The organism is Micromonospora desertarenae (assembly GCF_056150265.1).
On the sequence record NZ_JAXCFQ010000004.1, the window covers coordinates 392,859 to 449,435 of the forward strand.

A 56,577-nucleotide genomic window follows, 5' to 3' on the forward strand; every position below is an offset into this window, starting at 1 on the left:
GCCGACTCGTCAGGCCGCCGGCCAGGTGGTGTACGAGATCCGCGCGTTCAGGTTCGCCGGCACGCCGAGCCAGGCGTAGCAGTTGACCCGGACGACCGTGTCCGCGCCCACCCGACCCCAACCAGCGAGCACACAGTGACCGCGGGTGGGCTGGCTGTCGAAGTGCGGCGCGTGCGCGTTGACGAAGGCGGTGCCGTACGCCGCGCCGGTGCCCCGGAAGGTCATCTCGTAGCGGCCGGTGCCCAGCAGCGTGCCGTGGGCGCCGCCGTAGTCGGCCAGCACCGAGTTGTACGAGTCGCCGCTGATCACCCCGCCGCTCGCCTCCTCGCCGTAGAGCGTGCCGCTGGCGAAGCGCGGGCCGGTCGAGTGGCCCAGCAGGTCGACGCGGACGCCGTAGGTGACCACGAAGCGGGCGTCGACCGGGGTGCCCGCCGCGTTGGCGCAGCGCACCTGCCAGTGGTCCGGCCAGGAGATCTGGCAGTTCACCGCGCTGGTGCCGAGCGCGGTGACGTGGGTCATCGGGAAGTACGGGTGCCCGAGTTCGCTGGGCGGGTTCGGGTTCACGTGGATCTGGTAACGGCCGGTGCCCAGCCGCTCGTACCGGACCTCGCCGCCGGTGGAGTCGTACCGGTAGGTGGCGGGCAGCGTACGCAGCCCGGTCGGCACCGCCTGGTCGGTGACGAACCAGGCCAGCCGGCCCTGGTGGATCTGCTTGCGGTTGGTGAAGGTGGCCACGAACCGGCTGTCCACCGGCGCACCGGTCGCCGCGAAGCAGCGCACCTGGATCAGCAGGTCCGGGCCGACCAGGCTGCGGTACCAGCCGGCGACCGTGCAGTGCACCGGCCCGCCGCCGTACGCCACCGCGTGTGCCACCCCGCCGGTGGTCGCCGCCCCCTCCAGCGTCACCGTGTACGCCCCGGTGCCGGTCCGCCGCACGACGATGTCGCCTTCGGCGGAGTTGGCGCTGTAGCCGCCGGTGATCCGGTACTCGGCGGTGGTCGGCGAGTTGGCCCAGACCGTGGCGGTGACGGTCGGGTTGAGCACGGGCAGCGGATCCGCGGCGGCCGGCGCCACCCGGGCCGCCGAGCCGAGCAGTACCGCCGCCAGCACCACCGCCGCGCCGGTACGCCACCGCCGCCCCGTTGCGCCCCGTTCCCGTGACCCCAGCATCCCGGACCTCCCAGAACCAGCCGGCCCGGCGGGCCGACCGCCGGGGTGCGGCCCGATTCTGGCAACCGCGGTCAATGGATCCCCGCCGCCGACCGCGCCCCGGCCCTCCTCCCGGCCGGCGGCACCGGGAGCGTCAGCGGGCGACCACGGGACCGTCGGCAGGCCGGCGCAGCCGCCACCAGGCGCCGCCGACCAGGCTGAGCGTGATGACGCTGATCGCCACGTCGCCGGCCAGGGCCGCCGCCGGCGTCGCCGGGGCGTAGGTCGGCACGGCGTACGCGAACCCGGCCGCGACGACCAGGCTGGCCGAGGCGGCGGCCAGCACGTGCCGCTGCCCCCAGCCGGCCCGGCCGGACCAGCGGGCCACCAATCCGCCGGCGACGGCGGCGACCGCGGCCGCGACGGCGATCCCGGGCCAGCCGGGCACCAGTCCCAGGCTGGAATAGCCGACCAGCCCCAGCAGCGCCACCAGGACCGGTCGCGGTGCCCGCCCGGCGCCCGGCGACGGCGTGGCCATTGGCGCCTCGACCAGCTTCGGCGGAGCGCCGGCCGGCTGCGGCGCGTGGACGGGCGTGGGCGGCCGTGTGTGCCAGCCGGGCATGTCGGTGCGGCGGGGGCGGCGCCGCCAGCGGGGCAGCAGGGCCGCGCCGACCAGCGTGAGGGCCAGCGTGCCGGCGAAGCCCAGCTGGACCGGGCTGGCCAGGAAGCCCGCACTGCCGCGCGTGTCGGAGAAGATCAGCACGCTGCCGGCCAGGTAGAGCAGCGCGACCACGGCGAGACCCGGCCAACCCAGCCAGGGCCGCAGCCGCCGGCCCGCCCCGAGGTACGACTCGACCAGCGCGATCGGCGCGCAGATGCTCAGCAGCACGTGGTTGCCCACGTAGTCGACCACTTGCCGGGCGCTGAAGCCGAGCACCGGTACCCGGGTGGCCTCGGCGGCGGCCTGCGTGTCGGCGAACTCGGTGTCGTCCAGGAAGTCGGGGTTGAACAGCGACTGGTCGACCACACCGGCCTGGACCACCCCGAACGCGGCGGCGAGCAGCACGATCGCCGGCCAGCCCGCGCCCAGGCGCCGGGCGGTCTCCCGGATCAGCAGCGCCGCCCCGCCGTACATCGGGGCGAGCACGAGCACCACCACCAGGAACTCGTCGGCGGTGAAGCCGCCCCAGGAGCACTCGGCGGTCCAGGGCGCGAGCAGCAGCAGCGCCACGGCCGGCAACAGCCGGCGACGCAGGGGAAGGCGGTCGGGGTGACGCTCGGCCGGCATCGGCACTCCTCGCGGCGTTGCGGTGGGGACCACCCGCACCCTGCCCTGGCCACCCGGCCCGCCGATACGGCCACCGGGCCGGCCGGGTGGTAACCAAAGTCGACGCACCGGCGCGGAGAAACGCTGACAACCTTCTGCGGCACCGCCACGTGTTAGGGGCGTGACCGACCAAACAGAACGGCTCTCCAGTGCGGACCGGTCGTACGTGGCGTTCGTCGAGGTGGCCTGGCAACGCCACATCCGGCTGGCCATGCTGCTCACCGGCGACCGGTGGCGGGCCGAGGAGCTGCTGCAGGACAGCCTGGTCAAGGTGTACGAGCGGTGGCGCCGGCTGTCCCGGCTCGACGACCCGCACGCGTACCTGCGCCGGGCCCTGGTCAACAACAACACGTCCGGCTGGCGGCGCAGTCGCCGGGAGAACCTCGTCGGGGAGGTGCCCGACCGGGCCGCCCCGGCCGGTGACCTCGACCCGGACGCGGACGTGCTGCGCCGGGCGCTGATGTCGCTACCGGCCCGGCAGCGCGCGGTCGTGGTGCTCCGCCACTACGAGGACCTGACCGAGCGCGAGGTCGCCCGGGTGCTCGGCTGCACGCTCGGCACTGTCAAGAGCCAGAACGCCCGGGCGTTGGACAAGCTCCGCCACCTTCTCGATGAACCCACCTACCAGGTAAGCAGGTGATCAGTGATGGACACGCTCGACGAGCGCCTCGCCCACCGGATGCACGACATGGTCGACGGCGAGCCGGACTCCGTACCCCCGGTGGGGGTGCTGCTCGACCGGGGCCGGCGGGCCCGGCGGCGCCGGACCACGACGATGGTCGGCGCGACCTGCGCGCTGCTGGCGCTGGGGATCGGCACGGCGGCGACCGTGGCGACGCTGCCGGGGACGGGCCGCCCGGCCGGCACCGCCGCGCAGGAGGCGCCCCGGCCGGCCCCGGTCTCGCCGCAGATGAAGCTGGTCGCGGCGGTCACCGCCAGCGAGAACATCAGCTACCGCATGCGGCTGAGCTACGTCGGAGGGCTGACGTACGAGGGCGCGTTCGACCCGAAGACCCGCACCGGGTACGTCCGCGCGCCGCAGGACGACTCGGTGATGACCGAGTTGCTGATCAACGGCACCCGGTACGTGGGCGGGGAACGACCGCAGGGCGAGCTGCCGGCCGACAAGACCGGCCCGGGCGAGACGTACGGCCGGTACGGCCAGTACCCCGGCACGTACGACCGGCTGTCGCTGTACGACGACGGCAGCGGCGTGCTGGGTGCCGCCGCACCCGACCCGGCGGCCCTGCTCAGGGCGCTGAAAGGCGCGAACGCGACGATCAGCGAGAACCCGGACGGCACGCTGCACTTCCAGTACGGCACGCAGTACCGCGACGGGTCGACCAGCACGTCCGGCGACATCACTCTCGACGCCGACGGGCGGATCGCCACGGTGGTGCTCAGCAGCACGTGGCAGTCCACGGCGAAGGGCCGGCTCGACACCGGCACGGCCAACGCGACCCTGGAAATCTTCGACTACGGCGTCGAGGTGACGGTGAAGCGCCCGACCGACGTGGCCAAGGTCAAGGAGTAGCCCGGTACGGCGACGGGATGCCCGCGACCCGACGGTCGCGGGCACCTCTGGTCGGTCCGGGGGCGGGCCGGACGGCCGGCGGTGGTTAGGGTGGACGCACCGGCAGGGAGGAGCGCCCGATGGCTGCCAGTACGCCCGTCACCGTCGCGCCCGAGGCGCTGCGCACGACCGACCGTCCGCTGCTCAGCTGGTGCGACGACGCGACCGGCGAGCGGGTCGACCTGACTGCGGCGCAGCTCGGCGACTGGGCGGCGCGCAGCGCGGGCCTGCTGCGGGACGGCTGCCGGCTGCGCCCCGGCGACCGGGTCGCGGTGCTGCTGCCGCCGCACTGGCGTACCGCGGCGGTGCTGCTGGGCGCGTGGGCGGCCGGGCTGGCGGTGTCGTACCGGCCGCGGGCCACCGCCGGGCTGCCGGTGCTCGAACCGGGCGCCGACCGGCCGTACGACGCGGTGTTCGTGACCCCGGAACGGCTCGACGACTGGCTGGAGGACGTGCCGGACGGCACCCACCGCTACCTGGTCGGCACCGGGCCGGGCCGGCTGGCCGACGTGCCGGTGGGCTGGCTCGACTGGTCCGCCGAGGTGCTGCGGCACACCGACGCCCCGCCCGACCACGCCGCCATCCGCGCGACGGACCCGGCCAGCCCCGACGGCACCAGCTACGACGAGTGGGGGCAGCTCGCCCTGAGCCTGGCCGACCAGCTCGACCTGCGCGCCGGCGACCGGCTGCTGGTCGACGCCGCCGAGCACGAGCAGCCGGTGAAGTGGCTGCTCGCCCCGCTGAGCGTGGGCGCGTCGGTGGTGGTCTGCGCCAACCTCGACCCGGCCCGGCGGGACGCGCGGATCGCCGCCGAGCAGGTCACCCGGGTGCTCTGACGCCACCGGCCGCCACCTGTCCGGTGGCCGGCACAGCGCGTGCCCGCCACGCGGCCGGCACAGCACGTGCCCGCCGGGCGGCCGGCACAGCGCGTGTCCCTTACGCGGCCGGGCGCGGAAGGCTCACTGGAACAGTCGGCCGGGGCGTCTGGAGCGGGTCGGCTTGCTGATCATGGCGTCTCCGCGCCGGCGGCGCACCATGATGGTCTTGGTGCCCTTCTTCAGCCCTCGGAGGATTCTGTCCTTCATCGGTTGCCTCTCTTCCCGGTTACGCCAGATCGGAGACGGCGGTTCCGGTCTCGCGGCTCGCGTACCCCCGGAGGCGGCGGCCATGCGCGAGCATCGGCCGGACCGCTGCTCGGACGCACCGGGTTGGTCAGGCGTTTCGTCTGCTGAGGGTCTGTTGCCGCACGGCAACCACGTGGTCTGATACCGGGACGACGACGTCATCGACCTGGTCGTGGCAACCCCGCGTCGGTTCCGCACCGTTTTCCATCCCCTGAAAGGTGCAACGATGCACAGGAGACGAACTTTCCGAGCGGCGGTGCTCACCGCTACCGCTGCGACCTTCCTGGCGGCCGGTGGGGCCTCCGGGGCGGTGGCCACGGCCGCACCCGTGACCGCCTCCCCGGGTGTCGAGGCGTGCGAGCCGGATGGGCACGGGCACAGCGCGGCCCGGGTAGCCGAGGGCGCCACCGCCCAGGAGCCGGAGCTGTACTCGAAGAACGAGGCGAACGCGTACGGCGTGATCAAGGATTCGCCGCGGCTGGCGAACGGCAGCGTCACCGTGCCGACGGTCTTCCACATGATCTCCGACCACCCGCTCACCGCGGCCGAGACGGCCCGGTGGAACACCATGATCGCGGACCAGATGGAGGTGCTCAACGACTCGTTCTCGGGCAGCACCGCGCCGGACGCCTCCGACACGCCGTTCCGGTTCGACCTGGTCGACACCACCTGGACCGTGAACAGCGACTGGTACACCGTGGTGCCGGGCAAGAACGAGCGGGACATGAAGAAGGCGCTGTACACCGGCGACGCCCGCACCCTGAACGTGTACGCGGCGAACATCGGCGGCGGCCTGCTCGGCTGGGCGTACTTCCCGAAGGGCTACAACAACGGCCGCGACTACATCGACGGCGTGGTGATGCTCGACGAGTCGATGCCGGGCGGCACGGCCGGCAAGTACGCCCTCGGTGACACGCTGACCCACGAGGTCGGGCACTGGCTGATGCTGGAGCACACCTTCGCGCACGGCTGCTCCGCCTCCGGCGACTTCGTCGCGGACACGCCGCGCGAGGCCGCGCCGCAGTTCAACTGCCCGGTGGGCGCGGACACCTGCACCGCTCCCGGGCTGGACCCGATCCACAACTTCATGGACTACACGCAGGACTCCTGCATGAACATGTTCACGCCGGGTCAGGCGGACCGGATGAGCGACGCCTGGGTCGCCTTCCGAGCCGGCGGCGGCAAGTAGGTCTCGGTTGGGGGTTGGCGGGCCGGCGTTCGGCGGCCCGCCAACCCCTTTCTCGTGCCCGGCTTGATACGCCCCACGCCGCCGGCTGGTCCACTCCGCGCCGCCGGCCTGCTCCACTCCATGCCGGCGGCTTGATCCGCTCGACGTCGCCGGCTTGATCCACTCCATGTCGCCGATGTGGCGGCATCCAGGCCACCGGGATACCGCCACATCGCCGATCTGGTGACCCGAGCCGTCACCGGCGGGCGCAGGGCGCGGTGTGGTCGACCGGCAGGGTGCATCGCGCGCCGCCGGGCAGTGGCCGGTCGCAGAAGACCCAGTGGCGTACGCCCTGCTGGTCCTCGGCCGAGACGGTGACCCCGCCCGGCTCGACCCGGGCGGTGAGCCCGGCCAGCAACCGCGCGGCGGACCGGGCGAAGATCCGGGCGCGGTGCAGGTCCGGCGCGGTCACCGGCAGGTGGATCACCCAACGGTCGCTCATCGGTAGCGGTGGTTCGCCGACTGGGCGCTCTGCCAGGAGCGCAGCGCGTTCTTGATCCGTACGTTCTCCTCCTGCACCGCGGCCAGGGCGGTCTGCGCGACGGTGAGTTCGTCGGCCACCTGGTGCAGGAAGGCACGGATCTCGACCGGGTCGAGGCCGCGTCGACGGACGTTGAAGCACCGGTCGCGGATCTGCCAGGGCCTGATTCCTTGTGGTGGGCGGACATCTTCCGCCGGACGTGGTTCCTCACGTCGGCGCGTCAGCCGACGGATCAGGTTGCGCACGGGGGACTGCCCTTCGTCGGAACGGCATCGACGGTGGAGGGCGGCCTCCGCCGGTTGCGGGCGGCGGAGACCGCCCCCGCCCTGCCGCCTCGGGTGTGATGGTGCGGCGGCAGGGCCGCGCCGGGAGAGCGCGGAGGGTGAGGTCTCGGCGGCGATGCGAGACCGGTACGAGAGGCGCCAACGACCGCAGCGGCACCGCATCACCGAGAGCGACGGTATTGCCACCGAGTCACCTATGTCAAGCGCGTCTCCGAGTCAGCTACCCACCTATGTCACCAGTGCTACGTGCGTTGCCTGTTCCGCAGGAGTTGATCGATACTGGGCGGGCCAACCGACTGCAAGGGGCCCGATGTGCCTATTCCGCCCACTATGGACGAGCTGCTCGACGATCTTCTGAGCAAGATCAAGGACGGGACGTATCCGCCTGGGTCTCAGCTGCCGTCTGGACGGGCGCTGGCAGATGAGTACGACGTCTCGCAGTCCACGATCAGCCGCGCGGTGGCGCGGCTGCGACAGCAGGGCGTGTTGGTCGGCCGCCCTGGTCGCGGCGTCTTCGTGGCGGAGTCCAGACGGCGCTAATCCGCTGGCCAAGACCCTGCCGCTTGGCGTTCTTCGCCCGGCCAGGGAGGCCCGTACGTCGTTCCTACCAGGCCACCCACCTTCGGTGCGGAGCTGCGGCCGGCGGTCCACGCCTCCGGTCCGACGCGGAGGCTGAAGCCCGCCGAGATGCGCCGATCGGCGGACATCGCACTCCCGTCCACCGGGGTACGCTGCCGCGGCACGTCACTCATTGATCTTCACGGGGTGCTCATGAGGAAAGCCGTCCGTTCCCTGTTCGCGCTCGTACCACTGATCGGAGCCGCAGGTCTGGTCGGGCCGGGGGCTCCCGCCGCCGTCGCGGCCCCCGCGCCGGGCCCGGCCTCGGCGGGGTCCACCGGGTCGGAGCTGTTCGTCAGCAAGACGAGCTGCACGCCCGACGGTGACGGCAGCGCAGAGGCACCCTTCTGCACGATCTCAGCGGCTGCAGCCGTCGTGCAGCCCGGTCAGACCGTGCTGGTGCAGCCAGGGACGTATCCGGAGACGGTCGTCTTCACCCGGTCGGGCACCGAGGCAGCACCGATTACCTTCCGAGCAGTCAACATTCGGGGCGGCATGGTCCGGGTGGGCCGGTTCAACACCACCGCCGTCTCTGGAACGATCTTCGCTCTACGCCGGGTGCACGACGTGGTCGTCGAAGGTTTCACACTCTACGGTGACCGAGCGGATGCGGCAGTTGTTGTCGATGCGTCGACCCGGGTCACCGTCGATGGTTCAGCCGTCAATCAGGCGTCCGCACCGGCCGGCATACGCGTCACTGGCGCGTCCCAGAACGTGACCGTGAGCCGGAACTGGGTGAAGAATCTCGCCAAGCCGGGACTGGTCGTTGAGGCGGGCGCGGCGGGCACGACGGTGGTTGCCAACCAGTTTCCGGTCGGCACCATGGTCGTCGCCGACGCCCCCGGTTCCACCGTCACCAACAACACCGTCCGAGCCCTCTGCGGGCCCGGCATCGCCGTCACTGGCACCTCACCCAGCGCCGTGATCGCTAACAACATTGTTCAACCCTTGGCCGACCAGGGGGTGTGTGCACAGCCGGTCGACAAGACGGCCGTCGTGGTGTCGCCCCAGTCGGTGCCGGAAACGACGGCCCACCACAATCTGATCGACCCCACCACCGGCTGGGCCCCTTACGCCTGGGCCGGGACGACCTACCCGACTCTGAACGACTTCCGGGCGGCCACCGGGCAGGGCGCGAACGACATTGCCGCGGACCCGCTGCTCGACCTAACCTCGGCCGGTGACCGCGGTTACCTGCCGCTAAAGCAGGGCTCTCCTGGCATCGACTCGGCCGACGCGACCGTGCGCGGCGTTTCGGCCACCGACCTGCTGGGCAACCCGCATGCTGACGATCCGGCGAGGGCCAACACCGGCACGGGCAATGGCTACCACGACCGGGGCGCGGCCGAGAGGATCGGGGGGCACGGTACGACCGTCGAACCTCTCCGCAGGACGGTCGGTGCCGGGCCGCTGGACACCACGCTCCGGGCCCACACCTCGACCCAGTGGACGACCGACGGACCTGTTGGCTCCTTCGCCTACAGACACGACGACTTTCCCTTCTGGCGGGTCGGCGGGCCGTTCCTGGACGTGAAACACCGGTTCCGCCGGGCGGGAAGTTCCTGTGTGCTCGTGTACGACAGCTGGAACGGTTTCCGGTCCGGGGAGGGCATCACCTCCCAGCCCTGCACGATGCTGGGGGCGCACTACACGGCGGTGGCGCCGGCCCGCCTGCTGGACACCCGGTCCGCGATCGGCGTGGACACCACCACCCCGGTGGCGCCGAACTCCGAGGTGGTTTTGCCGATCAACAGCATCGGCGGGGTACCGGCGGCGGACATCAGCGCGGTGGTGCTGAACGTCACCGTGACCCAGCCGACGGCCGCCGGCTTCCTCACTGTCTATCCCGACGGCACGAGCCTGCCCGGCGCCTCGAACGTCAACTTCGTGGCCAAGGAGACGGTGCCGAACCTGGTGACCGTCCCGATGAGCAACGGAAAGATCAGGATCCGGAACAGTGGCAGTGGCACGGTGCATGTCGTCGCTGACCTGCAGGGCTGGTACGGGGAAACCGGCCAGGGCTTCGCCACCCAGACGCCGACGCGGGTCCTGGACACCCGCACCGAGGGTGGCGCGCTTGCGCCGAACAGCACCCGGACGCTCGATCTGGACCGGAAGGTCTCCCCGGGCGCCACGGCCGTCGTCCTCAACGTCACCGTCACCGCGCCGCAGGCCAACGGCGTGCTGAAGCTCTTCCCGCACGGTTCGCCGGTGCCGAACGCGTCGAACCTGAACTTCGTCACCGGCCAGACCATCCCGAACCTGGTGATCGTGCCGGTGACGGACCTCAAGGCGAGCATCCACAACCAGAGCCCCGGCAGCACGCACGTAATCGCGGACCTGGCCGGGTACTTCGGGTCCGACGGCCAGCTCAGCTACGTCCCGAACGGGCCGCTGCGGATCGCCGACAGCCGGGATGCCACCGGCCTCCCCAACCGCGGGGGCGCCAAGCCGCTTCAGCCGCGGGAGACGGTCACCGTCAGCCCGCACGTCGCCGATCTGGCCTGCTGTGTGAGCGCCGCCGCGGTGGTGGCGAACCTGACCGTCACCAAGCCGACCGCCTCCGGCTTCCTCATCGCCCATCCGGGCAATGAGGCGCGCCCGACGGCGTCGAATGTCAACTTCGTGCCGGGCGAGACAGCGTCTAACCTCGCCATCGTTGATACCCGTGGCGGGTTGAAGCTCTACAACGGCAGCTCGGGCACCACCCACGCGATCGTCGACCAGGCGGGCATCTTCATCACCCCGCAGTACTGACCGTCCGGCAGCGGCCGCGTCCCGTGTCGGGGGCGCGGCCGCTGCACGTCAGCCCTCAGCGGCGATGGGGATGCGACATTCGGCCGTCTCCACGTACAGCGTGGGCCTCGGACGGCCGGCAGGGCATTGTTTCGATGGTACCGTTGACGGTACTACCGGTGCTGTGCCGTCCATAGACAAGCTCGTCGCGGCGATGCGGAAGAACCAGCAGAACATCGCCTACAACGATCTCTATCGGGTGTGCGAGCACTACTTCGGGAAGCCGCGCCAAGCCGGCACGTCCCATGCGGTGTTCAAGATGCCCTGGGCGGGCGACCCACGCGTCAACATCCAGAACGACAAGGGCAAGGCGAAGGTGTACCAGGTCCGGCAGGTGCTCAAGGCGATCGACAAGAAGGAGGCCATGTGATGCAGACCGATCCTCACCCCGACGTGTCCCACTACACCTATCGCGTCACCTGGTCGGCCCAGGACGACGAGTTCCTCGCCACCTGCGCCGAGTTTCCGTCTCTCTCCTGGCTGGCGTCCTCGCAGATCGAGGCTTTGCAGGGGCTGCAGGACATGCTGCGTGAGGTGATCGCGGACATGGAGGAGCAGGGGGAGCAGGTGCCGCAGCCGTTCGCTGAGCGCAGCTACTCGGGCAAGTTCAACCTGCGCATCGGTGAGAGCCTGCACCGCGAGCTTGCCATCCAGGCCGCCGAGGATGGCTTGAGCCTCAACCAGTACATCCTGCGGAAGCTCAAGGCCGCCTGACCAGCGCGGTTCAGTCGACGGTCGGCAGCTTCGGGCCGAGGACGTCGTCGGCGTCCACGATCGTGTACGCGTACCCCTGCTCGGCCAGGAAGCGCTGCCGGTGCGCCGCGTACTCCGTGTCGATCGTGTCCCGGGACACCACCGTGTAGAAGTGCGCCTGGCGCCCGTCCGCCTTCGGCCGGAGCACCCGCCCCAGCCGCTGCGCCTCCTCCTGCCGCGACCCGAACGTCCCCGACACCTGGATGGCCACCGCCGCCTCCGGCAGGTCGATCGAGAAGTTCCCGACCTTCGAGATCACCAGCGTGCGCAGCTCGCCCGAGCGGAACGCGTCGAAGAGCCGCTCCCGCTCCTTGTTGGTGGTGGAGCCCTGCACGATCGGCGCGTCCAGGTACTCGCCGAGCTGGTGCAGCTGGTCGATGTACGCGCCGATCACCAGCGTCTGCTCCTCCGGGTGCCGCTGCACCAAGGCGCGAACCACTGGCAGCTTGGTGCGGGCGGTCGCCGCCATCCGGTAGCGCTCCTCGGTCTCGGCCGTCGCGTACGCCATCCGCTCCGCGTCGGTGAGCGTCACGCGTACCTCGATGCACTCGGCCGGGGCGATCCAGCCCTGCGACTCGATGTCCTTCCACGGCGCGTCGTACCGCTTGGGGCCGATCAGGCTGAACACGTCGCCCTCCCGGCCGTCCTCGCGGACCAGCGTGGCGGTGAGGCCGAGCCGGCGGCGGGCCTGGAGGTCCGCGGTGAACCGGAAGATCGGCGCGGGCAGCAGGTGCACCTCGTCGTAGATGACCAGGCCCCAGTCGCGGGCGCCGAACAGGTCCAGGTGGGTGAACGCGCCGCCGCGCCGCGAGGTGAGCACCTGGTACGTGGCGATGGTGACCGGGCGGATCTCCTTGCGTTCGCCCGAGTACTCGCCGATCTCCTCCTCGGTCAGCGAGGTACGGGCGATCAGTTCGCGCTTCCACTGCCGGCCGGCCACCGTGTTGGTGACCAGGATCAGCGTGGTCGCCTTCGCCTCGGCCATCGCCGCCGCGCCGACCAGCGTCTTGCCGGCGCCGCAGGGAAGCACCACCACGCCGGACCCGCCGGCCCAGAACGCCTCGACCGCCTCCCGCTGGTACGACCGCAGCGTCCACGGCTTGCGGCCCTCCTTGCCCGCCTCGGCCAGCTCGATCGGGTGTGCCTCGCCGTCGACGTAGCCGGCCAGGTCTTCGGCCGGCCAGCCCAGCTTGAGCAGCGCCTGCTTGAGCCGGCCCCGCTCGGACGGGTGCACCGCGATGGTGTCCGGGTCGATCTTGTTGCCGAGCATCCCGGCGAGCTTCTTGCTCTTGGCGACCTCGACCAGCACCACCCGGTCCAGCGCCCGCAGCACCAGGCCGTGCGCCGGGTCGTTGGCGAGCTGGAGCCGGCCGTAGCGGTCCATCGTCTCGGCCACGTCGACCAGCAGCGCGTGCGGCACCGGGTAGCGGGAGAACTTGATCAGCGCGTCCACCACGCTCTCCGCGTCGTGGCCGGCGGCCCGGGCGTTCCACAGCCCCAGCGGGGTGAGCCGGTAGGTGTGCACGTGCTCCGGGGAGCGCTCCAGCTCGGCGAAGGGCGCGATGGCCATCCGGCAGGCCTGCGCGTCGGGGTGGTCGATCTCCAGCAGCAGGGTCTTGTCCGACTGCACGATCAGTGGTCCACCGCTCACGCCAGCGTCCTCTCCTCGGGCTGCTCGCCGGCCGCCACGAACGGCGGTCACCCGCCGCAGGCCGACCATCCAGTGTTGCACGCACCGGGGTGAGCCAAGAAAAATGCTCACCGCACGCAACCGTCGCGGTACTCGCAAACGTCTACCAAGGGGACGGCTGTCCAGGGGAGGGCTCATGAAGCGTGTCCGGATCACCACCCGGTTGTTCGCCCTGGCAGTGGTCACGCTGGTCGGCGCCGGTGCGTGCACGTTCGATCCGCAGGCCGGCAGGAACGGCGAGCCCGTGCCGGCCGGTGCCGCGGAGCAGGTAACGGGGGCGAGCGGTGCGCCCGGGCCGGACCAGCGGACCCGGCCCACCACGGCGCCGCCGAAGCCGACCACGAAGCCGAAGCCCGCGGCGGAACCGACCCGGAGCACCCCGCCGAAGCCCAAGCCCACCCGCTCGCCGTCGTTCACCGGCTGCCCGCAGGGCGAGCACCAGCGCGCGGTGGAGACGTACCTCGCGCAACTCGGCGGGTTCGGCACGCTGACCGCCGACGGCCGGCAGTCCGCCGCCGACTGCGCCGCCATCAAGAGGTTCCAGAAGCGGTACGACATCCGCCCGGCCGAGGGCCGCGCCGGCCCCACCACGTACGACGTGGCGAAGCGGCTGGCCACCACCGACACCAGCCGGTGCAAGGTCGGCTCGGGCACCACCTTCTGCATCGACCTGACCCGGCAGACCACCTGGGTGATGCGCAACGGCAAGGTGATCGTCAAGCCCACGGTGACCCGCACCGGGATGCCCGGGTACCGGACGCCGGCCGGCACCTTCACCATCAACTACCGCAACATCAAGGAGTGGTCCAACCCGTACGAGGTCTGGCTGCCCTACTGGCAGCACTTCACCCAGGGGATGGGCTTCCACGAGACCACCACCTACCTGCACAACAAGTCGATCGGTTCGCACGGCTGCGTCAACCTGCTGCACGCCGACGCGGTCCGGTACTGGGAACTCGGCAGGGTCGGCAGCAAGGTGGTGCTGATGGGTCGCCGCCCCGGCACCTGAGCCGCCGCCCCTGAACGGATCGGGGTCGCACATCACGTCCGATCGGGGTTTTATCCCCTGTCACTCCGGTCACGCGAGTGACACGCTGGGACGGCAGGGGCCGTACCGGACGGGGAGGGGCGGAGGATGACCGTCGACCGTGAAGTGATCCCCCAGCACGACGACGCGCCCGCCGACGAGGTCTCCACGGCCACCGTCGTCGCCTACACGCTCGCCGCGGTGGTGCTCGTCGGGTGGTTCCTCTTCGGCTGGCTGGTGCTCCAGCAGGGCTTCGTGGACTCGATCGGCGAGTCGGCCGGCGCCGGCTTCGCGCTGCTGCTGATCGTCTCCGTGGTCGGGACGGTGCGGCGCAGCCGGCGCTGACCCCGGCTCACTCCTGGAGCACCGCCGCGGTGATCCGGTGCAACGCGAAGGTGTGCAGCATCTCCGTCCGCTCGTCCTCGGCCCGCAGGTAGCCGGCCCCGATCGACACCGGCCGGACCAGCCGGGACGCGGTCGCCCCGTGCGCGTCGACGTACCCCACCCAGACCAGCGCCTTGTCGCGCACCGCCTGTTGCAGCACCGCCAGGGCGTCGCTGTGGCTCGGCACCGCCACCGGACCGGTCCGGTCGGCGACGCCGCGGACCACTGCCGGCGCGCGCCGGGCCGCCCGGGCCGCCGCGTCGCCGCGCCGGATCTGCTCCACCACCCCGAGCAGGCGCGGCATTGACAGCTTCGGCGTGGCCAGCGGGTCCAGCGTCCGGGCGGCCACCGACACCCGGGCCGGCGCCCGCCGGGTCTTCGGCCGGGACAGCACGGCCGCCCCGCTGGCGTCCTCCGGCACCGGGGCGTAGCCGGCGTCGCGGAGCGCGAGCAGCATCCGGTTCACCTGGTACGGCGTGACCAGCACCGTCGGCGCCAGCCGGCGCAGTGCCAGCGACTCCAGCCGCCGGTCGGCCAGCACCTCGGTGAGCAGCGCCTCGTCGTCGCTGCGCACGTACCCGCCGGCCGAGCCCACCCGCAACCCGCCGTGCTTGCGGGCCACGTCGTCGATCAGGTACGTCAACCCCTGCGGCACCGGGGTGCGGGAGCGCCGCCGGAACAGCCCGTGCAGGTCGTCGGCCGAGTAGCCGGCATCCAGGGCGCGGCGCACGCTGGCGGTGGTGACCCGGTACACGCTGGCCCCGCCGGCCGACTCCTGCTCGGCCACCACCTCCAGTTCGGCGGCGAGCGCCGGGTCGGGCGGGCCGGGCACCACCACCGACAGGTCGGCCTGCACCAGGAAGTGGTCGACCGGGGCGGGGAGCAGGGCGTCCAGCGCCCGTACCGCCGTCGACGGCTCGCCCTCCTCGGCCTCCATGCGCAGCCCGAGCGGGTCGTCCGCGCCCCGCTCGTCGCCCGCCGTGACGTCGGCCAGCAGCAGCCGCCCGTACGAGGTGAGCGCGCCGAGACCGGTGACGCCCAGCGTGGCGGCCTCGGCCAGCACCTCCCGGTGCGCGGCCTCCCGGCCCCGGCTGCGCCGCGGCGCCCGCCAGTCCAGCAGCTCCTGCACCTCCTCCGGGGTGGGCGCGGTGGCCGGCTCCAGGTCGGCCAGCACCCCGAGCACCGACCGCCGGGCGAGCGGCGCGCCGGCCCGTTCCGCCTCGGCGGAGAGCACGGTGATCGGCCGGTCCCGGTCGTCGCGCTGCCCGACCAGCCCGACCTGGCGGGTCATGGTCAGCCAGGCCCGGGCCAGCTGCTCCCAGCGCTGGGCCAGCGAACTGGCCCGCCACACCTCGTAGCCGGCGGTCGGCAGCACCTGCTGGTCGGCGCCGTGCCGGGCGGTGGTCGCGCCGGGCAGGTCCATCTCGCCGAGCAGCCCGGCCGCGTACGCCACCTCCAGCAGCAGCGCCGCCGTCGGCTCGTCCACCCCGCCGACCCGGGCCAGCCGGCGCAGCTCGCGTACCCCCAGCCCGCCGGAGCGGAGAACCGGTACCGGCTCGGCGGCGAGGTTCTCCAGCAGCGCCTCGGTGAGGCGTACCACCTCCATGGTCTGGCCGGCGCCGGCGGAGTCGGCGGCCTTCGGCTCCCGGGGCGCGGCGGTCACCGGCGGCGGGCTGGTGCGCAGCGGGCCGAGCGGGCCGCTGTCCCGCCGCAGCAGCAGGCCGATCTCCCGGGGCAGCTCGACCGTGCCGGTGCCGCCCGCGCCGCCGGAGATCCGGACCAGCAGCCGGTGGTCGACCAGCCAGCGCACCGGGGAACCGGTCGGGGCCCCGCCGTTGGTCGGGTCGGGCGGCAGCGCGTCCTCCGCGCCGACGGGCGGCGCCTGGAGCGCGCCGGGCGGCACGCTGCCCACCGGCGGGCCGGCGGCCAGCCGGTCCAGGATCGCCCGGGCCGAGGGCGGCGCGGCCAGCAGCGTGCGCCGCAGCTTCGCCGGGTCCGCGCAGAGCGCGGCCGTCCGCGGGTCCAGCTCCGCCGCCGGTCGGCCGAGCCCCGCCGGGTACGGCGAGACCTCGTCGATGCCGCCGACGATCTGGAGGCTGCTCTCCGGGCCGTACAGCAGGAAGAGCGCGCGCAGCCGGTTGACAGCGGCCCGGACGGCGGTCGGGGCCGGCGGGTGCGGGCCGGCGGTGGCCATGGCGAGCACCGCGTCGGTGGAGGTGGTGCCGTCGGCCGGGTCCCGGGTCAGCCGGGCGGCGTCCAGGATCTGCAGGGTGAACTGGTCCAGCCCGTCGAGGGCGCGGGCCACCGAGACCCGCGACTGGGCCCGGATGGCGAGCGCGGAGACGTCGGCCGGCACGGGCACGACGAGGTCCGGCCGCAGCTGGAGCAGGGCGGCGAGCGACTCGTCGGGCAGCGACCGGAGGTGGTCGGCGAGTGAGGTGGTCATCGTCGTTCCACGCTAGCCCGGCGGGGGGCCGTCGCGCCCCTCGGACGTCCGGCTCGCCCGGGCTGACCGGGTACCTTCTCGGCATGCCCGCACCAACGGTCGGTTTCGACCTCGACATGACCCTGGTCGACTCGCGCCCCGGCATCGCCGCCGCCTTCCGGGCGTTGACCGCCCGCACCGGCGTGCCGGTGGACGCCGAGTTGGCGGTGTCCCGGCTCGGCCCGCCACTGCGCACCGAGATCGCCCACTGGTTCCCGCCCGAGCAGGTGGACGCCGCTGTCCACACGTACCGCGAGCTCTACCCGGCGTACGCGATCACGCCCACCGTCCCGCTGCCCGGCGCGCTGGCCGCCATCGAGGCGGTACGCCGCCACGGCGGCAGGGTCCTGGTGGTCACCTCCAAGCTGGGCCGGCTGGCCCGGCTGCACCTCGACCACCTCGGGATCACCGTCGACGAGGTGGCCGGCGACCTGTTCGCCGAGGAGAAGGCGACCGCCCTGCGGGCGCACGGCGCGACCCACTACGTGGGCGACCACGTGGCCGACATGGTGGCCGCGCGGGCGGCGGAGGTGCCCGGGATCGGCGTCACCACCGGCCCGTGCTCGGCCGACGAGCTGCGCGCGGCCGGGGCGGAACTGGTGCTGGATGATCTCACCGGATTCCCGGCGGCGCTGGACGGCATGATCCGGCTAGCCTTGGAGCAGTAGACGGTTCAAGCGAAGCAGGGGATCTCAGGTGCCTACGGGTCGAGTGAAGTGGTACGACGCGGCCAAGGGATACGGGTTCGTCACCAGTGACGAGGGTGGCGACGTGTTCCTGCCGAAGGGCGCGCTACCCGCTGGTGTCACCGACCTCAAGGGTGGTCAGCGGGTCGACTTCAGCGTGGTGGACAGCCGCCGGGGCGCCCAGGCGATGGGCGTCAAGCTGCTGGAGGCTCCGCCCTCGGTGGCCGAGCTGCGCCGCCGGCCGGCGGAGGAGCTGCACGGCCTGGTCGAAGACATGATCAAGGTGCTGGAGGCGAAGGTCCAGCCGGACCTGCGTCGGGGCCGGTTCCCGGACCGCAAGACCGCGCAGAAGATCGCTCAGCTGGTCCACGCGGTCGCCCGCGAGCTGGAGGTCTGAGGCACCAGCCCGGCGTCGGCGGCCCGGCCGAGCAGCGCCTCCACGGCCGCGAACCCGGCGTCGCCCAGGTCGGCGGTGAACTCGTTGACGTAGAGGCCGATGTGCCGGTCCACCACGTCGGGCTCCATCTCCTGCGCGTGCGCGAGCACGTAGTCCCGGCTGGCCGCCGGGTCGGCCCAGGCTCGGCGCACCGAGTCGCGGATCCATCCGGCGGCGGCCTCCGGGTCGACGCTGCCGCGCCGGGCCAGGATCGCGCCGAGCGGGATCGGGAGGCCGGTGTCGGCCTCCCACCACTCGCCGAGGTCGACCAGGGCGGTCAGGCCGTGCCGCGGGTAGGTGAACCGCGCCTCGTGGATCACCAGGCCCGCGTCGTACCGGCCGGCGGCCACGCCCGGCATGATCTCGTGGAACGGCACGACCTCGATCCGGGCCGGCGGCCGGCCGGCCGACCAGAGCCGGAAGAGCAGGTACGCGGTGGTCCGGTCGCCCGGCACCGCCACCGTGGCGCCGGTGAGGTCGGTGCGGTCGGTGCGGTCCGGGCCACCGGCCCGGTCACGGTCACCCCGGGTGAGCACCAGCGGCCCGCAGCCGCGGCCGAGCGCACCGCCACAGGGCAGCAGGTGGTAGTCCTCCAGCAGCCACGGCAGCGCCGCGTAACTCACCTTGACCAGGTCGAACGCGCCGCGCTCGGCGGCGGTGTTGGTGACGTCCACGTCGGCGTAGGTCACCTCGACCGGCGGGGCGCCGGGCACCTGACCGTGCACCAGGGCGTGGAAGACGAACGTGTCGTTGGGGCAGGGCGAGATCGCCAGCGAGAGCGCCACACCCCCACCGTAGCCCCGCCCCGGCCTTGCCCTCCGCGGCCCCCGCCGCTGTGACCCGCCCGCGCCGGCCCCGTCGTGCGGTCGCTGGGCGCGGCGCTGGTCACCCAGTGGCGGCAGTTGCTGGTTGTGGTCCTTCCGAGCTGCCCTCATGGATGGGGCACCGGCGTGACGGCGTGAACGGGCCGTGCACCAGGCAGGCGGCGGCGTGGCTTCGGCGGCACTCCTCGTGCGGTTGCCTGGACGGCGTGTCGTCAGTCAGGGTGGCGGGTTGCTGTCGGCCCCTTCCGAGCTGCCCTCAGAGATGGGGCACCGGAGTCGCGGCACGAGCGGACCAACTCGTCGGCCGCTCCGAGTGCTGGCGTTGACCCTCCCCGCAGCAGTGGGCGCCAGGGCATCGCCAGCTGCCGCAGTCCTGGAGCGCCAGCCGGTGCGGTCCTGGCGCGGCAGCCGCTGTGGTCCGGAGCGGCAGCCGCTGTGGTCCTGGAGCGCCTGTGGCGCGGTCGCCGGTGACGTCGTCGGCGCGTCCGGGCTGCCCGAGGTCTTGGTCCTATGGGCGGGGCAGCTCTGTAGCGTCTCAAGCACCCTCCACAGGCCCAGCTCGGCTTGGTTTTCCACAGGTTTTTCCACAGGCGGGGGTGGGGCTGTTGAAGTCTGCTCGGCGAGCCGAAACCATCGAGGAATGGCGAAGCGGCCCGGAGGGATCGAGGTGGGAGCCGCGCTGCGCGCGCTGCGACGCCACGCGGATCTGAGCCAGCGGGAACTGGCTCAGCGTTCCGGCGTGCCCAAGAGCACGATTGCGCGGATCGAGGCGGATCCGGAGGCGGATCCCCGGCTCCGGACGGTCGAGCGGTTGGTCCGTGCCGTCGGCGGGGAGCTGACGGTGCGTGTTCGGGAGCGCGCTGCCGCCGAGGCGGACCCGGGAGTGGATGGCCGGAAGTGCGCCACCGTCCGGGACGGAGTGGGCGACGGCATCGACGGCCTGTCGGAGGAGCCGCACGACGGGCATCGGGACGAGGCGGGGCGGCGGTATCCGGCGCACCTGGACCTGCGTGAGGTCCGGACGCTGAAGGACTGGCCGGCGGCGTGGTGGGCGCACTGGTACCGCCTGCCGCCGGAGCGCTGGCCGCTGCGGGTGCCCGAGGTGACGTACGACCTCGACCGGAAGCGCCGCGACGAGCGGCGGCTGCGGGAGCGGGCGCGGGCCGCCGTGGCGATTCGCCGGGTGACCGAGGCGGTGCCGGCGGGCTGCTGGCGGCTGGTGGCCGAACTGCCCGGCGGTGACCTGGTCGGCGAGTTGCGGGCCCACGAACGCAGTGAGGATCTCTGGCTCGGCGACGACCTGGGGGACGAGCGTGTGCTGGTGCTGGACGGCGTGGTGGTCGCCCCGCAGCTGCGGTACCTCGGCATCGGTCGGCGGCTCGTCCAGTTGCTCGGCGAGGAGATGGATCGGGTCGGCATCCGGGCGGCCCGCGCGGTCGCCGAGCTGGGTGGCGTCGACTTCCTGCTGAGGTGCGGCTACCAACTGGAGATGAGCCGGCCGTCGGCCCTGCGGTTCGACCTGCCGCGCCGCTGACCGGTCGAGCCAGCCGGGTGGGCCAGCCGAGTCGGGTCGGAGTCGGGCGGGGGCGGCCGAGGTCAGGCGAGGGCTGCGGCGGCGGTGGTGAGGGCGGCCAGTGCCTCGCGCATCCGCCAGGCGTCGCGGTCCCGGGGGCCGATCGGGTTCGAGATGGTACGCAGCTCGACGAAGGGCAGCCCGGCGTGGCTGGCGGCGACGGCGACGCCGTACCCCTCCATGGCCTCGGCGACCGCGTCGGGGTGCCGGCGGCGCAGCTCCTCGGTGCTCTCCGCCGTGCCGGTCACCGTGCTGACCGTCAACACCGCGCCGACCGTCGCCTCGGGCAGGGCCGACTGGAGGGTGGCCAGCAGGTCGGGGTCGGCGGCGACCGCGACGCCGCCGCCGAGCAGCTCCGGCGGCATGCCGAGCTCGTCGATCGGGATGAACCCGGCGGGCGACTCGGCGCCCAGGTCGGCCGCGACGCTGCGGGTGCCCAGCACGGTGCCGCCCACCGCCACGGCGCCGGCGAAGCCACCGGCCACGCCGGCGCTCAGCACGCCCTGGTACGGCCGTCCGGCGGCCTCGGCGAGCGCCAGCAGCCGGGCGGTGGCCGCGCCGGCGACGGCCGGACCGACGCCGACCGGCACCACCACGACGTCCGCCTCCGGCAGGCCGGCGCGGACCGCCTCCGCCTCGGCCGGTACCGCGGTCACCACGAGCAGACCGGTCACGACACCGGCCCCCGTGGCTCGCGCCGGGTCTCGTCGTCGGTCCCGCCCGGGCCGCCCACGGCCGAGGACGGGCGGTAGATGTGGAAGCCCGGCGGGGCGAGCCCGGGATCGTCCAGGAAACCGCCCTGGGTGGGGGCCGGTGAGGTGGGCGCGGCCTCCGCCGGCTGGCCGTTCCGGTCGCCGCCGTCGGACTCGTCCTCGGTCAGCTCGTCGTCGCCGAGCGGCCGGCCGACCAGCCGCTCGGCGCGCAGCCGCCCGGCCATCACCACGGCCCGGACGGCGGCCAGCGCACCCACCCCGGCCACCACCGCGATCCCGACCCGGCCCTCGAACGGCACCAGCCCGAGCCCGCCACCGGCGACGAAGGCCAGCATCAGCACCGTCTCCGAGTGCGCGAACGAACTGGCCCGCAGCCGCTCCGGGATGCGCTCCTGGATCGAGGCGTCCACGGCCAGCTTGGCGATGCCGCTGATCAGGGCCGCCACCAGGCAGAGCAGGGCCACCATCGGCAGCGAGAACTTGAGCGCGGTGAGCACCCCCACGCCGGCCACGATGACCATGCCGCTGGACTGGATGGCGGCGGGGCGGTGGATGCGCAGCCGGGTGCCGACCGCGGTGGCCAGGAAGGTGCCCACCGCGAGCGCCCCGCCGACCAGCCCCAGCGCGCCCTCGGCGCCCAGGTCGCGGCCGAACACCACGGTGGTCAGGTCGCCGGCCTTGATCGCGAAGGCGAGGAAGAGCAACAGGAAGCCGTAGATCGCGCGCAGCCCGGCGGCGCCGACCAGGGTGGCGATCACCAGCCGGCCGGCGGGCCGGCCGCGGCCCAGCGGGCGGTCACCGGAGCGGCCGTACAGCGCCCGCAGCGGGCGGGGCACCCGCTCCGGCGGTTCCGAGTCCGCCTTCGGCGGCAGCCGCAGGGAGATCACCATGCCGACCAGGAAGATGACCGAGGCCACCCGCAGCGGCCACTGCGGGCCGAACCAGAACGCGGCCAGCCCGATCGGGGCGACCAGCGCGCCGGCCACCGTGCCGTAGACGCTGGCCCGGGCGCCCACCTGGGACAGACCGAGCCCCTCGGGCAGCAGCCGGGGCACCGCCGCCGAACGGGCCACGCCGTACGCGCGGGAGAGCGCCAGCACCCCGAAGGCCGCCGGATAGAGCCCGAAGCCGTGGATGTAGTCCGAGATCAGCCAGGCCAGGAAGGCCCGGCCGAGCATGGTGGCGGCCAGCGCGTACCGGCGGCCGTGCCGGAAGTGGTCGAGCAGCGGCCCGACCACCGGGGCCAGCATGGCGAACGGCACCATGGTGACCAGCAGGTAGAGCGCGACCTTGCTGCGCGCCTCGCCGAGCGGCACGTTGAAGAAGATCGTCCCGGCCAGGCCGATGGCGATCAGCGTGTCGCCGGCGCACGAGATCGCGTGCAGGTCGAAGAGGCGGACCATGCCGACCTCGCCGCCCGCACCCCGGGCCCGGGCCCGGCCGGCCCGCCGGGTCATCCAGCGGCCACTGCTGAACGAACCGCGCAGCAGCAGGCGTACGCCCTTGATGCCGGTGCCGACGGTCCGCCCGAGGAGGGACCGCTCGGAGCGGGAGAACAGCGGCATGTGCACCATCCTCGCCCATCCGTCCGGCGTACGCCGCACCACTGGCCAGAACGTCCTCGGGGAGTGCCTGACAGCCGGCCGCCCGCATGGGGAACAATGGTGGGGTGACCAGGCCCGCCTCCGCCCGTGCCGCCCGTCTCGACCAGGTCTGCGCCGCCGCCGTCGAGCTGGCGCGCGACGCCATCACCGAGGTGGAACCCACCGACGTCGGCGACCACCTCCAGGCCGTCGCCGAGGGCGACCGGCTCGTCACGCACTACTTCGAGTGCCGGCTCGCCGGCTACCGGGGCTGGCGCTGGGCGGTCACCGTCACCCGGGTGCCCCGCAGCCGGAATGTGACGATCTGCGAGACGGTGCTGCTGCCCGGTCCGGACGCGCTGCTCGCCCCCGGCTGGCTGCCCTGGCAGGAGCGGCTCAAGCCGGGCGACCTCGGCCCCGGTGACCTGCTGCCCACCCCGCCCGACGACGAGCGGCTCCAGCCCGGCTACCTGCTCTCCGACGACCCGGCGGTCGAGGAGACCGCGTGGGAGCTCGGCCTCGGCCGGGCCCGGGTGCTCTCCCGGGAGGGGCGCAGCGACGCCGCCCAGCGCTGGTACGACGGCGACCACGGCCCGTCCGCGCCCATCTCCACCGCCGCGCCGGCCGCGGCCCGCTGCGGGACCTGCGGCTTCTACCTGCCGCTCGCCGGCGCCCTGCGGCAGTGCTTCGGCGTCTGCGGCAACTTCTACGCCCCCGACGACGGCCGGGTGGTCAGCGCCGACCACGGCTGCGGCGCGCACTCGGAGACGCTGGTCGAGGCCGCCGAGACCCCGGTCGACGAGCTGCCCACGGTCTACGACGACAGCGCGGTGGAGACGGTGTCGGTCAGCCGGGCGCCCGGTTCGGTCGAGGCCGGGGAGCCGGCGGAGCCGTACGGCCACCCCTGACGGGTCGCCCGACGCCGCCGCTCAACGGGCGGCGGCCCGGCGGCGGCGCCGGTTGGCGTCGTGCCGCATCATCACCGCGAGACCGGGGATACCCCACAGAAAACCGGCCAGGCAGATCCAGAGCCAGTTCTCGCGCCCGCTCTCGGTGAGCCAGTCGCGGAAGAAGAGCAGCAGCACCAGCCCGACGACCGCCCAGATCGCCATCCCGGCGAGCGCGAACGGCACCATCGGCGGATCGAGCGGCTCCGGCCGCGGCGGTTGCTGCTTCGGCACCCGGCAAGCGTACGTGACCGGCTTTCCCTGCCCGCCGGTGATCTGGGACGATGCGCGCGACAACGGAAGATCACCTGCGAGGACCTGATGGCAGTAGAGCCGCCCGAGAACGGCACACCACCCGACCCCGCTCATCCGCGTAACGGTTTCGACCGCTTCTTCGAGATCTCCGCCCGCGGCTCGACGATGAGCCGCGAGGTACGCGGTGGCCTGGCGACCTTCTTCACGATGGCGTACATCGTGGTGCTCAACCCGCTCATCCTTGGTGGTGCCGTCGACGGTGACGGCAAGTCCCTGCCCATTCCCGCGCTGGCCGCGGTGACCGCGCTGGTCGCCGGCCTGATGACCATCCTGATGGGGGTGGTCGGCCGGTTCCCGCTGGCGCTCGCCGCCGGCCTCGGCGTCAACGCGTTGGTCGCGTACGAGATCGCCCCGGAGATGACCTGGGCGGACGCGATGGGCCTGGTGGTGATCGAAGGTGTGATCATCGCCGTGCTGGTGCTGACCGGCCTGCGCACCGCGGTGTTCCGCTCGGTGCCGACCCAGATGAAGACGGCGATCGGCGTCGGCATCGGCCTCTTCCTGACCATCATCGGCCTGGTCGACGCCGGCTTCGTCCGGCGCATCCCGGACGAGGCGAACACCACCGTGCCGGTCGGCCTGGGCATCGGCGGCAAGCTGGTCAGCTGGCCGATGCTGGTCTTCGTGGTGGGTTTGCTGCTGACCCTGGTGCTGGTGGTACGGCGGGTCAAGGGCGCCATCCTGATCGGCATCCTGGCCTCCACCGTGCTGGCGGTGATCGTCGAGGCGGTGGGGAACATCGGCCCGTCGTTCGTCGACGGCAAGCCCAACCCGACGGGCTGGTCGCTGAACGTCCCGGAGCTGCCGAAGACCTGGGTGGACGTGCCCGACCTGTCGCTGCTGGGCAACTTCAACGTGCTCGACTCGTGGAGCCGGGCCGGCTGGCTGGTCGTGCTGATGTTCGTCTTCACGCTGCTGATCACGGACTTCTTCGACACCATGGGCACGATGGTCGCGGTCGGCCAGGAGGGCGGCATGCTCGACGAGCGGGGCACCCCGCCGCGGGCCAAGGAGATCCTGCTGGTCGACTCGATCGCGGCGGCGGCCGGTGGTGCGGCGAGCACCTCCAGCAACACCTCGTACATCGAGAGCGCCGCCGGTGTCGCGGAGGGCGCCCGGACCGGCGTGGCCAACCTGGTCACCGGCGCGCTCTTCCTGCTGGCCATGTTCCTGGCGCCGCTGGTGGTGGTGGTGCCGTTCGAGGCGGCCTCCACCGCGCTGGTGGTGGTCGGCTTCCTGATGATGACAGCGGTGCGGACCATCGACTGGTCCGACTACGAGATCGCCATCCCGGCGTTCCTCACCATCGTGCTCATGCCGTTCACCTACTCGATCTCCAACGGCATCGGCGCCGGCCTGATCACGTACGTGGTGGTCAAGCTGGCCAAGGGCAAGGCGCGGGAGATCCACCCGCTGCTGTACGGCGTGGCCGCACTCTTCGTGCTGTACTTCCTGCGCGGACCGATCGAGTCCGTGGTGCTCTGAGGCTCCGCTCCGGGCCGGGTGACCAACCGGTCACCCGGCCCGGAGCAGGGCGAACTTCTCGTGAGCGTGGTCATATCAGGTGTCGTTAGCCAGGCTCATTAGTTAGGCTAACTATCGTGACGGAGCGGACGGTGACGGCGAAACGCGTGCCACCGGCGCAGCTGGCACCGCAGCTGCGTGATGCGATCACCCGGCTCAACCGACGGGTCCGCCAGGCCCGGCCGGTCGGCGACCTGACGGTCACCCAGCTCTCCGCGCTCACCAGCCTCAAGCTGGCGGGCGCGCTGACGCCTCGGGAACTGGCCGACATAGAGCGGGTGCAGCCGCCGACGATGACCAAGATCGTCGCGAAGTTGGAGGAGCGCGGCCTCGTGCAGCGCAGCCCCCATCCGACCGACGGGCGGCAGGTCATCCTGGCGGCGACCGAGGGGGGACGGGCGGTGCTCGACCAGTTCGAGCGGGCCCGCAACTCGTGGCTGGCCGACCGGCTGGCCGAACTGACCGAAGCCGAACGGGACACGTTGCGGCAGGCCGCGGAGATCCTCCAGCAGATCGCCCGCGGCTGACCGCGCCCCGCGCCACCGGTTCCGCGCCGTCCGACGTCGATGACGCGTACCACGGCGAGGAGGCGCACCAAGAGTGCAGGCGAAGCTGAGCACGATGTTCCAGTCCCTACAGGTCCGTAACTACCGGCTATTCGCGTCCGGGCAGCTGATCAAACTGATCGGCGTCTGGATGATGTTCATCGCCCAGGACTGGCTCGTCCTCGAGCTCTCCGACAACTCGGCCACCGCGCTCGGCGTGGTGACCGCGCTCCAGTTCACCCCGGTGCTGCTGCTCACGCTGATCTCCGGGCGGTTGGCCGACCGCTACGACAAGCGGATGCTGCTCTTCGTCGCCAACGCGTTCTGGACGGTGTTGGCGCTGGCCATGAGCCTGCTGGTGATCACCGGCCTGGTCGAGCTGTGGCACGTCTTCGCGTTCGCCGCCCTGCTCGGCACGGCGAACGCGGTGGAGACCCCGGTCCGGCAGGCGTTCGTCTCCGAACTGGTCGGCACCTCGCTGCTGCCGAACGCGCTCTCGCTCAACGCGGCCACCTTCAACTCCGCCCGGATCGTCGGGCCGGCCCTCGCCGGCCTGGCCATCGCCGCGTTCGACGTCGGGCCGGTCTTCCTGGTCACCGCGCTCAGCTCGATCGCGCCGCTGGTCAACGTTGTCCGGATGCGCACCTCCGAGCTGCACCGAGAGGCGCTCCCGCCGCGCGACGAGCGGGCCCAGGCGAAGGTGATCGACGGGCTGCGCTACGTCCGGCGCCGTCCCGACCTGCTGCTGCCGATGGTGATGATCTCGATCATCGCGACCTCGCTGTTCAACTTCCAGCTCACCCTGGCCGCGCTGGCCAAGACCGTCTTCAACACCGGGGCGGCCTCGTTCGGCCTGTTCAGCAGCGCGCTCGCGGTGGGCGCGCTGGCCGGTGCGCTGGCCGGTACCGGGCGGCGCAGCCGGCCGTCGGTCTGGGTGGTGCTGGGCGCCGCCGTCGCCTGTTCCACCTTCGGCACCCTGGTCGGGCTCGCGCCGGCGTACTGGCTGGTGGTGGCGCTGCTGCTGCCCACCGGGTTCTTCATGGTGTTCTTCGCCCAGGCCGCCAACCAGCGAATCCAGCTCGGCACCGACGCCGCCTTCCGCGGCCGGGTGATGGCGCTCTGGGTGCTGGTGTTCCTCGGCACCAACCCGGTCGGCGCGCCGGTGATCGGCTGGCTCGCCGAGACCTACGGCGCCGGCGCGAGCATCTGGATCGGCGGGCTGATCTCGCTGGCCACCGCGCTGCTCGCGCTGACCTGGCAGCTGCGCCGCTCCGGCGCCCGGCTCCGGTTCCGGGTGCTGCCGATGCCCCGGTTCTACGTCACCTCGACGGACTGCTGACCCCGGGTGCTGCCGGCCGCCCAGGCCGGCCCCGGGGCGTCACCGGCCGGTGGGAACGTGCCCACCGGCCGGCCGATCCGTCCCGATACACGGATGACGCGGATGCCGCCAATCCGGTGGCGGGGCGGCAGGATGCGGCCTAGCGTCTATGTGTGGAGCTCGGACGCGTGCTGCTGCTGGCACTGGCGTTCCTCGCGGTGGCCAGCCTGCCGGCGGCGATCGCCCTGCTCTTCTGCGCCGACGAGATCATCGACCGGATCGTCTGCGGCATCGCCGAGTGGCGCGACCGCCGGCGCGAGCGGCGCACCATCGCCCGGCTGGACCGGGCGATCGAGGCCGACTCGCTCACCCGCGACATCGACCTCAGCGACTTCGACCGTACCGACCGGCGTCCGCTGGAACAGCTCGCCGCCGACCTGCGCCGGCTGGGCAGTCAGCGGATCGGCGTGGGGGGCCGCTCGATGGTCTGGCACGGCGCGGTCCTCCAGGCGTACGACGACCGGCTCCGCCGGGCCTGCCAGGCGCTGGACATCCCCGAGCACCTCACTGAGCTGACCGGCGTCGACCTGGAGATCGAGCGGGTCCGGGTGGAGGGGCTGCTGCACGCCGCCGGGCTGACGCTGCCCGCCGCCCGGGCCGACGACCGCCAGCGCCACCGGTGAGCGGCGGTTGAGGCTCTTCGTCGCGGTCTACCCGCCACCGGAGGCGGTCGACCATCTGACCACGCAGGTGGCCCGGCTCCGGATCGGCGCGGCGGCCGCCGCCGGGACGAACGTCCGGCTCGCCGACCCGACCCAGGCGCACGTGACCCTCGCCTTCCTCGGCGAGGTGGAGGCCGCCCGGCTGGTCGACGTGGAGAGTTCGCTGGGGCTGGCCGCCGAGTGGTCCCGGGACGCGCGCGCGGTGACGCCGCGACTGCGGCTGGCCGGCGGCGGCCGGTTCGGGCAGGGCCGGTTCACCGTGCTCTGGGTGGACGTGCGGGGCGAGGTGGAGGCGCTGGTGGTGCTCGCCCGGCTGATCCGGTCCCGGCTGCGCAAGGCCCGCCTGCCGCACGACGACAAGCCGTTCCGCCCGCACCTGACCATCGCCCGACCCGGCGACCGGGTGCCTCCGGAGGACGTCGCGGCCGACGTCGAGACGCTGCACGGCTACCAGGGCCCGGCCTGGCCGGCCACCGAGATGGTCCTGATGCGCAGCCACCCCGGTCCCAACCCCAGCTACGACCGCCTGGCCGCCTGGCCCCTCTGACCCCGGCCCCCGACCGTCCCCGGTGATCAAGGGGTTCACGTCAGCTCCCGGGGCGGGATCCTGACGCGAACCCCTTGGTCGACGTGCCGGTGCGGGGGAGTTACCAGGCCCAGGCTTCGGGGCCGGGGCCGCCGTTGCCGATGGGCGGGAAGAGTTCGTCGAGGCGGTTCAGGGTGGGCTCGTCGAGGCGGACTTCCAGGGCGCCGAGGGAGCGGTCGAGCTGCTCCACGGTGCGCGGGCCGATGATCGGGGCGGTCACCCCGGGCCGGGAGAGCAACCAGCCCAGCGCCACGTCGGCCGGGTCGTGGCCGAGGTCGGCGCAGAGCTTCTCGTACGCCTCGATGGTCGGCCGGTGCGCGGCCAGCGCCTCGGCCGAGCGGCCGCTGGTGCCCCGCGCCGCGCCGCCCTCGGCCATCTTGCGGAGCAGCCCGGCGAGCAGCCCCCCGTGCAGCGGCGACCACGGGATGATGCCCAGCCCGTGGTGCTGGGCGGCCGGGATCACCTCCAGCTCGACGTGCCGGGTCAGCAGGTTGTAGATGCACTGCTCGGAGACGAGGCCGAGGAAGTTGCGCCGGCCGGCCGCCGCCTGGGCGACCGAGATGTGCCAACCGGCGAAGTTGGACGATCCGACGTAGAGCACCTTGCCCTGCGCGACCAGGGTCTCCATCGCCTGCCAGATCTCCTCCCAGGGCGTGGTCCGGGAGATGTGGTGCATCTGGTAGAGGTCGATGGTGTCGGTCCGCAGGCGGCGCAGCGAGCCTTCGCAGGCCCGGACGATGTGCCGGGCGGAGAGGCCCCGCTCGTTGGGCCAGTCGCCCATCTTGCCGTAGACCTTGGTGGCCAGCACGACCTTCTCCCGCCGGCCGCCGCCCTGGGCGAACCAGCGCCCGATGATCTGCTCGGTGATCCCCTCGCCGGTCTGCCAGCCGTAGACGTTGGCGGTGTCGAAGAAGTTGATCCCGTGGTCGAGCGCCCGATCCATGATCGCGAAGCTGTCCGGTTCGCTGGTCTGCGGCCCGAAGTTCATGGTGCCGAGGCAGAGGCGACTGACGGACAGGCCGGTGCGGCCGAGGTTCGTGTAGTCCATACGGCCCACCCTGCCACGGTGGCCCTTCGAGTGCCTCGCGTCGGCTCCGGCGACCGGAGGGCCGCCGGAGCCGACGCGGGTCAGGAGGACTCGCGGGCCGCCGGGCCGCTGCCGAAGAGCACGTCGTCCCAGCTCGGCAGGCGCTTGCGCGGCTTGCCACCGGCCTCGGTGGACTCGCCGCCGGCAGCCGCCGCGGCACCCGTGCGGCGGGGCCGGAGCACCGCCAGCGACGGCACGGCCGGCACTTCCTTCGGCGCGTCCGAGTCGTCGTCGAAGGCCGAACCCTGGCCGCCGCCGAGCAGCGCCGCGGCGCCACCACCGACCGCCCGCTGCCGGGGCGCGTCGGAGGGGCCGGCCAGCGCGGCCGGTGAGCGCGGGTCGAGCCCGCGACCGGAGGCCGCGCCGAGCGGCCGGTCGAGCGAGGCGAGCAGGGCGTCCCGCCCGGCCCGGATCGGATCCCGGCCGGGGCGGCTGTGCTCGGCCGGCGTCGGCAGGCCGTGCCCGCCGCGACTCGGCTCGCCGCGCGACGGACCGGGCAGCGCGTGCCCGCCCCGCTCCGGCGCCGGCTCCTGGCCGAGGATCGGCGTGGGACGCTCGGCGCAGAGGTACTGCGCCATGTCGTCGTGCGGGGTGACCGCCTGCCGGGTCTTGTCCAGATCCCAGACGGCCTGCGCGGTGGCCTTGCCGGACGGCCAGGTGGCGACGATCCGCCAGGTGCCGTCGTCGCGCCGCCAGGCGTCCCAGGAGATCTTCTCGGTGTCGATGCCGTGCTGGGCCAGCCGGCCGTTGACCACCTCGGCCAGCGGGGTGGGCTTCTCCGCCCCCTTGAGCCGGGTGCGCCGGGCGTGCTGGGCGAGCATCGCGCGCTCCTGGAGCACCGGGCCGGCGTAGCGCAGCACCCGGTCGACCGGCACGCCGGCGATCCGGGCGACGTCCTCGGCGGACTCCCCGGAGCGGATCCGGGCCTGGATGTCGCGGGGAGACAGGGAGGGCGCCGGGTCGGCGGCGGCCGGCGCCACCGCGAGCGGCGGTGCGCCGGGCTCGGCGTGCAGCGCGCCGGCGACGCGCTCGTCGATGGGCAGGGCGAGCAGTCGCCCGACCTCGTCGGCGAGCACCAGGGCCTGGCCGTCCTCGGAGAGGGCGACGAAGCGTACTGGGCGCATTAGCGTTGCCTCCGTCCCGCTTCGCTGGCCGCACGCCACGGGTCGGCCACCCGGGCGTCTCGCACCACGGTACGCGTATCCGCCGCGAGGTGGGAGACGCCACGCCCGCATGTCGCGACTGAGCTGCGGCGATGATCACGGTGGGTGGCCGCCGTCGCCCCGGCGGTCACCCACCGTGTCGATGCCTAGAGGCGCTCGACCACGTAGTCGATGGACGCGGTGAGCGCCTCCACGTCGGCCGGCTCCACGGCCGGGAAGAGCGCCACCCGCAGCTGGTTGCGGCCGAGCTTGCGGTAGGGCTCGGTGTCGACGATGCCGTTGGCGCGCAGCGCCTTGGCGATCGCCGAGGCGTCCACCCCGTCGGCGAAGTCGATGGTGGCGACGACGTTGGACCGCAGCGCCGGGTCGGCGACGTACGGGGTGGCCACCGCGGAACGCTCGGCCCAGCCGTAGACGATGGCGGCGCTCTCCGCGGTGCGCTTGGCCGCCCAGGCCAGCCCGCCCTGGGCGTTCATCCAGTCGGTCTGCTCGGCGGCCAGGAAGATGGTGGCCAGCGCCGGGGTGTTGTACGTCTGCTCCAGCCGCGAGTTGTCGATCGCGGTGACCAGGTCGAGGAAGGCCGGGATGTAGCGGCCGGACGACTTGATCTCGGCGGCCCGCTCCAGCGCGGCCGGGGACATCAGCGCCAGCCAGAGGCCGCCGTCCGAGCCGAAGCACTTCTGCGGGGCGAAGTAGTAGACGTCGGTCTCGCCGACGTTGACCTCCAGCCCGCCGGCGCCGGAGGTGGCGTCGACCAGCAGCAGCGAGCCCTCGTCCGCCCCGGGCACCCGGGAGATCGGCACCGCGACGCCGGTCGAGGTCTCGTTGTGCGGGGTGGCGTAGACGTCCACGCCGGCCTCGGCGACCAGGGTGGGGGCGCTGCCCGCGTCCGACTTGCGGATGGTCGGCTCGCCGAGGAACGGGGCGTCCTTGACCGACTTGGCGAACTTGGCGCCGAACTCGCCGAAGCTGGCGAACTGCGCCCGGTCGCGGATCAGCCCGAACGCCGCCACCTCCCAGAACGCGGTGGTGCCGCCGTTGCCGAGGACCACCTCGTAGCCCTCGGGCAGGGCGAAGAACTCGGCGATGCCGCGGCGCAGCCGGGCCACCTGGTCGCGGACCGTCTTCTGCCGGTGGGAGGTGCCCAGGTAGCTGGTCGCCACGTCGGCGAGGGCGGACACCGCCGCCGGACGGACCTTGGACGGCCCGCAGCCGAACCGCCCGTCGGCGGGCTTGATCTCGTCGGGAATCCGGATGGTCGGTGCGTCAGCCACGGTCTTCAAGATCCTTCCGCATGGGCCGGGGCCCGGTGAGCTGGCGGGGCGCGGACCGGCGGCGGCGTGTGGGCACACGGCGGCCGGGATCCGAGCAAGGTCCGGCGGCACTGCCGAAACCTCATCCTCCCATCCCGGGCGGGCCGCCGGCCGGTCGGTCCCGGCTCCGCGGCTGAGTCCTGCACCACATGTGCCCTGGTTCCGGGTGCCGCCGTGGCCGCTGGGGCGACCACAGGTGCACCCGGAGCGGCCGGGACGGGCGGCCGGGCCGCGCGGGAGACGCGAGGGCCCCGTCCGGCGCGGACGGGGCCCTCGGCGTACGCGGTGCGCGGTCAGACGCCGTGCGGGATGGCGTCCCAGCCGTCGACCTCCTGCGGCTTGCGCGGGCCGTGGCCGACGTACCGGGCGGACGGGCGGACCAGCCGCTGGAGCTTCTTCTGCTCCAGGATGTGCGCGCTCCAGCCGCCCATCCGGGCGCAGGTGAACATCGAGGTGAACATGTGCGCCGGCACCTCGGCGAAGTCGAGCACCACGGCCGACCAGAACTCGACGTTGGTGGCGAGCACCCGGTCCGGGCGGCGGGCCTGGAGCTCGGCCAGCGCGGCCTTCTCCAGCGCCTCGGCGACCTCGAAGCGCGGCGCGCCCAGCTCCTTGGCGGTGCGGCGGAGCACCCGGGCGCGCGGGTCCTCGGCCCGGTAGACCCGGTGACCGAAGCCCATCAGCCGCTCGCCGCGGTCGAGCACGCCCTTGACGTAGCCCTCGGCGTCGCCGCTGCGCTCGACCGCCTCCAGCATGCTGAGCACCCGGGACGGGGCGCCGCCGTGCAGCGGGCCGGAGAGCGCGCCGATGCCGGAGGAGATGCAGGCCGCGGCGTCGGCGCCGGTGGAGGCGACGATCCGGGCGGTGAAGGTGGAGGCGTTCAGGCCGTGCTCGGCGGCCGAGATGAAGTACGCGTCGACGGCCTTGACGTGCCGCGGGTCGGGCTCACCCCGCCAGCGCTTCATGAAGCGCTCGACGATGGTGGAGGCCTTGTCGATCTCCTTCTGCGGCACCGCCGGCAGCCCCAGGCCGCGGGCGGACTGGGCGACGAAGGAGAGCGCGGTCACCGAGACCCGGGCGAGGTCCTCGCGGGCCTGCTCGTCGGAGATGTCCAGCAGCTGGTTGAGCCCCCAGTACGGGGCCAGCATCGCCACCGCGGACTGCACGTCCACCCGGATGTCACCGGAGTGCACCGGCACCGGGAACGGCTCGGCCGGCGGCAGGCCGGGGCCGAACCGCCCGTCCACCAGCAGCGCCCACACGTTGCCGAAGGAGACCTGGCCGATGAGATCCTCGATGTCCACCCCGCGATAGCGCAGGGCACCGCCCTCCCGGTCGGGTTCGGCGATCTCGGTCTCGAAGGCTACGACGCCCTCCAGCCCGGGTTTGAAATCGGCCATGTCGCTCTCCTGGATCTGCTCGGTGCGCCCGCTCGGGCTCTCCTCCGGCCCAGCCGGCCGAGCTCCTCAGGCGACCCCTCAGGGATGTGTTCGTGACATCTTGCCTGCTGGGTAACCGGATCCGCGACCCGCGGCGGTTGTGCCGCACGCGACATCCCCCGCCGTATCCGGCCCGGACGGACGAGGAAGACAATGTGACGTGGGTTGGCCTGCGCCGGGTGGCGTCGGCAGGCGCCACGGGGAGGGGAGAGAACGTGACGGGCGACACAGTGCCCCCGGCCGCGATGCGTAACGAGTACGACGGGGACCTGGGCCTTTCCGAGGCCGAGCTGGCCGACGACTGGCACACCCAGTTCGACAGCTGGTTCGCCGACGCGGTGGCCGCCGGGCTGCCGGAGCCGAACGCGATGGTGGTCGGCACCGCTGACGCCGCCGGCCGGCCAAGCGCCCGCACGGTGCTGCTCAAGGGGTACGACCCGGCGGGCTTCGTCTTCTTCACCAACTACGGCTCCCGCAAGGGCGTCGAGCTGACCGGCAACCCGTACGCCAGCCTGGTCTTCCCCTGGTTCGCCATGCACCGGCAGGTGGTGGTCGCCGGCCGGGTGGAGCGGATCGACCGGGCCGAGACCGAGGCGTACTTCGCCAGCCGGCCGCGCGGCTCCCAACTGGGCGCCTGGGCCAGCGAGCAGTCCCGGGTGATCCCGGACCGGGACGCGCTGGACGCCGGCTACCGGGCGGCGGCGGAGCGCTTCGCCGACGTCGACCCGATCCCGGCCCCGCCGCACTGGGGCGGGCTGCGGGTGCGGCCCGACTCGGTGGAGTTCTGGCAGGGGCGGGCCAGCCGGCTGCACGACCGGCTGCGCTTCCGGCGTACCGACGACACCGACAGCGGCGCCTGGACCGTCGAGCGGCTGGCGCCGTGACCCAGGTCAGGCAGCCGCGGCCGGGTCGGCTGCGGCGCTTCGCCATCGACCTGCGCCCGCTGGCCGTGCCGGCGTACCGGCGGATCTGGCTCGGCAACGGCATCGCCATGTTCGGCATGCAGTTCACCGCCGTGGCCGTGCCGGTGGAGATGTACGAGCTGACCCGCGACTCGCTCTGGGTCGGGTTGATCGGCATCGCGGCGTTCGTACCGCTGCTGGTCTTCGGGCTCTGGGGCGGCGCGGTGGCCGACGCCCGCGACCGGCGCAGCGTGCTGCTGGTCACCTCGGTGCTGCTCTGGGTCTCGACGCTCGGCCTGCTGCTGCAGGCGTTGCTGCGGGTGGGCAGCCCGGTGCTGCTGCTCGCGCTGATCGCCGTGCAGTCGATCGCGTTCGCGATCAGCTCGCCCACCCGCAACGCGATCCTGCCCCGGTTGGTGCCGCTGGAGTTGGTGCCGGCGGCCAGCACGCTGAACTTCACCACCTTCACCGCGACAGCGGTGTTCGGCCCGCTGGCCGCCGGCCTGATCTTCGCCACCTGGCAGGACCCCGGGGTGGGGCTGCCGATCGCGTACGGCGTCGACGCCCTGCTCTTCACCGTCTCGCTCTGGGCCACCCTGCGGCTGCCCGCGCTGCCGCCCGAGCCGGACCCGGACGGCGACGGCACCCCGCGCAAGGCCGGCCTGGCCAGCATCGTGGACGGGCTGCGCTACCTCTCCACCACGCCGGTGCTGCTGCTCTCGTTCGCCATCGACCTGATCGCCATGGTGCTGGCCATGCCCCGGGCGCTCTTCCCGGAGATCGCCGACGAGCGGTTCGGCGGCGGGGCGGCGGTCGGTTGGCTGTACAGCTCGATCGCGATCGGGGCGATGATCGGCGGGCTCACCTCCGGCTGGATCGGCCGGCTGCACCGGCAGGGGCTGGCGCTGGTGGCGGCGGTGATCGCCTGGGGCCTGGCGGTGGCGGCGGCCGGGCTGGCCGGTCAGCTCTGGCTGATGGTGGTGCTGCTCGCGGTGGCCGGCGCGGCCGACCTGGTCAGCGCGGTGCTGCGGCAGTCGATGCTGCTGGTCTACGCGCCGGACCGGATGCGCGGCCGGCTCCAGGGCGTCAACACGGTGGTCATCGCCGGCGGCCCGCGCCTGGGCGACCTGCGCGCCGGCGCGATGGCCGCCGGGCTCGGCGGCGGGGTCGCGTGGGTCAGCGGCGGGCTGCTCTCCGCCGCGCTGGCGGTGCTGCTCGCGGTGGCCTTCCCGGCCCTGCTGCGTTACCGGGCGGCGACCGCGTCGAGCGGGGACCGGGACTGAGCGGTTAGGGTCCCCCGCATGGACAGCCCCGACCAGCGCCCGCTCTCGGGCGCGCAGTGGACCATCGCCGCCGCCGGCCACGAGGCCGTCATCGTAGAGGTGGGCGGCGGGGTGCGGGCGTACCGGCACGACGGCGTCGACTACCTCGACGGGTACGCCGAGGACGAGCTCTGCCCGGGCTGCGCCGGCCAGGTGCTGGCCCCCTGGCCGAACCGGATCCGGGACGGGCGGTACGCCTTCGGCGACCGGTCGTTGCAGCTGACGCTGACCGAGCCGGAGCGGGGGGTGGCCATCCACGGGCTGGTCAACTGGGTGCCCTGGGAGTTGCTGGAGCAGGCCGCCGACGCGGTGACGCTCGGCTACGACCTGCCGGCGCAGCCGGGCTACCCGTGGCCGCTGCGGCTGCGCAGCCGGTGGAGCGTCGGGCCGGACGGGCTGCGCGCCGAGCACGAGGTGACCAACACCGGCGGCGAGCCCGCGCCGTTCGGCTTCGCCGTGCACCCGTACCTGCGGCTGCCCGGGGTGGCGGTGGACGACCTGGCGATGCTGCTGCCGGCCCGCAACCGGCTGCTGCTGGACTCCCGGCTGCTGCCGATCGGGGCCACCCCGGTCGCCGGCACCGCGTACGACTGGACCAGCCGGCGCCGGATCGGCGCCGCCCGGCTCGACCTGACCTTCGGCGACGTGGTCCGCGACGACGACGGCGGCTCCGCGGTGAGCCTGGCCGCCCCGGACGGCTCGGCCGGGGTGCGCGTCTGGGCCGACCGGGAGTTCGGCTGGTGGCAGGTGTTCACCGGCGACACCCTCACCGGGGAACGGCACCGCCGGTCGGTGGCGGTCGAACCGATGACCTGCCCGCCGGACGCGTTCCGCTCCGGCCGCGACGTGATCACCCTGGCGCCGGGCCAGACCTGGCGGGGCGCCTGGGGCGTCCGGCCGGGGGCCTGAGCGGGGGCGGCAATGGAATTCGCCGAGGTGGTCCGGCGGCGCCGGATGGTGCGCAACTACGACCCGGACCGCCCCGTCCCGCCCGACGTGGTCGACCGCCTGCTCGACCACGCGGTCCGCGCGCCGTCCGCCGGTTTCGCCCAGGGCTGGGGCTTCCTGGTGCTGGAGACGCCGGCGGACCGGGACCGGTTCTGGGCGGCGACCACCCCGGCCGGCGGCGGCCGGGAGCGCTGGCTGGCCGGGATGCGCCGGGCGCCGCTGATCGTCGTCCCGCACGCGAACCGCGACGCCTACCTGGACCGGTACGCCGAGCCGGACAAGGGCTGGACGGACCGCTCGCCGGAGCGCTGGCCGGTGCCCTACTGGTACGTCGACGCCGGCTTCGCCGCGCTGCTGATGCTGCTGACCGCCGTGGACGAGGGGCTGGGGGCGTGCTTCTTCGGCATCCCGCCGCACCGGCTCGACGCCTACCGGGAGGCGTTCGGGGTGCCCGCGGCGTACCAGCCCGTCGGCGCCATCACCATCGGTTACCGGGCGCTCGACCATCGGTCACCGTCGCTGCGTCGAGGGCGCCGTCCGGTCGACGAAGTGGTCCGGCGCGGCCGGTGGAGCTGACCGGTTGCGGAGGATTCGCCGGGTTGAGGAACGGACCAGCGGTAGCGAAACTGACATCAGGGAGCAGAACGCGGTGTGGTACGGCCGGCTAGGCTGGCACGGTCATCGGTACCGCAGGTCGCGGTGCCACGCCGCGACCCGGCACGGTGCCGCGGGTCGGCCCGGCCACGGGGAGGGGAGCGTGCCGTCGTGATCTTCAGAGCGGTTCGGGACGGGCGTCCCTACCCGGAGCACAACCTGACGCTCAAGCAGTGGGCGGAGATCCCGCCGCGGCCGCTGCGCCTGGACCAGTTGATCACCACCAAGCGCGAACTGGCGCTGGACAAGCTGCTCGCCGAGGACTCCACCTTCTACGGCGACCTCTTCCCGCACGTGGTGCAGTGGAACGGCGGGCTCTACCTGGAGGACGGGCTGCACCGCGCGCTGCGCGCCGCGCTGCAGCAGCGCAACCAGATCCACGCCCGGGTGCTGGTGCTCTCCGAGCCGGTGGAGTGAGTTCGCCTGAGCCTTCGTTAAGGTGGCTGCCATGAGCCCTACCGCCCCGCTCGACCTGCTCGACCTGGACTCGTCGCTCAGCGAGGAGGAGCGGCAGATCCGCGCGGTCGTGCGCCAGCTGGTGGACGACCGGGTCCGCCCGCACGTCGCCGGCTGGTACGAGGAGGGCCGGGTGCCCGCCCGGGAGCTGGCCCGCGAGTTCGGCAAGCTCGGCCTGCTCGGCATGCACCTGGACGGCTACGGCTGCGCCGGCGCGTCCGCGGTCGCGTACGGGCTGGCCTGCCTGGAGCTGGAGGCCGGCGACTCGGGCCTGCGCTCGCTGGTCTCGGTGCAGGGCTCGCTGGCCATGTACGCCATCTGGCGCTACGGCAGCGAGGAACAGAAACAGCGCTGGCTGCCGTCGATGGCCACCGGCGAGGCGATCGGCTGCTTCGGGCTGACCGAGCCCGACCACGGCTCCGACCCGGCGTCGATGGCCACCCGGGCCCGCCGTGACGGCGACGACTGGGTGCTCACCGGCGGCAAGATGTGGATCACCAACGCGCCGATCGCCGACGTGGCGGTGATCTGGGCCCGCACCGAGGACGGTGTGCGCGGGTTCGCCGTGCCGATGGACACCCCCGGCGTCACCGCGCGGGAGATCACCCGCAAGATGTCGCTGCGCGCCTCGGTCACCGGGGAGATCACGCTGGACGACGTCCGGCTCCCGGACGCCGCGCGGCTGCCCGAGGCGGTCGGCCTCAAGGCACCGCTGAGCTGCCTCACCGAGGCCCGGTTCGGCATCGTCTGGGGTGCGCTCGGCGCGGCCCGCGACTGCCTGGAGACCGCCCTGGCGTACGCCGCCACCCGCACCCAGTTCGGCCGGCCGCTGGCCGGCTTCCAGCTCACCCAGGCCAAGCTCGCCGACATGGCGGTCGAGCTGCACAAGGGCTACCTGCTGGCGCTGCACCTGGGTCGGCTCGCCGACGCCGGCCGGCTGCGCCCGGCGCAGGTGAGCGTGGGCAAGCTGAACAACGTGCGGGAGGCGCTGGCGATCGCCCGGCAGTGCCGCACCATCCTCGGCGCGAACGGCGTCTCCGGTGAGTACCCGGTGATGCGGCACGCCAACAACCTGGAGAGCGTGCTCACCTACGAGGGCACCTCGGAGATCCACCAGCTGGTGATCGGGCAGCAGCTCACCGGCATCTCGGCCTTCGCCTGACCGGCGGCGGCGCTCCGGCGCTCCGGCGGCCCCGCCGACGACCGGGCGGGCGGCCCCCGCGCAGCGGCGCTGAGCTGGGCAGACGGGCGGCTTGGCCGCTCGCCGCGCGCGTGTCGTACCGGGGACGTACCGTCATCTGAGGACGACATGTCTGACGAGGACGGTGAGGGCGATGGCGCGCGACGCTGGCATCAACGAGCCCACCAGGGAGTTCCCGGGCTATCCCACCGGCGACGACCTGCGCGACCGGTCGGGCGGCCCAACCGGGCCCGCCGACGGCGTGCCGCCGTCACCCGGTGGCCCGGCCCGCGGCCTGCTCTGGGTGCTCGGCGCGGCGGCGCTCGCCGTGGTGGTGCTCCTCGGCGTGCAGGCGACCGGCATCCTGCCGGAGTTCCGCAACCCGTTCGCCAAGCAGCAGACCGACCGCAGCCAGCCGCCGCTGCTCAAGTCGATCCAGGATCTCAGCCGCTACGTGGCCGCCGAGGGCAACTTCCAGGTCGTCGTCGACCTGGAGAACGACCGGCGCAACGTGCCGGACTGGCTGATCAACCAGCGGACGCTCTTCGTCGGGGCGGGCAGCGTCGAGGCGTACGTCGACTTCACCAAGATCTCCGAGGGCGCGGTGGTCGAGTCGGCCGACGGCAAGTCGGTGGAGATCAAGCTGCCGGCGCCGCAGCTCGGCAAGACCAACCTGGACCTGGAGAAGAGCTACGTCTTCGCCGAGCAGCGCGGCCTGCTCAACCGGATCGGTGACCTGGTCGGCGGCGATCCCAACCGCCAGCAGCAGGTCTACCAGCTCGCCGAGGAACGGATCACCGCCGCCGCCCGGGACAGCGGCCTGGCCCAGCGGGCCGAGGAGAACACCCGCAAGATGCTCGAGGGCCTCCTGCGCTCCCTCGGCTACGAGAAGGTCACCGTCACCTACACCGCCCCCTGACCCCGCCCCGACGGGTCGTACGTACAGAGAAAGAGTGGCCTCCAGCGCTGGAACGGCCACTCTTTCCCTGTTCGTGCTGGCGGCGCGCTGCGCGCTCGGCGCCGGGAGAGGTCAGTGACGGGCGGTGGCGAGGTAGCGGTCCTCGTTCGGCATCAGGATCCAGAGCACCAGGTAGACGATCACCTGGGTGCCGGGCAGCAGCAGCGACAGCAGGAACAGCAGCCGGACGAAGTTGGCGGACGTGCCGAACCGCTGGGCCAGGCCGGCGCAGACACCGGCGAGCATGCGCCCCTGGCGGGGCCGGACCAGTTTGCGACTCATCGTCGTACTCCCACTCTGCGGCGGATCCGCCGCGTCTGTCATCAACGGTAGGAACGGGTGGCGATCCCGCCCTCGGCCTGCGGGAGGATCGGACACCCGGTCACCCGTAGGTGGTTACCCGGCGGGGTCCGATCGACGCACCCGCCCGTCGCGCACCGCCGCAGCGGCGACAGCCGTCGCGGACCGCCGCCGGACCGGACGCCGCGCCGCACTCGGCCACCCGCGCCGCCGCGCGCTGCTCGGCCACCCGCGCCGCCGCACGCACTCGGCCACCCGCGCCGCACTCGGCCACCCGCGGCGCACTCGGCGACCCGTGCCGCCGCGTGGTGCTCGGCCACCCGGGTCGCTTGTCGCGGGCCGGGGCGCGGCGGCCGGCGACACGCCGGGCAGGGGGTGACCTGGGCAGGTAGGCTGGACGGTCGGGCGTCCACACCCGGATGCCGGACCGCCGCCCGATTCGGGGCGGCCGGCACCGGGCCGGGCCACCACCCCGCGCGAGGCGGACGACGGCGAGGAAGAGCAGCATGATCAGCGTTTTCGACCTGTTCAGCGTGGGCATCGGGCCGTCCAGCTCGCACACGGTGGGGCCGATGCGGGCCGCCCGCACCTTCGTCGCCGGGCTCAAGGCCGACGGGCTGCTCGCCGACACGGCCCGGATCCAGGCGGAGCTGTTCGGCTCGCTGGGCGCCACCGGGCACGGCCACGGCAGCGACCGTGCGGTGCTGCTCGGGCTGGCCGGCGAGGCGCCGGAGACGGTCGACACCGACTCCGTGGAGCCGCGGGTCGCCCGGATCCGGGCGGAACGCCGGATCGGCCTGCTCGACGCGCACGAGATCGACTTCGACCCGGACCGGGACCTGGTGCTGCACCGCCGCCGGTCGCTGCCGTACCACCCGAACGGGATGACCTTCGCCGCCTACGACTCCGCCGGGGAGCCGCTCCGGACGCGGACCTACTACTCGGTGGGCGGCGGGTTCGTCGTCGACGAGGCGGCGGCCGGGGCGGACCGCATCAAGCCCGACACCACCGCCGTGCGGTACCCCTTCTCCACCGGCGGGGAGTTGCTCGCGGTGACCCGGGAGACCGGGCTGTCGATCAGCGAGGTGATGCTCGCCAACGAGCTGTCCTGGCGCAGCGAGCGCGAGGTGCGGGCCGGCCTGCTGGAGATCTGGCGGGTGATGCGGGAGTGCGTCACCCGCGGCTGCGAGCGGGACGGCGTACTGCCCGGGGGGTTGAAGGTCCGGCGGCGGGCGGCCGAGCTGTACCGCGGCCTGATGGCGGACGCGGACCCGGTGCGGTCGGCGGCGGGCGCGGCGGGCCGGGGAGCGGCCGACCCGCTGCGCGCGATGGACTGGGTGACCCTGTTCGCCCTCGCGGTCAACGAGGAGAACGCGGCCGGCGGCCGGGTGGTCACCGCCCCGACCAACGGCGCGGCCGGCATCATCCCGGCGGTGCTGCACTACTACGACCGCTTCTCCCCGGGCGCCTCCGAGGACGGGGTGGTGCGCTTCCTGCTCGCCGCCGGCGCGATCGGCGTGTTGTTCAAGGAGAACGCCTCCATCTCGGGGGCCGAGGTCGGCTGCCAGGGCGAGGTCGGGTCGGCCTGCTCGATGGCCGCCGCCGGGCTGGCCGAGGCGCTCGGCGGCACCCCGGAGCAGGTGGAGAACGCCGCCGAGATCGGCATGGAGCACAACCTCGGGCTCACCTGCGACCCGGTCGGTGGCCTGGTGCAGATCCCGTGCATCGAGCGGAACGCGGTGGCTAGCATCAAGGCGATCACGGCCGCCCGGCTGGCGCTGCGCGGCGACGGGGTGCACGCCGTCTCGCTGGACAAGGTCATCAAGACCATGCGGGAGACCGGCGCGGACATGAAGGTGAAGTACAAGGAGACGGCACGCGGCGGCCTGGCCGTCAACGTGATCGAGTGCTGAGCGGGCGTTCGTTCACCGACTGCTAACCTGTCGTCCGTTCACTGAGGCGGGAGGCGGCGGTGACCTCGGGCGTCGGCGCGTTGTGGTCGCACCGCAATTCGCTGCGCATCCTGGTCAGACGCGACCTCGCGGTGAAGTACCAGCAGTCCGTGCTCGGCTACCTGTGGTCGCTCATCGAGCCGCTCGGCATGGGCGCGATCTACTGGTTCGTCTTCGGCGTGCTCTACTCCCGGGACACCACCCGGCATCTGGGCGAGGCGGCCGACTCGTACCCGCTCTTCCTGATCACCGGGATCTTCGCCTGGATGTGGACCAGCTCCGCGCTGAGCGAGGCGACCAACGCGCTGACCGGCCAGTCGCGGTTGATCACCACGATGAACGTGCCGCGTCAGGTCTTCCCGATCGGCCGGGTCACCGGTCGGTTCGCCGAGTACGCCGCCGGCCTGCCGATCCTGGCCACGGTGGCGGTGGTGTACGCGGCGCACGGCAAGGTCACCCTCGGCTGGTCGCTGCTCGCCCTGCCGCTGGCGGTGGTCGTGCAGGCTGTGCTGCTGGTCGGGCTGGCGCTGCTGCTGTCGGCGTTCAACGTGCTGATGCGCGACGTCGAGCGGTTCATGCGGCTGATCATCCGGGTGCTCTTCTACGCCACGCCGATCATCTATCCGCTGAGCCTGGTGCGCGACTCCGACCTGCCGGGCTGGCTCAAGCTCGGCTACGAGCTGAACCCGCTGGTCGGCATCTTCCAGCTGCACCACGCGATCTGGTACCCGGCCGAGTTCCCGGACGCCCGGCTGCTCGCCACCACGGTCGGCGGCAGCCTGCTGGTGCTGGTCGTCGGCTGGTGGTCGTTCCGCCGGCTGGAGCCCGCCGTGCTCAAGGAACTGTGAATGGCCGACCCGATCATCGAGGCCGAGGGCCTCGGCATCCGGTTCGTCCGCAACCGCCGGCGGCAGTTGCGGCTGCGCGAGCTGTTCATCCACCGCGGCGCCCGGGGCGCGGGGAGCGGGCAGTTCTGGCCGCTGCGCGACGTGTCCTTCGCGATCTCCGTCGGCGAGACGGTCGGTGTGATCGGCCGCAACGGAACCGGCAAGAGCACGCTGCTGCGGCTGATCGCCGGCGTGCTGATCCCGGACGAGGGCCGGATCCGGGTCCGCGGCGACGTCGCGCCGCTGCTGGAGCTCTCCGCCGGGTTCTCCAACGACCTGACCGGGCGGGAGAACCTGTACCTGGTGGGCGGGCTGCACGGGCTGTCGTCGAGCTACCTGAAACGGCACTTCGACGACATCGTCTCGTTCGCCGGTGAGCAGGTGGAGCGGGCCATCGACACCTCGGTCCGGCACTACTCGTCCGGGATGAAGGTCCGGCTCGGCTTCGCGATCATCTCCCACCTGCCGCACCCGATCCTGCTGATGGACGAGGTGACAGCGGTCGGTGACGCGGAGTTCCGGAAGAAGTGTTATGCGACGATCGACCGTCTGCTCGGGGAGGGGCGCACTCTGGTGCTGGTGTCACACAACGAAAAGGACCTGACCCGGTTCTGCCGTCGGGGGCTCTTCCTCGACGGCGGCCGGCTGAGCGTCGACGGGACCATCGCCGAGGCGCTGGACGCGTACCACAGCGCGGTCCCGCGGTGACCCTCGCGATCGTACTCGCCGCCGGAGCGCCGGCCGCGAGCCTGCCCACCACCACGCCGGCTGCGGGCCTGCCGGCGGCGACGACCGGCGGGAGGCTCGCCGACCGGCTGGCCGCGCAGTTGCGCCGGGCCGGGGCGGCCGAGGTGCGGTTCGCCGCCGACCTCGACGAGCTGGCCGCGCTCGCCGACGCCGCCACCGGGCCGGTGCTCGTCACCGGCGCCGACCTGGTCGCGCACACCGCCGTGCTGCGGCACCTGGCCACCAGCCCGGTCGGGCCGACCGTGGCGCTGGTGCTCACCGACCCGCCGGACGCCGGGTGGGTCGCGGTGCGCGAGGAGCGCGGTCAGGTGGTCGACGCCGGGCCGCCGGAGGGGCTGGCCGGCGCGGCCACCGGGATCTTCGGCGGCGCGCTGCGGGTCGGCGCCGACGACCTGCCGGTGCTCGCCGCCGCGGCCCGCGCGGTCGCCGCCGGCACCGCCCCGGCGGTCGCCGGGCCCGCCGTGGACCGGCTCTTCGCCGGCCTCGCCGGGCTGGGCACCCTGACCTTCGCCCACCGGGTACGCCTGCTCGTCGCGCACCGGGTCACCGACGCCGCCGGGCTGGCCGCCGCGGAGGCGGCCGTGGCCGCCGTCGACGAGGACCGGGCCGAGCTGAAGCTCTCGGTCAAGGAGCGGGACGACTTCTTCACCACCTTCTTCGTCAGCACCTGGTCGCCGTACGTGACGAAGGCGGCGGCCCGGGTCGGGCTCGGCCCGACCGCGGTCACGATGATCTCGGTGGCCTTCGCGGTGGCCGCCGCGGTGCTGTTCGGGGTCGGCGGCCGGCCGGCGCTGGTCGCCGGGGCGGTGCTGCTCTACCTCGGTTTCGTCCTCGACTGCGTGGACGGCCAGCTGGCCCGCTACACCCGGCACTTCAGCGCCTGGGGCGGCTGGCTGGACACCATGGCCGACCGGGCCAAGGAGTACCTGGTCTACGCCGGCCTCGGCTACGGCGCGACCCAGGCCGGGTTCCGGTACGGCTGGGCGCTGGCGATCGCCGCGATGACGTTGCAGACCGTGCGGCACATGACCGACACCTGGTACGGCGTGCTGCACGACGAGGCGGCCCGCCGTCCCCGCCCGGCGGCGGGGGCCACCGGCGGCATCGGCGGGAAGCTCAACGCCGCCTCCACCCGGGTGCAGGCGGACACCGGTTCGGTGTCGTACTGGCTGAAGCGGACGGTGGTGTTCCCGATCGGCGAGCGGTGGGCGCTGATCGCGGTGACCGTGGCGCTGTTCGGCCCGCTGGTCAGCCTGGTCGCCGTCCTGACCTGGGGGGTGCTGGCGTTCGCGTACACCGGGGCGCTGCGCACCCTGCGCGCCCGCTGGATGTGGGTGCCGGTGCTGGACACGGTCGACGCCACCCTGCACCGCGACGACGGCCCGCTGGCCCGCCGGCTGCCGGCGCTGCGTCCGATGGGGCCGCTCACCCTGGCGGTGGTCGCGGCGCTCGGGTCGGCGGCGCTGCTGGTGGCGGCGCTGCTCGCGGCCGACGGCGGCGACCCGGACGGGCTGCGCTGGGTGGTGCCGGTCGCGCTGCTGGTGCTGCTGGTCGGCGGCCTCGGCGCCGGCGCGGCGCACAACGGGCCGCTGGACTGGCTGGTGCCGGCCGCGCTGCGGGCCGCCGAGTACCTGTTCGCCATCGCGGTCGGGGTGATCGGCGGGGTGCCGGCGTGGCTGGTCTTCGGTTACGTCTTCGTGCTCACCCTGCACCACTACGACCTCACCGCCCGGCTGGAGAAGCGGCAGGCCGCGCCGCCGCTGCACCCGGCCACGCTGGGCTGGGAGGGGCGTTCGGCGCTGCTGGCCCTCGCGGCGATCGTCGGAATTGCGGGTATCGGGATGGCTACACTCGGTACGTACCTTCTCGTGGTTTTTGTGGGGAGCGTGGTCCTCGCCTGGGTCGTCCTGCCCGCCCGCGCCGCGCGGGCGACGGCGGGCCTGGTCGGTGCGGGAGGGCGCTCGCCGGGCTGACGGAGGGGCCGGCCGGATGACCCTGATCAGTTTCGTCGTACCGGCCTACCGGGTGCAGGGCTACCTGCGCGAGTGCTTGGACTCCATCCTCGGCCAGCCGGTCGCCGACATCGAGGTGATCGGGGTCGACGACTGCTCGCCCGACGACGGCGGCGAGATCCTGGCCGAGTACGCGGCCCGCGACCAGCGGGTGCAGGCGATCCGGCTGACCGAGAACGTCGGGCTCGGTCCGGCCCGCAACATCGGGCTGGACCGGGCCGCCGGCGAGTACGTCTGGTTCGTCGACGGTGACGACTGGCTGGCGCCGGACTGCCTGGTCGAGGTGGCCGAGCGGCTGCGCGCCGACCGGCCGGACGTGCTGCTGGTCGACCACGTCCGGACGCACTGGAACGACACCGCCACCCGCAGCGCGATGGCCGAGGTGTTCCCGGAGCCGCCCGGCGCCGGGACCTTCCGGCTGCGGGACCGGCCGGAGACGCTGCGGCTGCTGCACACCGCCTGGAACCGGCTGGTCCGCCGGCGGTTCCTGGTCGAGCTGGGGCTGCGCTTCGCGCCGGGCTGGTACGAGGACGTCTCGTTCAGCTACCCGGTGCTGATGGCCGCCGAGCGGATCGCCGTGCTGGACCGGGTGTGTGTCAACTACCGGCAGCGGCGGGCCGGGGCGATCACCCGGACCCGCGGCGACCGGCACTTCGAGGTGTTCGAGCAGTGGCACCGGGTGTTCCGGCTGATGGACTCCTGGGGGCCGGCGGTCGACGAGCTGCGCCCGGCGGTCTTCGAGCGGATGATCTGGCACTACCTGACAGTGCTCGGCAACGGCGAGCGGATCGCGCCCGACCTGCGTCCCGGCTTCTTCCGCCAGATCACCGCCGACTACGCCCGCTGGGTCCCGCCGGAGCGCCCTCCGACCCCGGCCGGGGTGGAGGGGCTCAAGTACCGGCTGGTGGCGGCCGGGCGCTGGCGGACCTTCAGCGCGTTGCGGACCGCCGGCCAGGCCCGGGACGCGGCCCGGCGCACCGCCCGGGACGCGAAACGGCGGGTCGCGCCGGTGGCCCGGCGTACCGCCCGGACGGCCCGGGACGCGCTGCTGCGCGAGTACTACCGGGCCGAGCTGCGCCGACCGGTCGACCCGACGCTGGCGGTGTACGCGGCCTACTGGTATCGCGGCTACGCCTGCAACCCGGCGGCCGTCTACGAGGCGGCGCGGCGGCTGGCGCCGCAGGTGCGCGGGGTGTGGATCGTCCGCCGGGACCGGGTGCACACGCTGCCCGACGGCGTCGAGTACGTCGTCGCCGGCACGCCCGCGTACCACCGGGTGCTGGCCCGGGCCCGCTGGCTGGTCAACAACGTCAACTTCCCGGACTTCGTCCGCAAGCGACCCGAGCAGGTGCACCTGCAGACCCACCACGGCACGCCGGTCAAGGTGATGGGGCTGGACCAGCAGCGCTACCCGCTCGGCGCGGTCGGGATGGACTTCGCCGGGCTGCTGCGCCGGGTGGACCGCTGGGACTACAGCGTCAGCGCGAACAGCTTCTCCACCCAGATGTGGGAGCGCGCCTACCCGGCCGCGTACACCACCCTGGAGGTCGGCTACCCGCGCAACGACCGGCTGGTCACCGCCACCGCCGAGGAGGTACGGCGGATCCGCGTCGACCTCGGCCTCGGCCCCGACGAGCAGGTGGTGCTCTACGCGCCGACGCACCGGGAGCACCTGCCCGGCTACCGGCCGCCGTTCGACCCGGACCGGTTCCTCGACGTGCTCGGCCCGACCGGCCGGTTGCTGATGCGCAGCCACTACTTCCACGACCGGGACCGGCGGACCCGGCGGCCGCTGTCGAGGGACCGGATCCGCGACGTCAGCGGCCATCCCCGGGTGGAGGACCTCTACCTCGCCGCCGACGTGCTGGTCACCGACTACTCGTCGGCGATGTTCGACTACGCGGTGCTGGACCGGCCGATCGTCGTCTACGCCCCGGACTGGGACGCGTACCGGCTGGCCCGCGGCGTCTACTTCGACGTGACGGCGGAGCCGCCGGGTGCGGTGGCCCGCACCTTCGCCGACCTGCTCGACCTGTTCCGCTCCGGCGAGTACGGCTCGGACGCGGCCGGCAAGGCCCGCCAGCAGTTCCGGACCCGGTTCTGTTCGCTCGAGGACGGTCACGCCGCCGAGCGGCTGGTCCGCCGGGTCTTCCTCGGCGAGTCGCCGGAGACCCGTCCGGCCTGCTGAACCATCGCTCAGGTCGATCGCCGGCGCTCGATACGGCGTAATAGGTCTGTCACTGGCTGAACATGGCACGTTTACCCGATGTGCGGAGCGCATGAGTTTCGTCACAGTCATTCGGGGTTCGGTCGATGAGCTGGGGGAGGAGACGGTGACTACCGTCGCGCTCAAGGATGTGACCAAGGTTTTCGATGACGGCACGCGCGCCGTCGACAGCGTCAGCCTCGACGTCAACGACGGCGAGTTCATGGTGCTGCTCGGCCCGTCCGGTTGCGGCAAGTCCACGGTGCTGCGGATGGTCGCCGGGCTGGAGGATCCGAGCTCGGGCGCCATCATGCTCGACGGGGAGCTGGCCAACGACCTGCCGCCCCGGGACCGGCGGATCGCCATGGTCTTCCAGGACTTCGCGCTCTACCCGCACATGACGGTCGGCGACAACATCGCCTTCCCGCTGCGGCTGGCCGGGATCGAGCCGGTGCCGCGCGGCGAGCGGGTCACCGACGTGGCCAGCGCCCTGGGCATCGGCGACGTGCTCGGTCGCAAGCCCAGCCAGCTCTCCGGCGGGCAGCGCCAGCGGGTGGCGATGGGGCGGGCGATCGTCCGCCGGCCCGGCCTGTTCCTGATGGACGAGCCACTGTCCAATCTCGACAGCGGGCTCCGCGCCGAGCTGCGCGCGGAGATCTCCGGCCTCACCCGCGAGCTGGGCGTCACCACCATCTACGTCACCCACGACCAGGCCGAGGCACTGACCATGGCCGACCGGGTCGCGATCATGCGCAAGGGGGTCCTCCAGGACGTCGGCACCCCCACCCAGGTGTACGGGCGGCCGGCCACCCTCTACGTGGCCGCGTTCCTCGGCAGCCCGCGGATGAACCTGCTGGAGGCCTCGGTCTACGTCCACCTCGACCGCTACGTCACGCTCACCCTCGGCGAGCAGGCGCTCTACCTGCCCTGGGACGACATCCGCAGCCGGGCGGTGGCGCACTACCACGGGGAGCGGATCGTGGTCGGGATGCGGGCCGAGGCGCTCACCCCGGTCACCCCGGACAGCCCGGGCGACGTGCTGCACGGCCGGATCCGCTACCTGGAGCACCACGGGCACGAGTCGCTGGCCTTCCTGGACATCGGGGCCACCGCGATCGTGGTCGACGAGATGGGCGCGCGCGGCGAGACCGCCGACGTCGCCGGCCAGCGCGGGCTGCGCCGGTTCGGCCAGGTCATGCAGCGGCTCGCCGGGCGGGCCGGGGAGGGGGAGGCGCCGAGCGCGTCCGTCGGCACGCGGACCAGCGTGCTCAACGACCCCGGCCGGCACCACCGGCGCCCGGCCGAGCTGGCCGTCCGGCTGGCTCCGTACCCGGCGGTCTCCGCCGGTCACCCGCTCTCGGTAGCGGTACGCATGGACGCGCTGCACTTCTTCGACGAGCGCGGCGACCGGATCGACGTGGGGTGGCGGTGACCGGCCCGGTGCCCTACCGTCAGCGCACCACAATCCACAGAGCATCGAACCGGAAGGGGTGCGCCCGTGTCGGGTGACCGTCCCAGCCCGCTGGTCATCGAGCGCATCCTGCGCGACCGGCAGGGCATCTGGCAGCAGATCGTGGCCGAGCGCGACCTGAACGCGCTGACCGGCCGGATGCTGGCCAGCTCGGCCGTGGCGCTGGCCTGCTACGGCGCGGTGCTGGGCGCGTTCCACAGCCCGCTGATGGCGCTGACCTCGGCGGTGAAGCTGCCGCTGCTCTTCCTGGTCACGCTGGTCATCTGCCTGCCCACGCTCTACCTGTTCAACCTGGTCTTCGGGGCCCGGCTCTCGGTACGGCAGTCGGTGGCCCTGGTCATGGTGGCCATCACGGTGACCTCGATGCTCGCCGTGGCGTTCGCGCCGATCAGCCTGTTCTTCCTGATCACCGCCCCCGACTACGGCTTCTTCAAGCTGCTGAACGTGGCGATCCTGACCCTGTCCGCGGTGGTCGGCCTGCGCTTCCTGACCGGTGGCATGCAGGTGCTCAACGAGCACGGCCTGCTCGCCCCGGCCACCGCCGGCCAGGCGGCGAACGCCGCCACCCCCGCCGCCCAGGCGGTGCCCGCCCAGGCCGCTCCCGCGCCGGCCGTGCCGGCCGAGGCGGTGCAGCCCGCCCCGGCGGTCGCCGAGCCGGTGCCGGCGGGTGCGACGGTCGGCGGCGCGCCGGTCGCCGCCAACGGCAGCACGGCGGCCGGCGACGGGTCCGCCGCGCCGACCACCGGCCAGCCGGCCCCGGCGCAGCCCGGCCCGGTCGCGCAGCCGGTGCTGGTGGCGCAGCCGGCCTTCGCCGGGCAGCCGGCGCTCGTGCCGGCGGGCTACCCGGCCGGGATCGTGCCGCCCGGCTATCCGCAGCGGCCCTGGGGCACCCCGCCGGCCCGGCGCGGTGAGCCGGGCCAGCGCCCGGCCAGCATGACCCTGCTCTACATCTGGATCCTGCTCTTCGGCTTCGTCGGCACCCAGCTCGCCTGGACGCTGCGCCCGTTCTTCGGCGACCCGGGCCAGGGCTTCGCGCTGTTCCGCAGCATCGACGGCAACTTCTACGCCGAGATCCTCCGAACCATCGCCAACCTCTGACCCGCCACCACCCCGACGCGCCCCGCCCCCGCTCCCGGGACGGGGCGCGTCGCCGGTGAGCGGGTCGGTGGCGGGTCGTCCGGGCGCGTCGGTGGTCGCTCCGACGACCACAGACGCACCCGAAGCCATCGCGGGGCGCACTGCTCCCGGATCGGCGGGCGCAGCCGCTTGTCCGGGAAGTTACCGGCGAGTAACGTTCCGGGGTATGACCATCGACTCGCGCCAGGTGGCGGCGGCCATGCTCGAGGCCGTGCCGTTCGCCCGTACGTTGAATCTGGAGATCCTCGAGGTGGCCCCCGAGGCGGAGGGTGGGGTGCGGGCGGTCGTCCGGCTGCCCGACACGCCGGCCACCCACAACCACGTCGGCGGTCCGCACGCCGGTGCGATGTTCACCCTCGGCGAGACCGCCTCCGGCACGGTGGTGATGGCCGCGTTCGGGCACCTGCTCGACCGCGCGGTGCCGCTCGCGGTGCGCGCCGAGATCGCGTACCGGAAGCTGGCGATGGGTCCGGTGCTGGCCACCGCCCGGCTCGGCCGCCCGCCGGCCGAGGTGATCGCCGAGCTGGAGGCCGGCCAGCGGCCGGAGTTCCCGGTCCAGGTGGAGATCGCCACCGAGGAGGGCAAGCCCACCTCCACGCTGACAGTGGTCTGGACGCTGCGGCCGAACTGACCCGACGGGGCCGAAACGGGTTTCTCCCGGCGGCGGTCTGGATAGATTCGTACCGTGCTGGGCCTGCCTGCTCACGTGACCGCCTGTCTCTTCGACCTGGACGGTGTGCTGACGCAGACCGCCCGGGTGCACAACGCCGCCTGGAAGGCGACCTTCGACGAGTTCCTCCAGCGGCACGCCGCGATCAGCGGTGAGCCGTACCGCCCCTTCGACCCGGGGCCGGACTACAACCGGTACGTCGACGGCCGGCCCCGCGCCGACGGGGTGCGGGCCTTCCTCGCCTCACGCGGCGTGGTGCTGCCCGAGGGCACGCCCGACGACCCGCCCGAGGCCGAGACGGTCAACGGCGTCGGCAACCGGAAGAACGTCCGGCTGTTGCAGGAACTGCGAACCCACGGGGTGGACGTCTACCCCGGCTCGGTCGACTACCTGACTGCGGCCGCGGCGGCGGGGCTGCGCCGCGCGGTGGTCACCGCCAGCGCCAACGGCGCGGAGGTGGTCGCCGCCGCCGGCCTGGAGCCGCTGCTGGAGGCCCGGGTGGACGGCCTGGTCGCGCGCGCCCAGGCGCTGCGGGGCAAGCCGTACCCGGACACCTTCCTGGCCGGCGCGAAGCTGCTCGGCGTCGAGCCGGCGCAGGCCGCCGTGTTCGAGGACGCGCTGGCCGGGGTGGCCGCCGGGCGGGCCGGCGGGTTCGGCTACGTGGTCGGGGTCGACCGGGTCGGGCAGGCCGACGAACTGCGGGCACACGGCGCGGACGTGGTGGTCGGCGACCTCGCCGAACTGCTCGACGAGGGGCGGGGCGCATGATCAGGGAACGGGCCTATCCGGTCGAGCCGTGGCACGTGCGGGAGACCCGGCTGGACATGGACGTGCTCGCCCAGTCCGAGTCGGTCTTCGCGCTCTCCAACGGCCACGTCGGGCTGCGCGGCAACCTCGACGAGGGCGAGCCGCACGGCCTGCCCGGCACCTACCTCAACTCCTTCTACGAGCTGCGCCCGCTGCCGTACGCCGAGGCCGGGTTCGGCTTCCCCGAGTCGGGTCAGACGATCGTCAACGTCACCAACGGCAAGCTGATCCGGCTGCTGGTCGACGACGAGCCGCTCGACGTCCGCTACGGCGAGCTGATCGCCCACGAGCGGATCCTCGACCTGCGCGCCGGCACCCTGCACCGGGAGCTGCACTGGCGCTCCCCGGCCGGCCGCGAGGTCAAGGTGCGCAGCACCCGGCTGGTCTCGTTCACCCAGCGGGCGATCGCCGCGATCAACTACGAGGTGGAGGCGGTCGACGGGCCGCTGCGGCTGATCGTCCAGTCGGAACTGGTGGCGAACGAGACGCTGCCGGCGCAGAGCAAGGACCCGCGGGTGGCGGCGGTCCTCGAATCGCCGCTGCTCGCCGAGGAGGAGCTGACCACCGACGACGGCGGGCTGCTGATCCACCGCACCAAGGTCTCCGGACTGCGGGTGGCCGCCGCGATGGACCACGACGTGCAGGCGCCGGCCCGCACCACCATCGAGTCCGAGGGGTACGAGGACTGGGTCCGTACCACCACCGCGTGCGTGCTGGAGCCCGGCCAGACGCTCCGGGTGGTCAAGTACCTGGCGTACGGCTGGTCCAGCCGGCGCTCGCTGCCGGCGCTGCGCGACCAGGTCAACGCCGCCCTCGCCGGGGCGAAGCTGGACGGCTGGGAGGGGCTGCGCCGGGAGCAGCGGGAGTACCTCGACGAGTTCTGGGACGCCGCCGACGTGGTGGTGGAGGGCGACCCGGAGGTGCAGCAGGCGGTCCGCTTCGGCCTCTTCCACGTGCTGCAGGCCGGCGCGCGGGCCGAGCGCCGGCCGATCCCCGCGAAGGGGTTGACCGGTACCGGATACGACGGGCACGCGTTCTGGGACACCGAGATGTTCGTGCTGCCGGTGCTCACCTACACCCATCCCGCCGCCGTGCGGGACGCCCTGCACTGGCGGCACCGCACGCTGCCCTACGCGCGCGAGCACGCCCGGACGCTGAACCTGGAGGGTGCGGACTTCCCCTGGCGGACCATCGAGGGGCCGGAGTCGTCGGGCTACTGGCCGGCGGGCACGGCGGCCTTTCACGTCACCGCGGGTATCGCCGACGCGCTGCGGCGCTACGTGCTGGTCACCGGGGACGTCGAGCTGGAACGGGAGATCGGGCTGGAGCTGCTGGTGGAGACCGCCCGGCTGTGGCGCTCGCTCGGCCACCACGACCGGCGCGGAAAGTTCCACATCGACGGGGTCACCGGCCCGGACGAGTACACCGCTGTGAAGAACGACAACATCTACACCAACCTGATGGCGCAGCGGAACCTGCTCACCGCCGCCGACGCGGTGATGCGGCACCGGGACGAGGCGCTCCGCCTCGGAGTCACCGACGAGGAGGCGGCCTCCTGGCGGGACGCCGCGGTGGACATGCACATCCCGTACGACGAGGAACTCGGCGTCCACCAGCAGGTGGAGGGCTTCACCCGGTTGCAGGAGTGGGACTTCGCGCACACCCCGGCGGAGAAGTACCCGCTGCTGCTGCACTACCCGTACTTCGACCTGTACCGCAAGCAGGTGGTCAAGCAGGCCGACCTGGTGCTGGCCATGCACTGGCGGGGTGACGCGTTCACCCCGGAGCAGAAGCTGCGCAACTTCCTCTACTACGAGCGCCGTACCGTGCGGGACTCGTCGCTGTCGGCCTGCACGCAGGCGGTGCTGGCGGCCGAGGTGGGCCATCCCGAGTTGGCGCACAGCTACCTGCGCGAGGCCGCGCTGATGGACCTGCACGACCTGAGCGAGAACACCCGCAACGGGGTGCACATGGCGGCGTTGGCCGGGGCGTGGATCGCGCTGGTGGCCGGCTTCGGCGGGCTGCGCGACCACGACGGCACGCTGTCCTTCTCGCCCCGGCTCTCCAGCCGGCTGAGCCGGCTGGAGTTCTCGTTGCAGTGGCGGGACATGCGGCTGCGGGTCGACGTGCGGCCGCACCAGGTGACGTACGCGCTGCGCCACGGCGACCCGGACGACGTGCTGGAACTGCGCCACCACGGCGAGAAGGTGCGGGTCACCTGCGACGAGCCGGTGACCGTGCCGGTGCCGCCGCTGGAGGTCTCCGGTCCGGCGCCGGAACAGGCCCCCGGCCGGTCACCGCTGCTGCGGCTGCCGGAGCACGAGCCGTAGGGGAGGAGCCCACGCCGGGCGGGCGGCGTACCACGACGAACCGGACGGACGGCGCCGCCGGCCCGCGACGTGGCGGGCCGGCGGCGGTCGGTCTAGAGCGACCTGCCCTGGGACGGTCGGCCCGCGGCGTCCCGCGGCGCCATCGCCCGCGGATCGTCGGCCACCCGGGCCTTGGCGGCCTCGTCCCCCCAGTCCCGGCTGCGTTCCTCGTCCTGTTCCCGCCGTTCCTGCTCGGCGGTCTGCGGTCGGGACCCTCGCTGCTGCTGCGCCATGGCGATCCTCGCGATCCGTCGGGGCGCCCTCGCGCCGGTACGGTCTGCGGTCACCCGCCGGCTACCCGACCACCCGGCCGACAAACGCCGGCGTGCCGCGCGCGGCGCCGGGTAAGCCCGGTGACGCAGCCGGTGGTCCGGCCGGCGGGGTGGAGGTCGAGATGGACGTGCGCAGCAGCGAGGTGACGATCCCGGCGGGGGCGGTCGAGCTCACCGCCGACCTGCTCGTCCCGGCGGAACCCGCCGGGGTGGTGCTCTTCGCGCACGGCAGTGGCAGTTCCCGGCACAGCCCGCGCAACGTCGCGGTGGCCCACGTGCTGAACCGGCAGGCGCTCGGCACCGTGCTGGTGGACCTGCTCACCGCGACCGAGGACCAACTGGACGCCCGCACCGCTGAGCTGCGCTTCGACATCGGCCTGCTCGCCGACCGGCTGGCCGCGATCGTCGACTGGCTGGACACCGAGCGTCCCTTCGGCCCGGCGCCGATCGGTCTCTTCGGCGCCAGCACCGGCGCGGCCGCCGCCCTGGTCGCCGCGGCGGCCCGGCCGGACCTGGTGCGCGCGGTGGTCTCCCGGGGTGGCCGGCCGGACCTGGCCGGCCCGGCCCTGGGTCAGGTGCGCGCGCCGACGCTGCTGCTGGTCGGCGGCCTGGACGAGCAGGTGATCACGCTGAACGAGCAGGCCCGGGACGCCATGCGGGGCAACGCCGAGCTGCGGATCGTCCCCGGCGCCACCCACCTGTTCGAGGAACCGGGCACGCTGGAGGAGGTGTCCGACGCCGCCACCGGCTGGTTCACCACCCACCTGCGCCACCCGATCCCCTCCTGACCGGCCGGGACGCGCCGCGAGGCGGTCAACCGGTCCCGGGGGCACGCTGGCCTACCTCGACTCCGCCGGCTCCAACGGCGCGTCGCGGTGCTGTTGCACGGTCTCCACGATCCGCCAGACCACGGCGGTGATCGGCACCGCGACGAAGGCGCCGGCGATCCCGGCGACCAGGGTTCCGGCGGTGACCGCGACCAGGATCACCGCCGGGTGCAGGCGTACCTGGCGCTTCATGATCAGGGGTTCCAGCAGGTTGCCCTCGATCTGCTGCACGGCGATGACGGCGGCCAGGGTGAGCAGCGCGGTGCCCGGCCCGTTGGCCGCGAGCGCCACCAGCACCGCCACCGCGCCGGCCACGGTGGCCCCGATGATCGGTACGAACCCGCCGAGGAAGGTGATCAGCGCGAGCGGCAGCGCCAGCGGGACGCGGAGCACCACCAGGGCCAGACCGATGCCGATCGCGTCGATCGCCGCGATCATCATCGTCCCCCGGCTGTACGCGCCCAGCGTGCGCCAGCCGACCCGGCCGGCCTCGGCGGCCACCGCCCGGTTCGGCCCGGTCGCCCGGTCGAGCACCCAGTGCCACATCGACCGGCCGTCCTTGAGCAGGAAGAAGAGGAGCACCAGCGCCAGCAGCGCGGAGCCGAGGACCTCGCCGACCGTCCGGGCGCCCGCCACCGGGTCCAGCGAGCCCTGGCTGAGCGCCTGGCGTCCCTGCTCGACGAGACGGTCGAGCTGCTGGTCGGTCACCGGCAGGGTGGAGGTGACGAAGTCCCGGCTGCGGTCCAGGCCGCGCTGGAGCTCCTCGCTCAACTCGCTGAACTGGCTGGCGGTCAGGTTCCACACCAG

General features: G+C 73.3%; 55 protein-coding genes (1 of these 55 cut by a window edge). 37 read left to right on the forward strand and 18 right to left on the reverse strand.

What is annotated here, in order from left to right; all coding sequences use genetic code 11:
• Positions 1-9: 9 nt before the first annotated feature.
• Together SM577_RS10600 and SM577_RS10605 are read right to left on the reverse strand one after the other, a co-directional pair.
• Complete coding sequence (locus tag SM577_RS10600; protein WP_474586801.1) at positions 10-1,170, reverse strand: hypothetical protein; 1,161 nt, start codon at positions 1,168-1,170, stop codon at positions 10-12.
• Between the two features lie 133 nt (positions 1,171-1,303).
• Positions 1,304-2,437, reverse strand: coding sequence for a hypothetical protein (locus tag SM577_RS10605; RefSeq protein ID WP_474586802.1), 1,134 nt, complete (start codon positions 2,435-2,437; stop codon positions 1,304-1,306).
• Positions 2,438-2,597: 160 nt separating this feature from the next.
• Here SM577_RS10605 and SM577_RS10610 point away from each other — a divergent pair, with 160 nt between their 5' ends.
• The 3 genes from SM577_RS10610 (at position 2,598) to SM577_RS10620 (ending at position 4,885) form a co-directional block, all read left to right on the forward strand.
• On the forward strand, positions 2,598-3,116 hold the full coding sequence (locus SM577_RS10610) for a SigE family RNA polymerase sigma factor (RefSeq protein ID WP_474582236.1): 519 nt from the start codon (positions 2,598-2,600) through the stop codon (positions 3,114-3,116).
• Positions 3,117-3,122: 6 nt separating this feature from the next.
• Complete coding sequence (locus SM577_RS10615) at positions 3,123-4,010, forward strand: hypothetical protein (protein WP_474586803.1); 888 nt, start codon at positions 3,123-3,125, stop codon at positions 4,008-4,010.
• A gap of 119 nt (positions 4,011-4,129) precedes the next feature.
• Positions 4,130-4,885: a TIGR03089 family protein gene (locus SM577_RS10620; protein ID WP_302918534.1), complete on the forward strand. Its 756-nt coding sequence runs from the start codon at positions 4,130-4,132 to the stop codon at positions 4,883-4,885.
• Between the two features lie 123 nt (positions 4,886-5,008).
• Here the strand turns inward: SM577_RS10620 and SM577_RS10625 are convergent, their stop codons facing one another.
• Positions 5,009-5,134, reverse strand: a complete 126-nt coding sequence (locus SM577_RS10625) for a hypothetical protein (protein ID WP_302918533.1) — start codon at positions 5,132-5,134, stop codon at positions 5,009-5,011.
• 265 nt (positions 5,135-5,399) lie between these two features.
• Between SM577_RS10625 and SM577_RS10630 the strand changes: the two genes are divergently transcribed.
• Positions 5,400-6,362: a zinc metalloprotease gene (locus SM577_RS10630; RefSeq protein ID WP_474586804.1), complete on the forward strand. Its 963-nt coding sequence runs from the start codon at positions 5,400-5,402 to the stop codon at positions 6,360-6,362.
• A 235-nt stretch (positions 6,363-6,597) separates the two neighbouring features.
• Here SM577_RS10630 and SM577_RS10635 read toward each other — a convergent pair whose 3' ends face one another.
• The gene (locus tag SM577_RS10635) at positions 6,598-6,843 is read right to left on the reverse strand and encodes a hypothetical protein (protein ID WP_474586805.1); all 246 of its coding nucleotides are present in this window, start codon (positions 6,841-6,843) and stop codon (positions 6,598-6,600) included.
• Positions 6,840-7,106: a DivIVA domain-containing protein gene (locus SM577_RS10640; protein ID WP_474586872.1), complete on the reverse strand. Its 267-nt coding sequence runs from the start codon at positions 7,104-7,106 to the stop codon at positions 6,840-6,842. The genes SM577_RS10635 and SM577_RS10640 overlap by 4 nt, the downstream gene beginning before the upstream one ends.
• A 390-nt stretch (positions 7,107-7,496) precedes the next feature.
• On the opposite strand from SM577_RS10640, the gene SM577_RS10645 reads away from it, so the two are divergent.
• The 4 genes from SM577_RS10645 to SM577_RS10660 all read left to right on the forward strand — a co-directional run bounded on the left by SM577_RS10645 (position 7,497) and on the right by SM577_RS10660 (position 11,294).
• Positions 7,497-7,706: a GntR family transcriptional regulator gene (locus tag SM577_RS10645; protein WP_474586806.1), complete on the forward strand. Its 210-nt coding sequence runs from the start codon at positions 7,497-7,499 to the stop codon at positions 7,704-7,706.
• Positions 7,707-7,937: 231 nt separating this feature from the next.
• Positions 7,938-10,541: a NosD domain-containing protein gene (locus SM577_RS10650; RefSeq protein ID WP_474586807.1), complete on the forward strand. Its 2,604-nt coding sequence runs from the start codon at positions 7,938-7,940 to the stop codon at positions 10,539-10,541.
• A gap of 163 nt (positions 10,542-10,704) precedes the next feature.
• On the forward strand, positions 10,705-10,950 hold the full coding sequence (locus SM577_RS10655; RefSeq protein ID WP_233257927.1) for a toxin HicA: 246 nt from the start codon (positions 10,705-10,707) through the stop codon (positions 10,948-10,950).
• On the forward strand, positions 10,950-11,294 hold the full coding sequence (locus SM577_RS10660; protein ID WP_302918530.1) for a type II toxin-antitoxin system HicB family antitoxin: 345 nt from the start codon (positions 10,950-10,952) through the stop codon (positions 11,292-11,294). The genes SM577_RS10655 and SM577_RS10660 overlap by 1 nt, the downstream gene beginning before the upstream one ends.
• Before the next feature lie 10 nt (positions 11,295-11,304).
• On the opposite strand, the gene SM577_RS10665 is transcribed toward SM577_RS10660, so the two are convergent.
• The gene (locus SM577_RS10665) at positions 11,305-12,984 is read right to left on the reverse strand and encodes a DNA repair helicase XPB (protein WP_474586808.1); all 1,680 of its coding nucleotides are present in this window, start codon (positions 12,982-12,984) and stop codon (positions 11,305-11,307) included.
• A 175-nt stretch (positions 12,985-13,159) separates the two neighbouring features.
• On the opposite strand from SM577_RS10665, the gene SM577_RS10670 reads away from it, so the two are divergent.
• Together SM577_RS10670 and SM577_RS10675 are read left to right on the forward strand one after the other, a co-directional pair.
• Positions 13,160-14,032 carry a L,D-transpeptidase family protein gene (locus SM577_RS10670; RefSeq protein ID WP_474586809.1) on the forward strand — a complete coding sequence of 291 codons (873 nt, stop codon included), beginning with the start codon at positions 13,160-13,162 and terminating at the stop codon, positions 14,030-14,032.
• A 126-nt stretch (positions 14,033-14,158) separates the two neighbouring features.
• Positions 14,159-14,395, forward strand: a complete 237-nt coding sequence (locus tag SM577_RS10675; protein WP_302918527.1) for a hypothetical protein — start codon at positions 14,159-14,161, stop codon at positions 14,393-14,395.
• Positions 14,396-14,402: 7 nt separating this feature from the next.
• Here the strand turns inward: SM577_RS10675 and SM577_RS10680 are convergent, their stop codons facing one another.
• Positions 14,403-16,880 carry a helicase-associated domain-containing protein gene (locus tag SM577_RS10680; protein ID WP_302918526.1) on the reverse strand — a complete coding sequence of 826 codons (2,478 nt, stop codon included), beginning with the start codon at positions 16,878-16,880 and terminating at the stop codon, positions 14,403-14,405.
• Between the two features lie 83 nt (positions 16,881-16,963).
• Between SM577_RS10680 and SM577_RS10685 the strand changes: the two genes are divergently transcribed.
• Positions 16,964-17,587 carry an HAD family hydrolase gene (locus SM577_RS10685; RefSeq protein ID WP_474586810.1) on the forward strand — a complete coding sequence of 208 codons (624 nt, stop codon included), beginning with the start codon at positions 16,964-16,966 and terminating at the stop codon, positions 17,585-17,587.
• A 28-nt stretch (positions 17,588-17,615) separates the two neighbouring features.
• The gene (locus tag SM577_RS10690) at positions 17,616-18,002 is read left to right on the forward strand and encodes a cold-shock protein (protein WP_088997128.1); all 387 of its coding nucleotides are present in this window, start codon (positions 17,616-17,618) and stop codon (positions 18,000-18,002) included.
• On the opposite strand, the gene SM577_RS10695 is transcribed toward SM577_RS10690, so the two are convergent.
• Positions 17,963-18,826, reverse strand: a complete 864-nt coding sequence (locus tag SM577_RS10695; RefSeq protein ID WP_302918524.1) for a 1,4-dihydroxy-6-naphthoate synthase — start codon at positions 18,824-18,826, stop codon at positions 17,963-17,965. The two genes, SM577_RS10690 and SM577_RS10695, sit on opposite strands and share 40 nt — an antisense overlap.
• 679 nt (positions 18,827-19,505) lie before the next feature.
• On the opposite strand from SM577_RS10695, the gene SM577_RS10700 reads away from it, so the two are divergent.
• A complete protein-coding gene (locus SM577_RS10700) occupies positions 19,506-20,399 on the forward strand; it encodes a GNAT family N-acetyltransferase (protein WP_474586811.1) in 894 nt (297 codons plus the stop codon).
• A 62-nt stretch (positions 20,400-20,461) separates the two neighbouring features.
• On the opposite strand, the gene SM577_RS10705 is transcribed toward SM577_RS10700, so the two are convergent.
• Together SM577_RS10705 and SM577_RS10710 are read right to left on the reverse strand one after the other, a co-directional pair.
• Positions 20,462-21,112 (reverse strand): futalosine hydrolase, encoded by a 651-nt coding sequence (locus tag SM577_RS10705; RefSeq protein ID WP_474582247.1) that lies wholly within the window; start codon positions 21,110-21,112, stop codon positions 20,462-20,464.
• A complete protein-coding gene (locus SM577_RS10710; RefSeq protein WP_302918520.1) occupies positions 21,109-22,716 on the reverse strand; it encodes an MFS transporter in 1,608 nt (535 codons plus the stop codon). The genes SM577_RS10705 and SM577_RS10710 overlap by 4 nt, the downstream gene beginning before the upstream one ends.
• A gap of 86 nt (positions 22,717-22,802) precedes the next feature.
• Here SM577_RS10710 and SM577_RS10715 point away from each other — a divergent pair, with 86 nt between their 5' ends.
• On the forward strand, positions 22,803-23,642 hold the full coding sequence (locus SM577_RS10715) for a DUF3027 domain-containing protein (protein ID WP_302918519.1): 840 nt from the start codon (positions 22,803-22,805) through the stop codon (positions 23,640-23,642).
• A gap of 21 nt (positions 23,643-23,663) precedes the next feature.
• On the opposite strand, the gene SM577_RS10720 is transcribed toward SM577_RS10715, so the two are convergent.
• Positions 23,664-23,915, reverse strand: a complete 252-nt coding sequence (locus SM577_RS10720; protein ID WP_302918518.1) for a DUF2530 domain-containing protein — start codon at positions 23,913-23,915, stop codon at positions 23,664-23,666.
• A gap of 87 nt (positions 23,916-24,002) precedes the next feature.
• Between SM577_RS10720 and SM577_RS10725 the strand changes: the two genes are divergently transcribed.
• From SM577_RS10725 to thpR, 5 genes are all read left to right on the forward strand, one after another.
• Positions 24,003-25,481, forward strand: a complete 1,479-nt coding sequence (locus SM577_RS10725) for an NCS2 family permease (RefSeq protein ID WP_474582249.1) — start codon at positions 24,003-24,005, stop codon at positions 25,479-25,481.
• Between the two features lie 116 nt (positions 25,482-25,597).
• Positions 25,598-26,047 (forward strand): MarR family winged helix-turn-helix transcriptional regulator, encoded by a 450-nt coding sequence (locus SM577_RS10730; RefSeq protein ID WP_172899439.1) that lies wholly within the window; start codon positions 25,598-25,600, stop codon positions 26,045-26,047.
• A 73-nt stretch (positions 26,048-26,120) separates the two neighbouring features.
• Positions 26,121-27,404 (forward strand): MFS transporter, encoded by a 1,284-nt coding sequence (locus tag SM577_RS10735; protein ID WP_474582250.1) that lies wholly within the window; start codon positions 26,121-26,123, stop codon positions 27,402-27,404.
• A gap of 152 nt (positions 27,405-27,556) precedes the next feature.
• Positions 27,557-28,066: a hypothetical protein gene (locus tag SM577_RS10740; RefSeq protein WP_302918515.1), complete on the forward strand. Its 510-nt coding sequence runs from the start codon at positions 27,557-27,559 to the stop codon at positions 28,064-28,066.
• A 7-nt stretch (positions 28,067-28,073) separates the two neighbouring features.
• A complete protein-coding gene (gene thpR, locus SM577_RS10745; RefSeq protein ID WP_474586812.1) occupies positions 28,074-28,652 on the forward strand; it encodes an RNA 2',3'-cyclic phosphodiesterase in 579 nt (192 codons plus the stop codon).
• A gap of 100 nt (positions 28,653-28,752) precedes the next feature.
• Here the strand turns inward: thpR and SM577_RS10750 are convergent, their stop codons facing one another.
• From SM577_RS10750 to SM577_RS10765, 4 genes are all read right to left on the reverse strand, one after another.
• Positions 28,753-29,739: an aldo/keto reductase gene (locus SM577_RS10750; protein ID WP_474582252.1), complete on the reverse strand. Its 987-nt coding sequence runs from the start codon at positions 29,737-29,739 to the stop codon at positions 28,753-28,755.
• Between the two features lie 80 nt (positions 29,740-29,819).
• Positions 29,820-30,902, reverse strand: a complete 1,083-nt coding sequence (sepH, locus tag SM577_RS10755) for a septation protein SepH (protein ID WP_302918512.1) — start codon at positions 30,900-30,902, stop codon at positions 29,820-29,822.
• A 185-nt stretch (positions 30,903-31,087) separates the two neighbouring features.
• Complete coding sequence (serC, locus tag SM577_RS10760; RefSeq protein WP_302918511.1) at positions 31,088-32,215, reverse strand: phosphoserine transaminase; 1,128 nt, start codon at positions 32,213-32,215, stop codon at positions 31,088-31,090.
• 332 nt (positions 32,216-32,547) lie between these two features.
• On the reverse strand, positions 32,548-33,654 hold the full coding sequence (locus tag SM577_RS10765; RefSeq protein ID WP_302918510.1) for a citrate synthase 2: 1,107 nt from the start codon (positions 33,652-33,654) through the stop codon (positions 32,548-32,550).
• Between the two features lie 284 nt (positions 33,655-33,938).
• On the opposite strand from SM577_RS10765, the gene pdxH reads away from it, so the two are divergent.
• From pdxH to SM577_RS10800, 7 genes are all read left to right on the forward strand, one after another.
• Positions 33,939-34,577 carry a pyridoxamine 5'-phosphate oxidase gene (pdxH, locus tag SM577_RS10770; protein WP_474586873.1) on the forward strand — a complete coding sequence of 213 codons (639 nt, stop codon included), beginning with the start codon at positions 33,939-33,941 and terminating at the stop codon, positions 34,575-34,577.
• Positions 34,574-35,878 (forward strand): MFS transporter, encoded by a 1,305-nt coding sequence (locus SM577_RS10775; protein WP_302918509.1) that lies wholly within the window; start codon positions 34,574-34,576, stop codon positions 35,876-35,878. The genes pdxH and SM577_RS10775 overlap by 4 nt, the downstream gene beginning before the upstream one ends.
• Positions 35,879-35,896: 18 nt before the next feature.
• The gene (locus tag SM577_RS10780) at positions 35,897-36,826 is read left to right on the forward strand and encodes an aldose 1-epimerase family protein (protein ID WP_302918508.1); all 930 of its coding nucleotides are present in this window, start codon (positions 35,897-35,899) and stop codon (positions 36,824-36,826) included.
• A gap of 12 nt (positions 36,827-36,838) precedes the next feature.
• Positions 36,839-37,441, forward strand: coding sequence for a nitroreductase family protein (locus SM577_RS10785; RefSeq protein WP_302918507.1), 603 nt, complete (start codon positions 36,839-36,841; stop codon positions 37,439-37,441).
• A 189-nt stretch (positions 37,442-37,630) separates the two neighbouring features.
• A complete protein-coding gene (locus SM577_RS10790) occupies positions 37,631-37,936 on the forward strand; it encodes a type II toxin-antitoxin system VapB family antitoxin (RefSeq protein ID WP_076470742.1) in 306 nt (101 codons plus the stop codon).
• Between the two features lie 31 nt (positions 37,937-37,967).
• The gene (locus tag SM577_RS10795; RefSeq protein ID WP_474582255.1) at positions 37,968-39,137 is read left to right on the forward strand and encodes an acyl-CoA dehydrogenase family protein; all 1,170 of its coding nucleotides are present in this window, start codon (positions 37,968-37,970) and stop codon (positions 39,135-39,137) included.
• Between the two features lie 172 nt (positions 39,138-39,309).
• Positions 39,310-40,074 carry a DUF4230 domain-containing protein gene (locus tag SM577_RS10800; RefSeq protein WP_474586813.1) on the forward strand — a complete coding sequence of 255 codons (765 nt, stop codon included), beginning with the start codon at positions 39,310-39,312 and terminating at the stop codon, positions 40,072-40,074.
• A 111-nt stretch (positions 40,075-40,185) separates the two neighbouring features.
• On the opposite strand, the gene SM577_RS10805 is transcribed toward SM577_RS10800, so the two are convergent.
• Positions 40,186-40,395: a PspC domain-containing protein gene (locus SM577_RS10805; RefSeq protein ID WP_302918504.1), complete on the reverse strand. Its 210-nt coding sequence runs from the start codon at positions 40,393-40,395 to the stop codon at positions 40,186-40,188.
• Between the two features lie 524 nt (positions 40,396-40,919).
• On the opposite strand from SM577_RS10805, the gene SM577_RS10810 reads away from it, so the two are divergent.
• The 10 genes from SM577_RS10810 to SM577_RS10855 all read left to right on the forward strand — a co-directional run bounded on the left by SM577_RS10810 (position 40,920) and on the right by SM577_RS10855 (position 54,632).
• On the forward strand, positions 40,920-42,326 hold the full coding sequence (locus SM577_RS10810) for an L-serine ammonia-lyase (RefSeq protein WP_302918503.1): 1,407 nt from the start codon (positions 40,920-40,922) through the stop codon (positions 42,324-42,326).
• A 59-nt stretch (positions 42,327-42,385) separates the two neighbouring features.
• Positions 42,386-43,213 carry an ABC transporter permease gene (locus SM577_RS10815; RefSeq protein WP_302918502.1) on the forward strand — a complete coding sequence of 276 codons (828 nt, stop codon included), beginning with the start codon at positions 42,386-42,388 and terminating at the stop codon, positions 43,211-43,213.
• Positions 43,214-43,960, forward strand: coding sequence for an ABC transporter ATP-binding protein (locus tag SM577_RS10820; protein ID WP_474586814.1), 747 nt, complete (start codon positions 43,214-43,216; stop codon positions 43,958-43,960).
• Between the two features lie 41 nt (positions 43,961-44,001).
• The gene (locus tag SM577_RS10825) at positions 44,002-45,972 is read left to right on the forward strand and encodes a DUF5941 domain-containing protein (RefSeq protein ID WP_474586874.1); all 1,971 of its coding nucleotides are present in this window, start codon (positions 44,002-44,004) and stop codon (positions 45,970-45,972) included.
• A 16-nt stretch (positions 45,973-45,988) separates the two neighbouring features.
• A complete protein-coding gene (locus SM577_RS10830) occupies positions 45,989-48,199 on the forward strand; it encodes a bifunctional glycosyltransferase/CDP-glycerol:glycerophosphate glycerophosphotransferase (protein WP_474586815.1) in 2,211 nt (736 codons plus the stop codon).
• 145 nt (positions 48,200-48,344) lie between these two features.
• Positions 48,345-49,649 carry an ABC transporter ATP-binding protein gene (locus tag SM577_RS10835; RefSeq protein ID WP_302918499.1) on the forward strand — a complete coding sequence of 435 codons (1,305 nt, stop codon included), beginning with the start codon at positions 48,345-48,347 and terminating at the stop codon, positions 49,647-49,649.
• A 66-nt stretch (positions 49,650-49,715) separates the two neighbouring features.
• Entirely contained in the window at positions 49,716-50,786 is a 1,071-nt protein-coding gene (locus SM577_RS10840; protein ID WP_474586816.1) for a hypothetical protein, read from the forward strand.
• A 205-nt stretch (positions 50,787-50,991) separates the two neighbouring features.
• The gene (locus tag SM577_RS10845; RefSeq protein ID WP_302918497.1) at positions 50,992-51,456 is read left to right on the forward strand and encodes a DUF4442 domain-containing protein; all 465 of its coding nucleotides are present in this window, start codon (positions 50,992-50,994) and stop codon (positions 51,454-51,456) included.
• Positions 51,457-51,510: 54 nt separating this feature from the next.
• Entirely contained in the window at positions 51,511-52,263 is a 753-nt protein-coding gene (locus tag SM577_RS10850) for an HAD-IA family hydrolase (protein WP_474582260.1), read from the forward strand.
• Positions 52,260-54,632 carry a glycoside hydrolase family 65 protein gene (locus tag SM577_RS10855; protein ID WP_302918495.1) on the forward strand — a complete coding sequence of 791 codons (2,373 nt, stop codon included), beginning with the start codon at positions 52,260-52,262 and terminating at the stop codon, positions 54,630-54,632. Before SM577_RS10850 ends, SM577_RS10855 begins: the two co-directional genes overlap by 4 nt.
• A gap of 92 nt (positions 54,633-54,724) precedes the next feature.
• On the opposite strand, the gene SM577_RS10860 is transcribed toward SM577_RS10855, so the two are convergent.
• The gene (locus SM577_RS10860; protein ID WP_302918494.1) at positions 54,725-54,904 is read right to left on the reverse strand and encodes a hypothetical protein; all 180 of its coding nucleotides are present in this window, start codon (positions 54,902-54,904) and stop codon (positions 54,725-54,727) included.
• 161 nt (positions 54,905-55,065) lie between these two features.
• Here SM577_RS10860 and SM577_RS10865 point away from each other — a divergent pair, with 161 nt between their 5' ends.
• Positions 55,066-55,731 (forward strand): dienelactone hydrolase family protein, encoded by a 666-nt coding sequence (locus SM577_RS10865; RefSeq protein ID WP_302918493.1) that lies wholly within the window; start codon positions 55,066-55,068, stop codon positions 55,729-55,731.
• Between the two features lie 51 nt (positions 55,732-55,782).
• On the opposite strand, the gene SM577_RS10870 is transcribed toward SM577_RS10865, so the two are convergent.
• Positions 55,783-56,577 carry the 3' portion of an AI-2E family transporter gene (locus tag SM577_RS10870; protein WP_474586817.1) on the reverse strand. 324 nt of this gene lie beyond the right edge of the window, so 795 of the gene's 1,119 nt are visible here — the last part of the coding sequence; its start codon lies beyond the right edge, outside the window — the gene reads right to left on this strand; its stop codon occupies positions 55,783-55,785.

Coding starts and splice junctions, on each gene's coding strand:
- SM577_RS10600 (WP_474586801.1), bottom strand. CDS start 1,170: ATGCTGGGGTCACGGGAACGGGGCGCAACGGGGCGGCGGTGGCGTACC.
- SM577_RS10605 (WP_474586802.1), bottom strand. CDS start 2,437: ATGCCGGCCGAGCGTCACCCCGACCGCCTTCCCCTGCGTCGCCGGCTG.
- SM577_RS10615 (WP_474586803.1), top strand. CDS start 3,123: ATGGACACGCTCGACGAGCGCCTCGCCCACCGGATGCACGACATGGTC.
- SM577_RS10620 (WP_302918534.1), top strand. CDS start 4,130: ATGGCTGCCAGTACGCCCGTCACCGTCGCGCCCGAGGCGCTGCGCACG.
- SM577_RS10625 (WP_302918533.1), bottom strand. CDS start 5,134: ATGAAGGACAGAATCCTCCGAGGGCTGAAGAAGGGCACCAAGACCATC.
- SM577_RS10630 (WP_474586804.1), top strand. CDS start 5,400: ATGCACAGGAGACGAACTTTCCGAGCGGCGGTGCTCACCGCTACCGCT.
- SM577_RS10635 (WP_474586805.1), bottom strand. CDS start 6,843: ATGAGCGACCGTTGGGTGATCCACCTGCCGGTGACCGCGCCGGACCTG.
- SM577_RS10645 (WP_474586806.1), top strand. CDS start 7,497: ATGGACGAGCTGCTCGACGATCTTCTGAGCAAGATCAAGGACGGGACG.
- SM577_RS10650 (WP_474586807.1), top strand. CDS start 7,938: ATGAGGAAAGCCGTCCGTTCCCTGTTCGCGCTCGTACCACTGATCGGA.
- SM577_RS10660 (WP_302918530.1), top strand. CDS start 10,950: ATGCAGACCGATCCTCACCCCGACGTGTCCCACTACACCTATCGCGTC.
- SM577_RS10670 (WP_474586809.1), top strand. CDS start 13,160: ATGAAGCGTGTCCGGATCACCACCCGGTTGTTCGCCCTGGCAGTGGTC.
- SM577_RS10675 (WP_302918527.1), top strand. CDS start 14,159: ATGACCGTCGACCGTGAAGTGATCCCCCAGCACGACGACGCGCCCGCC.
- SM577_RS10680 (WP_302918526.1), bottom strand. CDS start 16,880: ATGACCACCTCACTCGCCGACCACCTCCGGTCGCTGCCCGACGAGTCG.
- SM577_RS10685 (WP_474586810.1), top strand. CDS start 16,964: ATGCCCGCACCAACGGTCGGTTTCGACCTCGACATGACCCTGGTCGAC.
- SM577_RS10700 (WP_474586811.1), top strand. CDS start 19,506: ATGGCGAAGCGGCCCGGAGGGATCGAGGTGGGAGCCGCGCTGCGCGCG.
- SM577_RS10710 (WP_302918520.1), bottom strand. CDS start 22,716: ATGCCGCTGTTCTCCCGCTCCGAGCGGTCCCTCCTCGGGCGGACCGTC.
- SM577_RS10715 (WP_302918519.1), top strand. CDS start 22,803: ATGGGGAACAATGGTGGGGTGACCAGGCCCGCCTCCGCCCGTGCCGCC.
- SM577_RS10725 (WP_474582249.1), top strand. CDS start 24,003: ATGGCAGTAGAGCCGCCCGAGAACGGCACACCACCCGACCCCGCTCAT.
- SM577_RS10750 (WP_474582252.1), bottom strand. CDS start 29,739: ATGGACTACACGAACCTCGGCCGCACCGGCCTGTCCGTCAGTCGCCTC.
- sepH (WP_302918512.1), bottom strand. CDS start 30,902: ATGCGCCCAGTACGCTTCGTCGCCCTCTCCGAGGACGGCCAGGCCCTG.
- SM577_RS10765 (WP_302918510.1), bottom strand. CDS start 33,654: ATGGCCGATTTCAAACCCGGGCTGGAGGGCGTCGTAGCCTTCGAGACC.
- pdxH (WP_474586873.1), top strand. CDS start 33,939: ATGCGTAACGAGTACGACGGGGACCTGGGCCTTTCCGAGGCCGAGCTG.
- SM577_RS10780 (WP_302918508.1), top strand. CDS start 35,897: ATGGACAGCCCCGACCAGCGCCCGCTCTCGGGCGCGCAGTGGACCATC.
- SM577_RS10785 (WP_302918507.1), top strand. CDS start 36,839: ATGGAATTCGCCGAGGTGGTCCGGCGGCGCCGGATGGTGCGCAACTAC.
- SM577_RS10795 (WP_474582255.1), top strand. CDS start 37,968: ATGAGCCCTACCGCCCCGCTCGACCTGCTCGACCTGGACTCGTCGCTC.
- SM577_RS10800 (WP_474586813.1), top strand. CDS start 39,310: ATGGCGCGCGACGCTGGCATCAACGAGCCCACCAGGGAGTTCCCGGGC.
- SM577_RS10805 (WP_302918504.1), bottom strand. CDS start 40,395: ATGAGTCGCAAACTGGTCCGGCCCCGCCAGGGGCGCATGCTCGCCGGT.
- SM577_RS10810 (WP_302918503.1), top strand. CDS start 40,920: ATGATCAGCGTTTTCGACCTGTTCAGCGTGGGCATCGGGCCGTCCAGC.
- SM577_RS10820 (WP_474586814.1), top strand. CDS start 43,214: ATGGCCGACCCGATCATCGAGGCCGAGGGCCTCGGCATCCGGTTCGTC.
- SM577_RS10830 (WP_474586815.1), top strand. CDS start 45,989: ATGACCCTGATCAGTTTCGTCGTACCGGCCTACCGGGTGCAGGGCTAC.
- SM577_RS10845 (WP_302918497.1), top strand. CDS start 50,992: ATGACCATCGACTCGCGCCAGGTGGCGGCGGCCATGCTCGAGGCCGTG.
- SM577_RS10855 (WP_302918495.1), top strand. CDS start 52,260: ATGATCAGGGAACGGGCCTATCCGGTCGAGCCGTGGCACGTGCGGGAG.
- SM577_RS10860 (WP_302918494.1), bottom strand. CDS start 54,904: ATGGCGCAGCAGCAGCGAGGGTCCCGACCGCAGACCGCCGAGCAGGAA.
- SM577_RS10865 (WP_302918493.1), top strand. CDS start 55,066: ATGGACGTGCGCAGCAGCGAGGTGACGATCCCGGCGGGGGCGGTCGAG.